The following is a 57,009-nucleotide window of genomic DNA, read 5'->3' on the forward strand; positions in this document are numbered from 1 at the left end:
CGTGGTCGTGCTCCATCACCTCCGACAGCGCCGCCAGGACGCCCGCCCGCAAGCCCCGCACCATCAAGCTCGGCAGCCCCCGGCCCCGGCTCCGGCTGATCTCCGTCGGGCTGACCCTCGTCATGCTGGCCTTCGTGGTCCGGCTGCTCCAGGTCCAGGCCGTCGACGCCGGCGCGTACGCGGCCAAGGCCGCCACGTACCGCTTCCAGGAGTACACGCTCTCCGCCGAGCGCGGCGAGATCACCGACCGCAGCGGCATCGCCCTGGCCACCAGCGTCGACGCCTACGACATCACCGCCGACCCGAAGCTCTTCACCCCCGAGGAGTCCAAGGTCCGCGACGCGCCCGAGCAGGCCGCCGCCCTCCTCGCCCCCCTCCTGGGCAAGGAACCGGCCGAGCTGGCCAAGAAGCTCCGCACCCCCAAGTCCCGCTACACCCTGCTCGCCCGCAAGCAGACCCCGCAGGTGTGGAACCAGATCAAGGACCTCAAGAAGGTCTACGGGCAGAAGGCCCAGGCCCCCGGCGGCACCGGCGTCAACCTGCTCGGCGGCGTCCTCAGCGAGCCCAGCACCAAGCGGGTCTACCCCAACGGCGACCTCGGCGCCGGGATACTGGGCTACGTCAACGCGGAGGGCCGCGGCGCCGGCGGCATCGAGTCCATGCTCGACCCCGAACTCGCCGGCCGGGACGGAAAGATCCGCTTCACCGCCTCCGGCGGCCGGCAGGTCCCCACCGCCGGCTCCCAGGGCACCCCCGCCGTCCCCGGCTCCGACATCGAGCTCACCATCGACCGGGACATCCAGTGGGCCGCCCAGCGGGCCATCAGCGAGCAGGTCCGCAAGTCCCGGGCCGACCGCGGCTACGTCATCGTCCAGGACACCCGCACCGGCGAGATCCTCGCCATGGCCAACGCCCCCGGCTTCGACCCCAACGACCTCTCCGCCGCCAACGCCGCCGCCATGGGCAACGCCGCCCTCCAGGACGCCTACGAGCCCGGCTCCACCAGCAAGGTCATCTCCATGGCCGCCGTCCTGGAGGAGGGCAAGGCCGCCCCCGACACCCACGTCGTCGTCCCCAACCGGCTCCACCGCGGCGACCGGCTCTTCAAGGACGACATCGACCACCCGACCTGGTACCTGACCCTCAACGGCGTCCTCGCCAGGTCCAGCAACATCGGCACCATCCTCGCCACCGGCCAGCTCGGCAAGGACCAGGCCGAGTCCAACCGCGTCCTCGACGGCTACCTCCGCCGCTTCGGCATCGGCAGCCCCACCGGCCTCGGCTTCCCCGGCGAGACCGCCGGCATCCTCGCCGAGCCCGAGGACTGGTCCACCTCGCAGCAGTACACGATCCCCTTCGGCCAGGGCCTCTCCGTCAACGCCCTCCAGGCCGCCTCGGTCTACTCGACCATCGCCAACGGAGGCGTACGGATCGCCCCCACCCTGGTCCGCGGCACCAAGGGCCCCGACGGGCGCTTCACCCCCGCCCCCGCGCCCGCGCAGACCCGGGTCGTCAGCGAGAAGACCGCCAAGACCCTCGCCCAGATGCTGGAATCCGTTGTCGAGGACCGCGAGGGCACCGGCACCAAGGCCGCCATCCCCGGCTACCGCGTCGCCGGCAAGACCGGCACCGCCAACCGCGTCGACCCCGAACTCGGCCGCTACAAGGGCTACACCGCCTCGTTCGCCGGCTTCGCCCCCGCCGACCAGCCCCGCGTCACCGTCTACTGCGCCATCCAGAACCCCACCAAGGGCAGCTACTTCGGCGGCCAGATCTGCGGACCCATCTACAAGAAGGTCATGGAGTTCGCCCTCAAGACCCTCCACGTGGCACCCACCGGCAGCGAACCCCCCCGCCTGCCGGTCACCTTCGAACCCACCCCGTGACCCCCGGGAGCACCACCAGTGACGACGATCACCCCCCACTCCGGGAACCGGAAAACGAACTCCGGCGACGCCCCCCGCTCGTTTGGTCCCCCGCAGGGTGCGCCCGGTACGCTCACCGCCGTGCCACACGCTGATCAGTCCCGAACCACCCCGCCCCGCCCGGAGCGGGCCCGCCCCACACCCCTGGGCGAGCTCGCGGCACGGCTGGGCACCGAGCTCCCCGACGCCGCACACGACGTCCCGGTCTCGGGCATCACCCACGACTCCCGCGCCGTCCGGCCCGGGGACGTGTACGCGGCCCTCCCCGGCGCCCGCCTGCACGGCGCCGACTTCGTCGCCCAGGCCGCCGGCCTCGGCGCCGCCGCGGTCCTCACCGACCCGACGGGCGCCGAGCGCGCCGCCGCCACCGGCCTGCCCGCCCTCGTCGTCGAGGACCCGCGCGGCCGGATGGGCGAACTCGCCGCCGAGATCTACGGCCGCCCCGGCGCGGACCTCCTCCAGATCGGCATCACCGGCACCTCCGGCAAGACCACCACCGCCTACCTCGTCGAGGGCGGACTGCGCGGCGCCGGGAAGCACACCGGGCTCGTCGGCACCGTCGAGATGCGCATCGGCGACGAGCGCATCAAGTCGGAGCGCACCACCCCCGAGGCCACCGACCTCCAGGCCCTCTTCGCCGTCATGCGCGAACGCGGCGTCGAGGCCGTCGCCATGGAGGTCTCCAGCCACGCCCTCGTGCTCGGCCGGGTCGACGGCTGCGTCTTCGACGTCGCCGTCTTCAACAACCTCAGCCCGGAGCACATGGAGTTCCACTCCGACATGGAGGACTACTTCCGGGCCAAGGCCATGCTCTTCACCCCCGAGCGCAGCCGGATCGGCGTCGTCAACGTCGACGACGAGTACGGCCGCCGGCTCGCCAAGGAGGCGACCGTCCCGGTCGTCACCTTCTCCGCGGCCGGCGGCGCCGACGCCGACTGGCGCGCCGAGGACGTCGTCCTGGGCGCCGCCGACTCCACCTTCACGGCCGTCGGCCCCGAGGGCGAGCGGATCCCCGCCACCGCCCCGCTGCCCGGCCCGTTCAACGTCGCCAACACCCTCGCCGCCATCGCGACCCTCGCCACCGCCGGACTCGACCCGAGGACGGCCGCCGACGGCGTCGCCGCCGTCCCCGGCGTCCCCGGCCGGCTGGAGCGCGTCGACGCCGGCCAGCCGTACCTCGCCGTCGTCGACTACGCGCACAAGACCGACGCCGTCGAGTCGGTGCTCCGCTCGCTGCGCGAGGTCACCGAGGGCCGGCTGCACGTGGTCATCGGCTGCGGCGGCGACCGGGACACCACCAAGCGCGGCCCGATGGGCGCCGCCGCGGCCCGGCTCGCCGACACCGCCGTACTGACCTCCGACAACCCCCGCTCCGAGGACCCGCTGGCGATCCTCACCGCGATGCTCGCGGGCGCCGCAGAGGTGCCCGCGGCGGAGCGCGGCGACGTCCTGGTCGAACCCGACCGGGCCGCCGCCATCGCCGCCGCCGTCGCCCGCGCCCGGCCGGGCGACACCGTCCTGGTCGCCGGCAAGGGCCACGAACAGGGCCAGGAGATCGCCGGACGGGTCCGTCCCTTCGACGACCGCCAGGTCCTCCGCGAAGCGATCGAGGCGGCGGTCGGGGCACCGGTCGCCGCAGCGGTCGAACACCGTCACCAGAACAGTCAGGGATGAAGCAGTGATCGCCCTCTCCCTCGCCGAGATCGCCGAAATCGTCGGCGGGCAGGCGCACGACATACCGGATCCGGGCGCCCGGATCACCGGGCCCGTCGTCATCGACTCCCGCGAGGTGAAGCCCGGCAGCCTCTTCGCCGCCTTCGCCGGGGAGCGCGTCGACGGCCACGACTACGCGGAGCGCGCCGTCGAGGCGGGCGCGACGGCGGTGCTCGCCGCCCGCCCCCTGGGCGTCCCCGCGATCGTCGTGGACGACGTGCAGGCCGCACTGGGCGCCCTCGCCCGCGCGGTCGTCGAGCGGCTCGGCACCGACGTCGTCGCCCTCACCGGCTCGGCCGGCAAGACCTCCACCAAGGACCTGATCGCCCAGGTCCTCGAACGCCACGCGCCCACCGTCTGGACGCCCGGCTCCCTCAACAACGAGATCGGCCTGCCGCTCACCGCGCTCAAGGCCACCGGGGAGACCCGGCACCTCGTCCTGGAGATGGGCGCCCGCGGCATCGGCCACATCCGCTACCTGACCGGGCTCACCCCGCCCCGGATCGGGCTCGTCCTCAACGTGGGCTCCGCCCACATCGGCGAGTTCGGCGGACGCGAGCAGATCGCCGAGGCCAAGGGCGAGATGGTCGAGTCGCTGCCGTCCGCGGAGGACGGGGGAGTGGCGGTCCTCAACGCCGACGACCCGCTCGTCCGCGCGATGGCGAGCCGCACGAAGGCCCGCGTGACCCTCTTCGGCGAAGCGGACGAAGCGGCCGTACGTGCCGAGAACGTCCACCTCACCGACGCCGGCCGCCCCTCTTTCACGCTTCACACACCCACCGGGTGCAGCGACGTGACCTTGCGCCTGTACGGTGAGCACCACGTGTCGAACGCGCTCGCAGCGGCCGCCGTCGCGCACGAGCTGGGCATGCCTGTCGAGGAGATCGCCACCGCGCTCTCCGAGGCCGGCTCCCTGTCGCGCTGGCGCATGGAGGTCACCGAGCGTCCGGACGGCGTGACGATCGTCAACGACGCCTACAACGCGAACCCCGAGTCCATGCGAGCCGCCCTGCGCGCGCTCGCGGCCATGGGCCGGGCCGGACAGGCCCGCGGGGCCCGTACGTGGGCGGTGCTCGGCAAGATGGCCGAGCTCGGTGACGCGTCGCTCGCCGAGCACGACGCGGTCGGACGGCTCGCCGTCCGGCTCAACGTCAGCAAGCTCGTCGCGGTCGGGGACAGGGAAGCGTCCTGGCTGCAACTGGGCGCCTATAACGAGGGTTCGTGGGGTGAGGAGTCGGTGCACGTGTCCGACGCGCAGGCGGCGGTCGACCTGTTGCGCAGGGAGCTGCGCCCGGGGGACGTGGTCCTGGTGAAGGCCTCCCGGTCGGTCGGTCTCGAGCAGGTCGCCCTGGCGCTGCTCGACACTGAGGGCGAGGTATCGGGCCGATGAGGCAGATCCTCTTCGCGGGGGCCATCGGCCTCTTCCTGACCCTGATCGGCACCCCGCTGCTCATCAAGCTGCTGGCCCGCAAGGGGTACGGGCAGTTCATCCGGGACGACGGCCCGCGCGGCCACCTCGGGAAGAAGGGCACGCCCACCATGGGCGGCATCTCCTTCATCCTGGCCACGCTCATCGCGTACGCCCTGGCGAAGGTCATCACCGGCGAGGACCCGACGTACTCGGGCGTCCTGGTGCTGTTCCTGATGGCCGGCATGGGCCTGGTCGGCTTCCTCGACGACTACATCAAGATCGTCAAGCAGCGTTCGCTGGGCCTGCGGGCCAAGGCGAAGATGGCCGGCCAGCTCATCGTCGGCATCGCCTTCGCGGTGCTCTCGCTCCAGTTCGCGGACGCGCGCGGGCTCACCCCGGCCTCCGAGAAGCTCTCCTTCATCACCGACTTCGGCTGGACGATCGGCCCGGTCCTCTTCGTGGTCTGGGCGCTCTTCATGATCCTGGCCATGTCCAACGGCGTGAACCTGACGGACGGTCTGGACGGCCTGGCCACCGGCGCCTCCGTGATGGTCTTCGGCGCCTACACCTTCATCGGGCTGTGGCAGTTCCAGGAGTCCTGCGCCAACGCGCTGACCCTCACCAACCCGAACGCCTGCTTCGAGGTCCGCGACCCGCTCGACCTCGCGGTCGTGGCCTCCGCCCTCATGGGCGCCTGCTTCGGCTTCCTGTGGTGGAACACCTCGCCCGCCAAGATCTTCATGGGTGACACCGGCTCCCTCGCGCTCGGCGGCGCGCTCGCCGGTCTCGCCATCTGCTCCCGTACGGAGCTGCTGCTCGCGCTGCTCGGCGGTCTCTTCGTCCTGATCACCCTCTCGGTGGTCATCCAGGTCGGATCGTTCCGCATGACCGGCAAGCGGGTCTTCCGGATGGCCCCCCTCCAGCACCACTTCGAACTCAAGGGGTGGTCCGAGGTCCTGGTCGTCGTCCGGTTCTGGATCATCCAGGGCATGTGCGTCATCGTGGGCCTGGGCCTCTTCTACGCGGGATGGGCAGCCGACAAGTGAGCGAAGAGCTGGACTGGCAGGGCAAGCGGGTCACGGTCGCGGGTCTCGGGGTCTCCGGCATCCCGGCCGCCCGGGTCCTGCACGGCCGCGGCGCCGTGGTGACCGTCGTCAACGACGGCGACGACGAGCGCTCCCGGGCGCAGGCCGCCGAGCTGGAGGCGGAGGGGATCACCGTCCGCCTCGGCGACGGCGCGACCCTGCCGGCCGGCACCGAGCTGGTCGTCACCACCCCCGGCTGGCAGCCGGACAAGCCGCTCTTCGCGGCCGCCGCCGAGGCGGGCGTGGAGATCTGGGGCGACGTCGAGCTGGCCTGGCGGCTCCGCGGCCCGGACGCGGCCCCGTGGCTGGCGATCACCGGCACCAACGGCAAGACCACCACGACCCGGATGCTCGCCTCCATCCTGGAGGCCGCCGGGCTGCGGACCGCCGCCGTCGGCAACATCGGCGTCTCCCTCCTCGACGCCGTCCTCGGCGAGGAGACGTACGACGTGCTCGCCGTCGAGCTGTCCAGCTACCAGCTGCACTGGGCGCCCTCCGTGCGCGCCCACTCGGCCGCCGTGCTCAACCTGGCGCCCGACCACCTCGACTGGCACGGCTCCATGGAGGCGTACGCCGCCGACAAGGGCCGGATCTACGAGGGCAACCAGGTCGCCTGCGTGTACAACGTCGCCGACCCGGTGACCGAGGACCTGGTCCGCGAGGCCGACGTCGAGGAGGGCTGCCGGGCCATCGGCTTCACCCTCGGCGTCCCCGGCCCCTCGCAGCTCGGCGTCGTCGAGGACGTCCTCGTCGACCGGGCCTTCGTCGCGAACCGGCAGAAGAACGCCCAGGAGCTCGCCGAGGTCGCCGACGTGCAGCCGCCGGCCCCGCACAACATCGCCAACGCGCTCGCCGCGGCCGCCCTCGCCCGCGCCTTCGGCGTCGAGCCCAAGGCCGTACGGGACGGGCTGCGGGCCTTCCGCCCGGACCCGCACCGGATCGAACTGGTCGAGGAGGTCGGGGGCGTGACGTACGTCGACGACTCCAAGGCCACCAACACCCACGCCGCCGAAGCCTCGTTGGCCGCCTACGACCCGATCGTCTGGATCGCCGGCGGCCTCGCCAAGGGCGCCACCTTCGACGAGCTGGTGGAGAAGTCCGCGAAGCGGCTGCGCGGCGCCGTCCTGATGGGCGCGGACCGCGCGCTGATCCGCGAAGCGCTGGCGCGACACGCCCCGGAGGTCCCGGTGGTGGACCTCGACCGGACCGACACTGGGGCGATGTCCGAGGCGGTCCGCGAGGCGGCCCGGCTCGCCCGCCCGGGGGACACCGTCCTCCTGGCCCCGGCCTGCGCCTCGATGGACATGTTCACCAACTACACCAAGCGGGGCGAGGCGTTCGCGGACGCGGTCCGCGCCCTCGCCGCCACCGGGGACGCCTGACCCGACCACTGCGAGGGTCCGGCCTACCGGGCCTGACCGGAGGGGGCAGCGAACCATGCCGAGCAAGATCGCCGGGGCGCGCCGGCCCTCCGCCCGACCGGGCGGAGGGCGGGTTCCGGCGCCCCCGAGAGGGGCGCGCGGCGGAGGCGTGCGCGGGTTCTACGCACGGGCGCGGCGGGCATGGGACCGGCCGCTCACGGCGTACTACGTGATCATCGGCGCGGGGCTCCTCATCACCGCGCTCGGCCTGGTGATGGTCTACTCGGCCTCGATGATCACGGCGCTCCGCTACGAGCTGGTGCCGTCCTACTTCTTCCGCAAGCAGTTCTTCGCCGCGCTCCTGGGCACCGGACTGCTCCTCGTCGCCTCGCGGATGCCGGTGAAGCTGCACCGGGCGCTCGCCTACCCGATCCTGGTCGGCGCGGTCTTCCTCATGGTGCTCGTGCAGATCCCGGGGATAGGGCATTCCGTCGGCGGCAACCAGAACTGGATCTCGCTGGGCGGCCCGTTCATGCTCCAGCCCAGCGAGTTCGGCAAGCTGGCGCTGATCCTGTGGGGCGCCGACCTGCTCGCCCGCAAGCAGGACACGAAGCTCCTGGCCCAGTGGAAGCACATGCTCGTGCCGCTGGTGCCGGGGGCCTTCATGCTGCTGGGGCTGATCATGCTCGGCGGCGACATGGGCACCGCGATCATCCTCACCGCGATCCTCTTCGGCCTGCTGTGGACGGCCGGCGCCCCCACCCGGCTCTTCGTCGGCGTGCTCGTGGTGGCCACGTCGATCGGCGTGCTGCTGATCAGGACCAACCCCAACCGGATGCGGCGCTTCGAGTGCATCGGCGCCACCGATCCGGGCGGCGAGGGGGCCCCGTGCCTCCAGGCCGCGCACGGTATCTATGCTCTGGCGTCGGGCGGATGGTTCGGTTCCGGGCTCGGCGCGAGTGTGGAAAAATGGGGCCAACTACCCGAAGCGCACACCGACTTCATCTTCGCGGTCACCGGTGAGGAACTGGGCCTCGCGGGGACGCTGTCGGTGCTCGCCCTGTTCGCGGCCCTAGGCTATGCGGGTATCCGCGTGGCCGGACGCACGGAGGACCCCTTCGTGAGATTCGCCGCGGGAGGCGTGACCACCTGGATCACGGCCCAGGCCGTGGTCAACATCGGTGCGGTGCTCGGCCTGCTGCCGATCGCCGGCGTCCCGCTCCCGCTGTTCTCTTACGGGGGGTCGGCCCTGCTGCCGACCATGTTCGCCGTCGGGCTCCTGATCGCCTTCGCGCGACAGGAACCCGCCGCGAAAGCGGCCCTGGCCATGCGCCGCCCCGGCTGGGGCAAGCGGGCCGGGGTGAGATGGAAGTCGATGCGACGGCGCGTCAAGAAGCGCCCGTCCGGAGAGCGGTGAATTTCGGTGCATGTCGTACTCGCCGGCGGGGGGACCGCCGGTCACATCGAGCCGGCGCTCGCCCTCGCGGACGCCCTGCGCAGGCAGGACCCGAGCGTGGGCATCACGGCGCTGGGCACGGAGAAGGGCCTGGAGACCCGGCTCGTGCCCGAGCGGGGCTACGAGTTGGCGCTCATCCCCGCCGTACCGCTGCCCCGCAAGCCCACCCCCGAGCTGATCACGGTCCCCGGGCGCCTGCGCGGCACCATCAAGGCCGCCGAGCAGATCCTGGAGCGCACCAGGGCGGACGTCGTGGTCGGCTTCGGCGGCTACGTGGCGCTCCCCGGCTACCTGGCCGCCAAGCGGCTCGGCGTGCCGATCGTGGTCCACGAGGCCAACGCCCGGCCCGGCCTGGCCAACAAGATCGGCTCCCGGTACGCGGCCGCGGTCGGCGTCGCCACCCCGGACTCCAAGCTGCGCAACGCCCGTTACATCGGCATCCCGCTGCGGCACACCATCGCCACCCTGGACCGGGCCCGGGTCCGGCCCGAGGCGCGCGCCGCCTTCGGCCTCGACCCCAACCTGCCCACGCTGCTGGTCTCCGGCGGCTCCCAGGGCGCCCGCCGGCTCAACGAGGTCATCCAGCAGATCGCCCCGGTGCTCCAGCGCTCCGGCATCCAGATCCTGCACGCGGTCGGCCCGAAGAACGAGGTGCCGCGCGTCGACAACATGCCCGGAATGCCGCCCTACGTGCCGGTACCGTACGTGGACCGGATGGATCTGGCGTACGCCGCGGCCGACATGATGCTCTGCCGCGCCGGCGCCATGACCGTCGCCGAGCTCTCCGCCGTCGGACTGCCCGCCGCCTACGTCCCGCTGCCCATCGGCAACGGCGAACAGCGGCTCAACGCGCAGCCGGTGGTCAAGGCCGGCGGCGGACTCCTCGTCGACGACGCGGAGCTGTCGCCGCAGTGGGTGCAGGCCAACGTCCTGCCCGTGCTGGCCGATCCGCACCGGCTGTACGAGATGTCCCGCGCCGCCTCCGAGTTCGGCCGCAGGGACGCCGACGACCTGCTCGTCGGCATGGTGTACGAGGCGATCGCCGCCCGCCGACAGGCGTAGCGGAGGACCGAGGGAAGAGGCGCGCGTGGCAGCCGGACCGACGACCGCGGAGAAGAGCGGCACCGGGAAGCGACAGGGACCGTCGGACCGGCCGCCGCGCCCGGCCGGGCGGCTGCGGCCCACCGGGCTGCGGCTCGCCCTGATCGCCGCCGGTGTGCTCCTGCTCGCCGGCGGCACGGTCTGGGCCCTCTACGGCTCCACCTGGTTCCGTGTGGAACGTGTGAAGACTTCGGGCACGGCGGTGCTCACCCCCGCCCAGGTCGAGGCCGTCGCCGCCGTCCCGGTCGGCGCCCCGCTCGTCACCGTCGACACCGACGCCATCGAGGCGCGGCTCCGGGAGGAACTGCCCCGCATCGCGTCGGTCGACGTATTCCGGTCCTGGCCGCACGGAATCGGTCTGAAAGTGACCGAACGGAAACCCGTGCTCCTTCTGGAAAAGCGCGGATCATTCACCGAAGTCGACTCCGCCGCCGTTCCGTTCGCGACCGTCACCACCCCGACCCGCGGCGTCCCCCGCCTCGTCCTCGACGTGGCCGCTTCGCCCAGCCTGCGCCGCTTCGACGCGGACCGGCTGCTGGCCGAGGCGGTGCGCGTACGGAGTGAACTCCCGGACGCGATCGCGAAGGACACTCGTGTCGTACGCCTCTCCTCGTACGATTCCGTCACTCTGGAACTCACCGGCGACCGCACCGTCTTCTGGGGCAGCGCCGAACACGGGTCCGTCAAGGCCCGGGTCCTCACCGCCCTCATGAAAGCGACTCCCGAAGCGGGACACTTCGACGTAAGTGCCCCCAGCGCGCCCGCCTCCTCCGGGAGTTGACGCGCGCCGGCGCCGGCCAGCACCCTGGTTGGCCAGCGCTACGGGTGATCACATAGGGTGAAAAGAAAAACGGGAGGTTCGGCGTGTTCGTTGAACGCGCGCCACTTGTCGACTTAGTGTCCTGTTCGGAAGAGTCCAGCGAACAGAGACACTGGTAACCCTAAACTTCAACGTTAGGGTTGGGGTCGGCGTCCGGACCACCCCATCGGCATCCGTCGTCGCGGCGCACCAACCACAGCGCAGCGACGACACGTAACTCGAGGCGAGAGGCCTTCGACGTGGCAGCACCGCAGAACTACCTCGCAGTCATCAAGGTCATCGGTGTCGGCGGCGGTGGTGTCAATGCCATCAACCGAATGATCGAGGTCGGTCTCAAGGGCGTCGAGTTCATCGCCATCAACACCGACGCACAGGCACTGTTGATGAGCGACGCCGACGTCAAGCTCGACGTCGGCCGTGAACTGACCCGCGGCCTCGGGGCCGGGGCCAACCCCGCCGTCGGCCGCAAGGCGGCCGAGGACCACCGCGAGGAGATCGAGGAGGTCCTCAAGGGGGCCGACATGGTCTTCGTCACCGCCGGCGAGGGCGGCGGCACCGGCACCGGCGGCGCCCCCGTCGTCGCCAACATCGCGCGGTCGCTCGGCGCCCTGACGATCGGCGTGGTCACCCGCCCGTTCACCTTCGAGGGCCGCCGTCGCGCCAACCAGGCGGAGGACGGCATCGCCGAGCTCCGCGAAGAGGTCGACACCCTCATCGTCATCCCGAACGACCGCCTGCTGTCCATCTCGGACCGCCAGGTCTCGGTCCTCGACGCCTTCAAGTCGGCCGACCAGGTCCTGCTCAGCGGTGTCCAGGGCATCACCGACCTCATCACCACCCCCGGTCTGATCAACCTGGACTTCGCCGACGTCAAGTCGGTCATGTCCGAGGCCGGTTCCGCCCTCATGGGCATCGGCTCCGCCCGCGGCGACGACCGCGCGGTGGCCGCCGCCGAGATGGCGATCTCCTCGCCGCTCCTGGAGGCGTCCATCGACGGCGCCCGAGGCGTGCTGCTCTCCATCTCCGGCGGCAGCGACCTCGGCCTCTTCGAGATCAACGAGGCAGCCCAGCTGGTCAGCGAGGCCGCCCACCCGGAGGCCAACATCATCTTCGGCGCCGTCATCGACGACGCCCTCGGCGACGAGGTCCGGGTCACCGTCATCGCGGCCGGCTTCGACGGCGGCCAGCCGCCGGCCCGCCGGGACAACATCATCGGCTCGGTCTCCGCCAAGCGCGAGGAGCCGGCCCCGACCCCCCGCGTCGCCCCCGAGCCGGCCCGCCCGCTCGGCGGCCTCGGCACGGTGGCCCCCCGCGAGGAGCCCGTCGCCGCCCCGGAGCCGGCCCCGGTCGTCAACGAGGCGCCGCTGCCGCCCGTCCCGCCGGTGGTCCCGCCGGCCCGCCCGTACGCGGACAGCCCGGCCGAGGAGCTGGACGTCCCGGACTTCCTGAAGTGATAGGGCACCGCTTCACGACGAACGGCGCGCACTTCGCCTTCACCGACCGGTGGGGCGGGGTGAGCGCCGTTCCGTACGAGGAGCTCAACCTCGGCGGCGCCGTCGGCGACGACCCGGAGGCCGTACGGTCCAACCGGGCCCGCGCCGCCGGGGAGCTCGGCCTCGACCCCGCCCTGGTCGTCTGGATGAACCAGGTCCACGGCGCCGGCGTCGCCGTGGTCGACGGCCCCTGGGAGAACGGCGGGGCCGTCCCCGCCGTCGACGCGGTCGTCACCACCCGCCGCGGCCTCGGCCTCGCGGTCCTCACCGCGGACTGCGTCCCCGTCCTCCTCGCCGACCCGGTCGCCGGGGTCGCCGCCGCCGCCCACGCCGGGCGGCCCGGCATGACCGCCGGGGTCGTCCCCGCGGCCGTCGGGGCGATGGTGGAGCTCGGCGCCGAGCCCGCGCGGATCACCGCCCGCACCGGCCCCGCCGTCTGCGGCCGCTGCTACGAGGTCCCCGAGGCGATGCGCGCCGAGGTCGCCGCCGTCGAACCCGACGCGTGGGCGGAGACCTCCTGGGGCACGCCCGCCGTGGACGTCGCCGCCGGGGTCCGCGCCCAGCTGGCCCGGCTCGGGGTCACCGACGTCGAGGACGCCGGGGTCTGCACCCTGGAGTCGCGCGACCACTACTCGTACCGACGCGACCGCACCACGGGGCGACTCGCGGGATATGTCTGGTTGGACAGGAAAGACGCATGACGGACCGTACGGCCGAACTCGCCGAGAACCTCGCGCGGGTGGAGGAGCGGATCGCGGCCGCCTGCGCCGCCGCGGGGCGCCCCCGCGAGGAGGTGACCCTGATCGTGGTCACCAAGACCTACCCCGCGAGCGACGTGCGGATCCTGCACGGGCTCGGGGTGCGGCACGTGGCGGAGAACCGCGACCAGGACGCCGCCCCCAAGGCCGCGGCCTGCGCGGATCTCGATCTCACCTGGCACTTCGTCGGTCAGTTGCAGACCAACAAGGTCAGATCCGTGGTGGGTTATGCCGATGTGGTGCAGTCCGTCGACCGGCCCAAGCTCGTCTCCGCCCTCTCCGCGGCCGCGGAGAAGGCGGACCGCGAACTCGGCTGCCTGATCCAGGTCGCCCTCGACGCCGAGGCCGGCGGCCGGGGCGACCGCGGCGGCGTGTCGCCGGACGGGGTGGCGGAGTTGGCCGAGGCGCTGGACGCGGCGCCGGGGCTGCGGCTCGACGGCCTGATGACCGTCGCCCCGCTGGTCGGCGCGTACGCGGGCCGGCAACGCGCGGCCTTCGACCGGCTGATGGATTTGTCGACTGCCCTGCGCGCGACCCGTCCGGCTGCGAACATGGTGTCAGCGGGGATGAGTGCGGACCTCGAGGACGCCATCGCTGCCGGGGCGACACACGTACGCGTCGGTACGGCGGTACTCGGCGTCCGCCCGAAGCTCGGGTAACGTCGCGAAGCAGGTCGGACCACAGCAGAAAATATGGTCATTCCGTGAACGGCGGGGTGGCCCGTGGATCGCGGGCACTTGGTGACGAGGCCGATCCACCACAGAGCGGAGGAATCGGAGAATGGCCGGCGCGATGCGCAAGATGGCGGTCTACCTCGGTCTCGTGGAGGACGATGGGTACGACGGCCGGGGCTTCGACCCCGACGACGACTTCGAGCCCGAGCTGGAGCCGGAGCCCGAGAGGGAGCGGCGTCACACCCCCCCGCGCCAGGTGGAGCGCGAGGAGCCCGTGCGCGTGGTGGCGCCCCCGGCCCCCCGGGAGCCGGTCGCCCACTCTGCCCCGGTACTCGCCGAAAGCGGACGTCCGGCCCGAATTGCCCCCGTGGCATCCATCACACCCGAACGCCCGAGCCTGGAGAAGAACGCACCGGTGATCATGCCCAAGGTCGTGTCCGAGCGGGAGCCGTACCGCATCACCACACTGCACCCCCGGACCTACAACGAGGCCCGTACCATCGGGGAACACTTCCGTGAGGGCACCCCGGTGATCATGAACCTCACGGAGATGGACGACACGGACGCGAAGCGACTTGTCGACTTTGCCGCCGGACTCGTCTTCGGGCTCCATGGCAGCATTGAGCGCGTGACGCAGAAGGTGTTCCTGTTGTCGCCTGCTAACGTCGATGTCACGGCGGAGGACAAGGCCCGGATCGCAGAGGGCGGATTCTTCAACCAGAGCTGAGAGAACGAGACCGGACGGACCGGCCGCGAAGGCGGCCGGAACAAGTGAGAGCACGAAGGCCAGGGGAGAGGGAAACGCGGGATGGGCGTCGCACTGCAGGTGGTCTACATCGTGCTGATGTGCTTCCTCGTCTTCCTGATCTTCCGGCTGGTCATGGACTACGTCTTCCAGTTCGCCCGGTCGTGGCAGCCCGGGAAGGCGATGGTGGTCGTTCTGGAGGCCACCTACACTGTCACCGATCCACCGCTCAAGCTTCTGCGGCGGCTCATCCCGCCGCTCCGTCTCGGGGGCGTGGCACTCGACCTGTCCTTCTTCGTTCTGATGATCATCGTCTACATCCTCATCTCCGTCGTGAACTCCCTCGCGAGGTGAGTGTGGACGATACGGTCCTGCCGACTGCCGACGACTACGTAGAGGTGAAGAAGAGATGCCGCTGACCCCCGAGGACGTGCGGAACAAGCAGTTCACGACCGTCCGCCTGCGAGAAGGCTATGACGAGGACGAGGTCGATGCCTTTCTCGACGAGGTCGAGGCCGAGCTGACCCGCCTGCTCCGCGAGAACGAGGACCTGCGCGCCAAGCTGGCCGCCGCCACGCGCGCGGCCGCGCAGAACCAGCAGCAGGCCATGCGCAAGCCGCCGGAGCCGCAGGACAACCGTCCCGGTCCCGGCGCCCCCGTGCCCGCCGCCATATCCGGTCCGCCGGTCCAGCAGCAGCCGCCGCAGATGGGCCCGCCGCAGCTGCCTTCCGGCGCTCCTCAGCTTCCCGCCGGCCCCATGCAGGGCGGACCCATGGGTCCGGGCCCGATGCAGGGCGGTCCGATGGGTCCCGGCCCGATGCAGGGCGGCCCCATGGGTCACCCGCAGCAGCAGATGCAGCCGCAGCCGCCGCAGCAGCCCGGTGGCGACAGCGCCGCCCGCGTGCTCTCGCTGGCGCAGCAGACCGCCGACCAGGCGATCGCCGAGGCCCGCTCCGAGGCCAACAAGATCGTCGGCGAGGCGCGCTCCCGCGCCGAGGGCCTGGAGCGGGACGCCCGCGCCAAGGCGGACGCGCTGGAGCGGGACGCGCAGGAGAAGCACCGCGTCGCGATGGGCTCCCTGGAGTCCGCCCGCGCCACGCTGGAGCGCAAGGTCGAGGACCTGCGCGGCTTCGAGCGCGAGTACCGGACCCGTCTGAAGTCCTACCTGGAGTCGCAGCTGCGTCAGCTGGAGACCCAGGCGGACGACTCGCTGGCCCCGCCGCGGACCCCGGCGACGGCCTCGCTGCCGCCGGCCCCGTCCATGGCGTCCGCCGGCGCGAGCGCCCCGTCGTACGGCGGCAACGGCCCGATGGGCGGCGGTCCGTCCATGGGCGGCGCCCCGTCCTACGGCGGTCAGCAGCAGATGTCCCCGGCGATGACGCAGCCGATGGCGCCGGTGCGGCCGCAGGCGCCGCAGCCGATGCAGCAGGCGCCGGCGCCGATGCGGGGCTTTCTGATCGACGAGGACGACAACTGAGGCGGCGACTGAACGTGCGGTGAGCACGTAGCCGTCGGCAGCCGAAGGGCCAGGCCTGGATCCCCAGGACCTGGCCCTTCGCCGTACCCACGAAACCCGCCCGGGCTGCGCCCGCCGTCCCCTGTGGCCTGCGCCCGGCGTCCCCGCGTGGGCTGCGCCTGGCGTCCCGTGTGGGCTGCGCCCGCCGTCCCTGTGGGCAATCGTCCCGCTGGGGGTCCCCCCTGGACGAAGTCCTTGGGGGAGGGACGGGTGGGCACAGGGACGGCGCCCTGTGCCGGGCCAAGGCTTTCCGGGCCTGAACCCGCACCCCTTGTACGACGCCGTACCGGTGCGGGTCCAGGCGCATGTGCGGAGGCACCCGCAAGGGTGCCGTTCCGTTGTGCCCACCCTCCCCCAAGGACTTCGTCCAGGGGGGACCCCCAGCCCCAGCGGAACGATTGCCCACAACGAAACGGCGGGCGCAGCCCACAGCGGGATGGGGCGCGGCGGCACCGTAACCGGCCCCGCCGGCGCGGCCCACAACGGAGTGGTGGGGTGGCGGCGCCGGCCGTTCTGGAGGGGGGCGGGCGCCGCCGGCGTGGGTCAGGCCTTGCGGAGGTGGAAGGTGAGGGCGAGGGGGGCGTCCTGGACGGCGGGACCGTACGCCGCGTCCGGCTCGCCCTGCGCGTAGTCCGTCGCCAGGACCTCGTCCGCGATCAGGTCCGCGTGGACCGTCAGCGCCTCCGCCGTCTCCTCCGACGTGGAGGTCCAGCGCAGCGCGATGCGGTCGGCGACGTCGAGGCCGCTGTTCTTGCGGGCCTCCTGGATCAGGCGGATCGCGTCCCGGGCCAGGCCGGCGCGGCGCAGCTCGGGGGTGATCTCCAGGTCCAGGGCGACCGTCGCGCCGGAGTCGGAGGCGACCGACCAGCCCTCGCGCGGGGTCTCCGTGATGATGATCTCCTCGGGGGTGACGGTGATCGTCTCGCCGTTCACCTCCAGGCTCGCCTCGCCGTCCCGCAGGGCCAGCGCCAGCGCCGCCGCGTCGGCCGCGGCGACGGCCTTGGCGACGTCCTGGACGCCCTTGCCGAAGCGCTTGCCGAGCGCGCGGAAGTTCGCCTTGGCGGTGGTGTCGACGAGGCTGCCGCCGACCTCGGAGAGGGAGGCCAGGGAGGAGACGTTGAGCTCCTCCGTGATCTGGGCCTGGAGCTCCGGGGAGAGCGCCGCGAAGCCGTTCGCCGCGACCAGCGCGCGGGAGAGCGGCTGGCGGGTCTTCACGCCGGACTCGGCGCGGGTCGCGCGGCCCAGCTCGACCAGCCGGCGGACCAGCGCCATCTGCTCGGAGAGGGTGCCGTCGATCAGCGCCGCGTCGGCCTCCGGCCAGGTGGCGAGGTGGACCGACTCGGGGGCGTCCGGGGCGACCGGGACGACCAGGTCCTGCCAGACCCGCTCGGTGATGAAGGGGGTCAGCGGGGCCATCAGGCGGGTGACCGTCTCGACGACCTCGTGCAGGGTCCGCAGGGCCGCCTTGTCGCCCTGCCAGAAGCGGCGGCGGGAGCGGCGCACGTACCAGTTGGAGAGGTCGTCGACGAAGGCGGACAGGAGCTTGCCGGTGCGCTGGGTGTCGTACGCCTCCATCGCCTCGGTGGCCTCGGCGACGAGCGTGTTCAGCTCGGACAGCAGCCACCGGTCGAGGACGGAGCGGTCGGCCGGGGCCGGGTCGGCGGCGGACGGCGCCCAGCCGGCCGTACGGGCGTACAGGGCCTGGAAGGCGACCGTGTTCCAGTACGTGAGGAGGGTCTTGCGGACGACCTCCTGGATGGTGCCGTGGCCGACGCGGCGGGCCGCCCAGGGGGAGCCGCCGGCCGCCATGAACCAGCGGACGGCGTCGGCGCCGTGCTGGTCCATGAGCGGGATCGGCTGGAGGATGTTGCCGAGGTGCTTGGACATCTTGCGGCCGTCCTCGGCGAGGATGTGGCCGAGGCAGACCACGTTCTCGTACGAGGACTTGTCGAAGACGAGCGTGCCGACGGCCATCAGCGTGTAGAACCAGCCGCGGGTCTGGTCGATGGCCTCGGAGATGAACTGGGCCGGGTAGCGGCTCTCGAACAGCTCCTTGTTCCGGTACGGGTAGCCGTACTGCGCGAACGGCATGGAGCCGGAGTCGTACCAGGCGTCGATGACCTCGGGGACGCGGACGGCTTCGAGGGAGCAGCCCTCGGCCGGGCACGCGAAGGTGACGTCGTCGATGTACGGCCGGTGCGGGTCGAGGTCCGACTGGTCGGTGCCGGTCAGCTCGGTCAGCTCGGCGCGGGAGCCGACGCAGGTGAGGTGGCCCTCCTCGCAGCGCCAGATCGGCAGCGGGGTGCCCCAGTAGCGGTTGCGGGAGAGCGCCCAGTCGATGTTGTTGTTGAGCCAGTCGCCGAAGCGGCCGTGCTTGACCGACTCGGGGAACCAGTTGGTCTTCTCGTTCTCCTGGAGGAGACGGTCCTTGACGGCGGTCGTACGGATGTACCAGGACGGCTGCGCGTAGTAGAGCAGGGCCGTGTGGCAGCGCCAGCAGTGCGGGTAGCTGTGCTCGTACGGGACGTGCCTGAAGAGCAGGCCGCGGGCGTCGAGGTCGGCGGTGAGCGCCTCGTCGGCCTTCTTGAAGAAGACGCCGCCGACGAGCGGCAGCTCCTCCTCGAAGGTGCCGTCCTGGCGGACCGGGTTGACCATCGGCAGGCCGTACGCCTTGCAGACCTTGAGGTCGTCCTCACCGAAGGCGGGGGACTGGTGGACGAGACCGGTGCCGTCCTCGGTGGTCACGTAGTCGGCGTTGACGACGAAGTGCGCCTCGGCCGGGAACTCGACGAGCTCGAAGGGGCGCCGGTAGGTCCAGCGCTCCATCTCGGCGCCGGTGAAGGACTCGCCGGTGGTGACCCAGCCCTCGCCGAGGGCCTTGTCGAGCAGCGGCTCGGCGACGACGAGCCGCTCGTCGCCGTCGGTGGCGACGACGTAGGTGACCTCGGGGTGGGCGGCGACGGCCGTGTTGGACACCAGGGTCCACGGGGTGGTCGTCCAGACGAGGAGCGCGGCCTTGCCGGCGAGCGGGCCGGAGGTCAGCGGGAAGCGGACGAAGACCGAGGGGTCGACGACCGTCTCGTAGCCCTGCGCCAGCTCGTGGTCGGAGAGGCCGGTGCCGCAGCGGGGGCACCAGGGGGCGACGCGGTGGTCCTGGACGAGGAGGCCCTTGTCGAAGATCTGCTTGAGCGACCACCAGACCGACTCGATGTACGAGGGGTCCATGGTGCGGTAGGCGTCGTCGAGGTCGACCCAGTAGCCCATGCGGGTGGTGAGCTCGGCGAAGGCGTCGGTGTGGCGGGTCACCGACTCGCGGCACTTCGCGTTGAACTCCGCGATGCCGTACTCCTCGATGTCCTTCTTGCCGGAGAAGCCGAGCTCCTTCTCGACGGCGAGCTCCACCGGGAGGCCGTGGCAGTCCCAGCCGGCCTTGCGGGCCACGTGGTAGCCGCGCATGGTGCGGAAGCGGGGGAAGACGTCCTTGAAGACGCGGGCCTCGATGTGGTGGGCGCCGGGCATGCCGTTGGCGGTCGGCGGACCCTCGTAGAAGACCCACTCGGGGCGGCCCTCGGACTGCTCCAGGGTCTTGGCGAAGACCTTGTTCTCCTGCCAGAAGTCGAGCACGGAGTGCTCGAGCGCGGGCAGGTCGACCTGGGCGGGCACCTGGCGGTACTGGGGCGGTGTCATGCGGCGGACTCTCCTCCGGACGGACATTTCCTGCTTCCGTCGGAGGGACGAGAGCAGCGCTCCCGCGGTACCACCCTCCTTGGCTCCGGGCGTGACCGTCCGAAGCCCCCTCATTGGGGTCGCGACACCGGGTCTAGTCACCGCGCTCGCGTACGTGCTCCGCGCGGCTTTCTTCCGGCAGCTCCGGGGTGATGCTTCGCATCGGGCTCGCCCCCGGGCTCTCACCGTCCCCGGATCGCTCATGGCTGCGTACGACGCTACTGGTCCCCATCGACGCCTCTCGCTGAGGCCAGTGTACGGGGCGCGGGGCGCCGGGCCGACCGGATTCCCGGTGACCCGAATGGGCACACGGCGCGGCCCGGAGTTCCGGGGGGCCATGTGGGGGAGGGGGCGGGCGGATAACCCGGCGGGGAGTTGGGCACCTCTTCCCACGGGTCCGCCCCGGGGGCGGCGGGGCGGGCGGAATGGGCGGCGTGCCCCGTTGCCGAGGGCCTTGGGCCGATTTATCGTCCCAGCACGATGCGCGAGCAAGATCACAAAATGTGAAGGGGCCGCGACATGGTGGCGAAGAAGACCGCCGCGAAGCCGTCCCCGGCCGCCGCCGGGGACCCCGGGTCCGCCGGTTCCCGGGGCGACCCCGGGGCCCTGGAGGGCGCGGCCGGGAAGCGGCGGGCGGCGGCCCCGGCGCGCGCGTCGGCGAAGCGGACGTCCGCGGGGAAGGCGACCGCGGGGAAGACGACGGCCGAGAAGGCGGCCGCGGACGAGGCGGCGGAGGCCCCGGCCGGCGCGTCCGCATCGGCCGCGGCGCCGCCCGCGAAGAAGGCCGTCGCGAAAAAGACCGCCGCGAAGAAGGCCGTCGCCGAGAAGGCCACGGCCAAGAAGACGGCTGCCAAGAAGACGGCGGCGAAGAAGACCGCCGGCCCCGGGGCCGGCGCCGGGAAGGCCCCGGCGGCGAAGGCCGCCGCGAAGAAGGCGGTGGCCGGTGAGGCCCCCGGGGTGGCCGGTGAGGCCCCCGGAGGGGGCGGTGCCGGGGCCGAGGCGGCTCCGGCGGGGAAGAAGTCCGTGAAGAAGGCCGTCGGCCGGAAGGCCGCCGCGAAGAAGCAGACAGGAGCCAGGACGGTGGCAGCGAAGAAGACCGCGGGTGGCGTCGTCACGACCGCCGAGGACGAGGCGGCCGTGCCCCCGGCGCGTACCGGGGAGCTCGCGGTACGGCCCGGCGAGGACCCCTGGACGCCCGAGGAGGTCACCGAGGCCCGCAGCGTGCTCCAGGCCGAGGTGCTGCGGCTGCGCAGCGAGCTGGTCCACTCCCAGGAGGAGCTGACCGGGCTGATGCGGGACTCCGGCGACGGCGCCGGCGACGACCAGGCCGACACCGGCACCAAGAACATCACCCGCGAGCACGAGCTGGCCCTGGCCGCCAACGCGCGCGAGATGCTGGAGCAGACCGAGCACGCCCTGGAACGGCTCGACGCGGGCACGTACGGCCTCTGCGAGGTCTGCGGCAAGCCCATCGGCAAGGCCCGCATGCAGGCCTTCCCCCGCGCCACCCTCTGCGTGGAGGACAAGCAGAAGCAGGAGCGGCGCGGCTAGCGCCCCCGGAAGACGGCCCAGGCCGTTCGCGACGTGCGGGAACCGGCGGTACGGGCTGCCGGTCTCGCACGTCTGTGCCGTACCCTCGGTGCACGGTCAGGCAACGAGGTACGAGGGACTCACTCACGTGGCAGAGGCGGAGAGCGTCATCGGTACGCCGGATTCAGCAGGGGCCGAGGACTCGGCCGCCCCCGGAGAGCACGCGGAGGAGCGTCCGAAGGGCAAGCGGCGGATCGTCGCGCTCTTCGTGGTGGCCGTCCTGGCCTACCTGATCGACCTCGGCAGCAAGATCGTCGTGGTGGAGAAGCTGGAGGGCCGCGAGCCGATCAAGGTCATCGGCGACCTGCTCCGCTTCGAGGCGATCCGCAACCCGGGCGCGGCCTTCGGCATGGGCGAGGCGTTCACCATCGTCTTCACCTGCATCGCGGCCGCCGTCATCGTGGTGATCATCCGGCTGGCCCGCAAGCTCTACAGCCTGCCCTGGGCGATCGCGCTCGGCCTGCTGCTCGGCGGCGCGCTGGGCAACCTCACCGACCGGCTGTTCCGCTCGCCGGGCGTCTTCGAGGGCGCGGTCGTGGACTTCATCGCCCCGGCCCACTTCGCCGTCTTCAACCTCGCCGACTCGGCGATCGTCTGCGGCGGCATCCTGATCGTCATCCTGTCCTTCCGGGGCCTGGACCCGGACGGCACCGTCCACAAGGACTGAGCACGCAGGACCGAGCACTCCGGGCACAAGGCATACTCGACGGGTGAGCACGAGTCCCGAGATCCGCACCCTGCCCGTTCCCGATGGCCTGGAGGGCGAGCGCGTCGACGCCGCCATCGCCCGCATGTTCGGGTTTTCCCGTACGAAGGCGGCGGAGCTCGCCGCCTCGGGGAAGGTCCAGGTCGACGGCGCCGTCGTCGGCAAGTCCGAGCGGGTGAGCGGCGGCGCGTGGCTGGAGGTCGAGATGCCGGGCGCGCCCGCGCCCGTGCAGATCGTCGCCGAGCCCGTCGAGGGCATGGAGATCGTCCACGACGACGACGACATCGTGGTGATCACGAAGCCGATCGGGGTCGCCGCCCACCCCAGCCCCGGCTGGACCGGCACCACCGTGATCGGCGGCCTCGCCGCCGCCGGCTACCGGATCTCCACCTCGGGCGCCGCCGAGCGCCAGGGCATCGTGCACCGGCTCGACGTCGGCACCTCCGGCCTGATGGTGGTCGCCAAGTCCGAGTACGCGTACACCTCGCTCAAGCGCCAGTTCAAGGAGCGCACGGTCGACAAGCGCTACCACGCGCTGGTGCAGGGCCACCCGGACCCGCTGAGCGGCACCATCGACGCGCCCATCGGCCGGCACCCGAACCACGACTACAAGTGGGCCGTGACCGCCGACGGCAAGCCGTCCGTCACCCACTACGACCTGATCGAGGCGTACCGGGCGGCCTCCCTGCTCGACATCAAGCTGGAGACCGGCCGCACCCACCAGATCCGGGTGCACATGTCGGCCCACCGCCACCCCTGCGTCGGCGACCTCACCTACGGCGCCGACCCGACCATGGCCAAGCGGCTCGGGCTGACCCGCCAGTGGCTGCACGCGGTCCGGCTCGGCTTCGAGCACCCGGGCGACGGCCAGTGGGTCGAGTTCTCCTCCTCCTACCCGGCCGACCTCCGGACGGCGCTGGACCGGATCGAGGCCGAGAGCCGGTGAGCGGGGCGTACACCGTCCGCGAGGCCGTGGGCGAGGAGGACCTCGAGTTCTGCTTCGCGGTCCGCCGCGAGGTCTTCGTCGAGGAGCAGGGCGTCCCGCGGGAGATCGAGTACGACGCGTACGACGCCACCGCCGTCCACGTCCTCGCGGTCCGCGCGGACGGGGTGCCGCTGGGCACCGGGCGGCTGCTGCACGGCGCCGACGCGACCGGCAAGACCGGCGCGGACGCCTCGGTCGGTTCGCTGGGCCGGCTCGCGGTCGGCAAGGCGGCGCGCGGCCTCGGCGTCGGCGCGGCCCTGGTCAGGGCCATCGAGGACGCGGCACGCGAGCGCGGCCTGGCCGCTGTCGACCTGCACGCCCAGACGCACGCCCTCGGCTTCTACGAGCGGCTGGGGTACGTGGCGTACGGCGGCGAGTTCCCGGACGCGGGCATCCCGCACCGGGCGATGCGGCGGACGCTGTAGCGGTCCCCGGACACGGCTGAGGGCCTGGTCCGGTGGGACAGGCCCTGCGGGAAGGTCCGGGTGGCGGGGTCTCCGGTCCGGGCGCGGTGTGCGGGGGAGGAACTACTTCCAGGTGTGGCAGCCGTGCGGCCGCTCGGACGCGGGGCCGGTGCACTGGCCGCTCTGGCCCCCGCCGTTTCCGCCGTTGGTGGGCGGGTGGGGTGCCGCCAGTGCTGCCGAGCCGGCGCCGAGCACGCCGGTGACCGCCAGCACCAGGGCCGCCGCGCGGCGCCCGATGTGCTGCTTCAGCATGACATCCTCCTGACGAGTGGTCGGAATGTCCCTTTTATGATAGGCGCTCGATCTTCGAGAGGCTGAAGGGGACGCCGTGGACCAGCTCGCTCTGCTGTTCTTGCTGCTGCTCGGGGCGGTGCTCACCGTCCCCCTGGGGGAACGGCTGGGGCTGCCCGCGCCCGTCCTGATGACCCTGCTCGGGATCGTGCTGGCCTTCCTGCCCTTCGTGCCGAACGTCGACATCCCGCCCGAGTTCATCCTCCCGCTGGTGCTGCCGCCGCTGCTCTACGCCTCCGTGCAGCGGACCTCCTGGCGGCAGTTCGCGGCGAACCGGCGGCCGATCTTCCTGTTGGCGGTCGCCCTGGTCTTCGTCACCACGGCCGCCGTGGGCGCGGTCGCGGACGTGCTGGTGCCCGGCATCCCGCTGGCCGCCGCGCTCGCGCTCGGAGCCCTGGTGGCCCCGCCCGACCCGGTCGCGGCGACCGCCGTGGCCGGCTCGCTCGGGCTGCCCCGGCGGCTCGTGTCGATCCTGGAGGGCGAGGGGCTCTTCAACGACGTCACCGCGATCGTGCTCTACCACGTGGCCATCGCGGCGGTGGTGAGCGGCGAGTTCTCCTGGCCGAAGGCGCTGGGCGAGCTGGTCCTCTCGGCGGTCGTGGCGGTCGCGGTCGGCCTCGCGCTCGGCTGGCTCGCCAACAAGCTGATGGGCTTCCTCGGCGACGCCACCCTCCAGACCGGCCTCACCCTCCTCGTCCCCTTCGTCTCCTACGTCCTCGCCGAGGAGCTGCACGGCTCCGGCGTGCTCGCGGTCCTCGTCACCGCCCTCTTCCTCGCCGAGTACGCGGTCGACGCCGACGACGTGATGGGGCGGCTCGCCGGGCAGACCTTCTGGGAGGTCGTCGACACCCTCGTCACCGGCATCGCCTTCGGCCTCATCGGCCTGGAGCTGATCCACGTCTTCGGCGTCGCGGAGGACCGGTTCGGCGAGATGCTGGGCTGGGGCGCGGTGGTCGTCGGCGTGGTCGTCGGGGTCCGGCTGCTGTGGCTGCTGCCGGCCACCTGGCTGGCGAAGCGGCTGCACGACCGGCGGGACGTCGCCGAGGAGATCCCGACGAGCTGGCGGGAGACCGTCGTCATGTGGTGGTCCGGGATGCGCGGGGTGGCCTCGGTCGCGCTGGCCCTCGCCATCCCGCGGACCACCGAGGACGGCTCGCCCTTCCCCGGCCGGGACGAGCTGGTCTTCATCGCCTTCTGCGTGATCCTCGCGACCCTCGTGGTGCAGGGGCTCAGCCTGCCCTGGCTGGTGCGGAAGCTGGGGGTGCGGGCGGACGCGGACGCCGACCGGGCCTTCGAGCGGGAGCTGGCGGTGCGGGCGGCCAAGGCGGCCAAGCGGCGCCTGAAGGAGATCGAGGAGGTCGAGGAGCTGCCCGAGGAGATCGCCGAGCGGCTCCAGCGCGGGGCCTTCGACATCGGGGCGCGGATCAGCCCGGACATGGTGGACGAGGAGCGGCGGGCCGCCTTCACCGAGCGCGTCGAGCGGGTGAAGAGGCTCCAGTCGATCCAGCGGGAGATGATGTCCGCCGCGCGGCACGCCGTCCTCGCGGCGCGCAGCGAGCCGGGGGCCGACCCCGAGGTGGTGGACCGGGTGCTGCGGCAGCTGGACGTCCGCTCGATGCGCTGACCCGCCGGGTCCGGGGGGCCGTCGGCGGCGGGTGGCAGGATGGCGCGCATGGACATCATGCTTTTCCACTCGGTGCACGGGGTGCGCCCGGCCGTCGAGGCCGCCGCCGACCGGCTGCGGGCCGCCGGCCATCAGGTGTGGGTGCCGGACCTCTTCGACGGCTGGACCACCGACTCGGTGGAGGAGGGCATGGCGAAGAAGGACGAGATCGGCTCGGACGAGCTGCTGAAGCGCGCGGTGCTGGCCGCCGCCCCGTACTCGGAGCGCGGCCTCGTCTACGCGGGCTTCTCCTTCGGGGCCTCGGTCGCGCAGACCCTGGCCCTCGGCGACGAGAAGGCGCGCGGGCTGCTGCTCCTCCACGGCACCTCGGACCTCGCGCCGAACGCGTCGGTGGACGCCCTGCCCGTCCAGCTGCACGTGGCCGAGCCGGACCCGTTCGAGACGGACGACTGGCTGTCCGCCTGGTACCTCCAGATGCGGAGGGCCGGGGCGGAGGTGGAGGTCTACCGGTACCGGGGCGCCGGGCACGTCTACACGGACCCGGAGCTGCCGGACTGGGACGCCGAGGCGACGGAGCGGACCTGGGCGATCGCCCTCGACTTCCTCGACGGGCTCGACGAGGACTGAGCGGCACGGGGACGGCCCCCCGGGGATTCCCCGGGGGGCCGTTTCGCGCGCGCGGACGGGCCGTCAGGCGCGGTACGCGGTCCAGTGGTCGTTCATCCGGGTCACCTGGCCCGTGGTGAACTGGTACATGCACGCGTCGTACGTGTAGTCCATGAAGTTGTGGATCGGGTCCACGCCGGCCTTGGAGGCGCAGGAGTCACGGCCGGTCGGGCACTCGTAGGCCGGGGACTTCTCGGCCGGGGTGTCGGCGACGTAGTCGCCGTTGCCCGTGCAGCCGCCCTGGAAGGTGTGGTACAGGCCCATCCAGTGGCCGACCTCGTGGGTGGCGGTGTCGCCCTGGTTGTAGTTGGCCGCCGAGCCGCCCGGCAGGGAGGCGTCGAGCAGCACGACGCCGTCCATGGACGGGTTGGAGTTGTACGAGGACGGGAAGGTCGCCCAGCCGAGCAGGCCGCCGCTGAGGTTGGCGGTGTAGATGTTCAGCGCGTTGGCGCCGCCCTGACGGAGGGTCTGCTTCATCTGCTTCTCGGCGGTGGAGCCGGAGGCCAGGTTGTACCAGGAGGCGTTGTCCGTGTAGGTGGTGCCGGCCAGGGTGAACTGGAAGCCGGTGTTCACGTTGCCGGTGCCCTGGCCGCCGAAGGCCGCGTTGAGCACGTTCATCTGGTTGTTGATGTCCGTGGCGGTCAGCTTGCCGGTCGTGCCGCTGTGGACGACGTGGAAGTAGACCGGGATGGTCGCGCCGGCGGCGGCGGCCGTGGCGGAGAGGCGGCCGTTCGCCTTGAGCTCGGAGAGCTTCTTGCTCAGGTCGGCGTCCATGGCCTTGGCCTGGGCGGCGGAGACCTCGTTGGGCTCGTGGGCGTGGGTGTCGGCGCCCTTCTCCTTGCGGGCGCCGGACAGGGCCTCCGCGTCGTCGTGGCACTCCTCGGCGGAGGCGCCGGCCAGGGTCGGGGAGGCCTGGGCGACGACGGGGGCGGAGAAGGGCGCCAGGGCCAGGGTTCCGGCCAGGACGGCGGTGCCGAGCACACGACGTGAGGTACGCGGCGATATACGGACAAGAGCACGCACAGGTGACTCCTCGCGGGGGGTGGTGGGAGGTACTTCCTCGCCACGGCGGGGAGATTACGCGTTCATGTCAGACACCGTTGAGCGGTGATCAGGCCCAATCATTCGGAGGACAATTCCGGACATCGGGAAGAAAGTTTTGTGCGGCTTCCGGAGTTTGAGACATCGACGTAACGAAACCTGCGCCGGTGGCGGGTGGTGTGTCCGGTTTCGAGCCCCGAGAACCACCACCCGCCGTAGCCGTGTGATCTTCCGTTAACACGAAGGATCATGGCTGAAAATATTCGGTCAGATGACCGGCTGGTACACCCGCTCGACGCGCTGCGTTCCACTGAGCGTTCGGTAGGAGCGGGCCCAGGACGCCGTCGCGGCCGGGTCGCGCTTGTCGGAGACCGTGTAGTAGTCCATCTGCGAGCGCTCGGCGGTCACGTCGAGGACCCCGTAGCCGTGGTGGTCCATGTCCACCCACTTCACGTGCCGGTTGGCCGCCTTCACCGCGCCGGCGGCCACCACCGAGAGCGTGCCCGGCGCCACGTTCAGCAGGTCGTCCAGGTTGTCCGAGGTCACCGAGGTGACCACGAACTCGGTGGCCACCGAGGCGGAGAGCGGGTACGTGGCCGCCCGCGCCGGCACGTCGTTGGCCCACGCCATGTGGATGTCGCCGGTCAGGAAGACGGTGTTCCTGATCGCCCGGGAACTCAGGTGCGCCAGCAGCTCCTTGCGGTCGTCGGTGTAGCCGTCCCACTGGTCGACGTTGACCGCGATCCCCTCGGCCGGCAGCCCGAGGAGCTCGGCGAGCGGTTCGAGCAGATGGGCGGGGAGCGCGCCGAAGGCGACCGGCGAGATCATCACGGAGGTGCCGACCAGCTGCCAGGCGGCGTCCGAACCGGCCAGACCGGCCTTCAGCCAGTCGAGCTGCGCGCGGCCCGTGAGCGTGCGGTCGGGGTCGTCGACCGTGCCGGAGCCCGTCTTCGCCTGGGCCGAGCGGAAGGACCGCAGGTCCAGCAGGTGCAGGTCGGCCAGCTTGCCGAAACGGATCCGGCGGAAGACCGTGCCCTCGGTGGAGGTGCGGACCGGCATCCACTCGAAGTAGGCCCGCTTGGCCGCGGCGACCCGGGCGGCCCAGTCGCCCTCGGCGCCCGGGGTGTGGTTCTCGGCCCCGCCGGTCCAGGCGTCGTTGGCGAACTCGTGGTCGTCCCAGATCGCCACCACCGGGTGGGCCGCGTGCAGCGCCTGGAGGTCCGGGTCCGTCTTGTACCAGCCGTGCCGGGTGCGGTAGTCGGCGAGCGACACGATCTCGTGGCGCGGCTCGTGCGGGCGGACGGTGTCCTTCGCCTCCGGGTAGACCCCGCTCGCGTACTCGTAGAGGTAGTCGCCCAGGTGCAGGACCGCGTCCAGGTCGGCGCGGGCGGCGAGGTGGCGGTACGCGGAGAAGTGGCCGGCCTCGTAGTTGGCGCAGGACACCACGCCGAAGCGGACCCCCGGCACGGCGGCGCCGGCGGGCGGGGCGGTGCGGGTGCGGCCGGCCGCCGAGACGACCCCGTCCGCGGTGAAGCGGAAGAAGTAGGCGGTGGCCGGGCGCAGTCCGCGGACGTCGGCCTTGACCGTGTGGTCGGCGGCGGCGGTCGCGGTGGCCGAGCCGGAGGCGACGACCCGCGCGAAGGAGCGGTCCTCGGCCACCTCCCAGTCGACCCGGACGTCCGCGCCGAGCCCGGAACCGGGCACGGCCTCGGGGGAGGGGGTGACGCGCGTCCACAGCAGGACGCCGTCGGGCAGCGGGTCGCCGGAGGCGACGCCGTGCAGGAAGGCGGGCGCCGGGGCGTCCGCGAGGGCCGGCGCGGCCGCGCCGAGCAGCGCGGGGGTGGCGACGGCGGTGACGGCGGCGGCCTTGACGACCGTGCGCCGCGTGGGGGCAGGAGATATGGAGTGACTGGTCACGGCCAGTCAGATTACTGACGGGTACAAAAGGTTGACAGGCGGAATCCGGAAAGTTCTCCGGGGTTTCGCCCGCGGATCACCACGATCTCCGGACGACCCCCCGCGCAGCCCCTCGTGACGCCGGCGCGGCCCGGCGTCACGAGGGGACGGGCGTCACGAGGGGACGGGCGTCACGAGGGGACGGGCGTCAGCCGCCCAGCGCCGGGGTGAGGGCCGCGTTGAACTCCTCGACCGTCAGCGGCGGGTTGTCCGAACCCGAGGCCGTCAGCGTCTTGCCGTCCATCCTCAGCGTCGGCGTGCCCGTCACGCCGCTCTTGTCGAAGGCCTCGGACATCTTCATCGCCCAGGCGTCGAAGGTGCCGTCCTCGACGTGCTTCTTGAAGGCGGCGTTGCCCTTCAGGGCCGGGACCGTGTCCGCGACCTCCAGCAGGTAGGAGTCCTTGGCGAACTTGTCGTCCTTCTCCTCCGGGTGCCACTTCGCGGAGTAGAGGGCCGCCTTGTAGTCCAGGAAGGCCTCCGGGCTCACGTCGAGCGCCGCGCCCAGTGCCGACAGGGCGTTCTTCGAGCCCTCGCCCTGGTCGAAGGTGTCGATGAAGGTCGCGCCCACGTACTTGATCTTGTACTTGCCGGCCTCGACGTCCTTCTCGACGGTGGAGCCGACCGCCTGCTCGAAGGTCGCGCAGACCGGGCAGCGCGAGTCCTCGTAGAGCTCCAGGGTCTTCTTCGCCGAGTCCTTGCCGATGACGACGGTCGTGCCGTTCGTGCCCTCGGTGTTCTTCGGGGCCGTGACCGACGTGGCCTCGGCCGCGGCCTCCCAGGCGCTGGGCTGGTTGGCCTGGACGACGGCGTAGCCGACACCGCCGGCGACGGCGAGCACCGCCACCGCCGAGACGCCGACGATCAGCTGCCGGCGGGCCCGCTCCTTCTTCGCCTGCGCCTCGCGCTCGGCGCGCAGACGCTCGCGGGCGGCAGCCTTGTTGGCCTGGTTGTTGCGTGCACTCATGATCGTGAATCTCCGGAAGGAAGAAAGGGGGAGGAGAGGACGGGAACCGTGCGCTCAGACGAGAGCGAGCGGTCCCCGCGGCGGTCCCCGCCGCCCCACGGAGTGCACGAGGAGGCGCGTACGGGACGGGCGCGGCCGGGGCTCCGGACGACCCGGGCCGGGCACCGCCGGCCGGTCCGCGCCCGTGAGGGCCCCGAGCAGCTCCAGCGGCCGGAAGGCCGAGGCCGCCGCCGCGCCGAGCAGCCGCGCCAGCGCCCGCTCGCCGCCGCGCAGCCAGGCCGCCGCCGAGAGCCCGACCAGGACGTGGGCGGCGAGCAGCAGCCAGGGCAGCGCCGGGTCGGGGGAGGCGAGCAGCGCGGCGGCCCCGCTCCGGGGCGCGACGACCCCGGGCAGCGGGGTGCCCACGGCCCCGCCGCACAGCACCTCCACCCCGAACGACCGCAGCGCGCCGGAGACCGGCCCGCCGGCGGGGCCGTAACAGACCGCCTGGCCGGAGGTGAAGAGCGTGTCGGCGGCCAGCTCCAGCGGGACGAGCAGCCCCGCGATCGGGCCGAAGCCGCGCTCCCGGCCGGCCAGCGCGAACGCGGCGGCGAAGACGGCGACCGCGACCGGCACGACCGTGCCCAGCGGCAGCGGCGCCCCCGAGAGCAGCACGTGGGACGCCACGGACAGCGTCACGACCAGTGCCGTGAAGACCGCCGCCCGCAGCGCCCTCAGCCGCGTCCCTGCCATGTCCATCGTCGGACGAGTGTGCCACGCCGGGCCGTAAGGGGTCCCTAAGGGGAGGCTGTGCGACCGGGGATCCCGGTCACAGGCCCGGGATCCGGCCGTTGCGGAACAGGTCCACGAAGATCTGGTGGTCGCCGCGCGCGCGGGCCCCGTACGCGTGGGCGAAGTCCACCAGGAGCTCGGTGAAGCCCTCCTCGTCCCGCGCGACGGCCGCGTCGATCGCCCGCTCCGTGGAGAACGGCACCAGCGAGTGCCCGCTGGACTCGTCCGCCGCCGCGTGCATGGTCGCGGTCGCCCGCCCCAGGTCGGCCACGGTCGCCGCGATCTCCTCCCAGTCGTCGATGTCCGACCAGTCCAGATCCACCGCGTACGGCGACACCTCGGCGACCAGCTGCCCGGCCCCGCCCAGCTCCGTCCACCCCAGCCAGGGGTCGGCGTGCGCCTGGAGCGCCCGCTGCGAGATCACCGTCCGGTGCCCCTCGTGGCGGAAGTAGTCCCGCACCGCCGGATCCGTGACGTGCCGCGAGACCGCCGGGGTCTGCGCCTGCTTCATGTAGATCACGACGTCGTTCTCCAGGGCGTCGCTGTGCCCCTCCAGGAGGATGTTGTACGAGGGCAGGCCGGCCGAGCCGATGCCGATCCCGCGCCGCCCGACCACGTCCTTCACCCGGTACGAGTCCGGCCGGACCAGGCTCGACCCGGGCAGGGTCCCCAGATAGCCGTCGAAGGCCGCGAGCACCTGGTGGCGGGTCGCCGCGTCCAGCTCGATCGCCCCGCCGCCGGGCGCGAAGCGGCGCTCGTACGCGCGGATCTCGGTCATCGAGTCGAGCAGCCCGAACCGGGTCATCGCGCGGGCCTGCCGCAGCGCCCCCAGCAGCGCGCCGTCGGCGGTCTCCAGGGTGAAGCCGGGGACCTGGTCCCCCCGGGTGCCGGCGGCCAGCAGGCGGATCCGCTCCCGGTAGGCGGTCGCGTAGGCCCGGACCAGGTGGGTGATCTGGTCATCGCCGAGCGCCTTGGCGTAGCCGAGCAGGGCGAGGGAGGCGGCGAGCCGCTTGAGGTCCCAGGTGAAGGGGCCCACGTACGCCTCGTCGAAGTCGTTCACGTTGAAGACCAGGCGCCCGTGGGCGTCCATGTAGGTGCCGAAGTTCTCCGCGTGCAGATCGCCGTGGATCCAGACCCGGCCGGTCCGCTCGTCCAGGAACGGGCCGCCGGCGGCCTCCTCCTCCAGGTCCTTGTAGAAGAGGCAGGCGGTGCCCCGGTAGAAGGCGAAGGCGGATCCGGCCATCTTCCGGAACTTGACCCGGAAGGCCGCCGGGTCGGCGGCGAGCAGCTCGCCGAAGGCGGTGTCGAAGACGGCGAGGATCTGCTCGCCGCGCTCGGCGGCGGCGGGCTGGGGGACCGGCATCGAGGGTGCCTCCTGAGGGGCGGGAAGGTGCGAGAATGTTCTCGACAATACGGACAGGTGTTCCACGTCTTCCAACGCGCGACCCTAGCCCCCGGTGCCCCGCTCCTGTCACTCGCGCGACGTAGACTTCGACGCTGTCCCCCCGGGAACCGGGGGCCTGGGGGCCGCTCCCCAGAAGATCACAGCATCGCCGGAGGCACCCCTCGTGACCAAGCCGCCCTTCACGCACCTCCACGTCCACACCCAGTACTCCCTGCTGGACGGTGCCGCGCGGCTGAAGGACATGTTCAACGCGTGCAACGAGATGGGCATGACCCACATCGCCATGTCCGACCACGGCAACCTGCACGGGGCGTACGACTTCTTCCACAGCGCCAAGAAGGCCGGCGTGACGCCGATCATCGGCATCGAGGCGTACGTCGCCCCCGAGTCCCGGCGGAACAAGCGCAAGATCCTCTGGGGCCAGCCGCACCAGAAGCGGGACGACGTCTCCGGCTCCGGCGGTTACACCCACAAGACCATCTGGGCGGCGAACGCCACCGGCCTGCACAACCTCTTCAAGCTCTCCTCCGACGCCTACGCCGAGGGCTGGCTCCAGAAGTGGCCCCGGATGGACAAGGAGACCATCTCCCAGTGGTCCGAGGGCCTGATCGCCTCCACCGGCTGCCCCTCCGGCGAGCTCCAGACCCGGCTGCGCCTCGGCCAGTTCGACGAGGCCCTGAAGTCGGCCTCCGAGTACCAGGACATCTTCGGCAAGGACCGCTACTTCCTGGAGCTGATGGACCACGGCATCGAGATCGAGCGCCGGGTCCGCGACGGCCTCCTGGAGATCGGCAAGAAGCTCGGCATCCCGCCCCTGGTCACCAACGACTCGCACTACACCTACGCGCACGAGGCCACCGCCCACGACGCCCTGCTCTGCATCCAGACCGGCAAGAACCTCTCCGACCCGGACCGCTTCAAGTTCGACGGCACCGGCTACTACCTGAAGTCCACGGACGAGATGTACGCCATCGACTCCTCGGACGCCTGGCAGGAGGGGTGCGCCAACACGCTCCTGGTCGCCGAGCAGATCGACACCACCGGCATGTTCGAGGCCAAGAACCTCATGCCGAAGTTCGACATCCCGGAGGGCTACACCGAGGTCAGCTGGTTCCGCGAGGAGACCATGCGCGGCATGCACCGCCGGTTCCCGAACGGCATCCCGGAGGACCGCCTCAAGCAGGTCGAGTACGAGATGGACACCATCATCTCGATGGGCTTCCCCGGCTACTTCCTCGTCGTCGCCGACTTCATCATGTGGGCGAAGAAGCAGGGCATCGCCGTGGGCCCCGGCCGAGGCTCCGCGGCCGGCTCGATCGTCGCGTACGCCATGGGCATCACCGACCTCGACCCGATCCCGCACGGCCTGATCTTCGAGCGCTTCCTCAACCCCGAGCGCATCTCGATGCCCGACGTCGACATCGACTTCGACGAGCGCCGGCGCGTCGAGGTGATCCGGTACGTGACCGAGAAGTACGGCGCCGACAAGGTCGCCATGATCGGCACCTACGGCAAGATCAAGGCCAAGAACGCCATCAAGGACTCCGCGCGCGTCCTCGGCTACCCGTACGCCATGGGCGACCGGCTCACCAAGGCCATGCCCGCCGACGTCCTCGGCAAGGGCATCGACCTCGACGGCATCACCAACCCCTCGCACCCCCGCTACAGCGAGGCCGGCGAGATCCGGGCGATGTACGAGAACGAGCCGGACGTGAAGAAGGTCATCGACACCGCCAAGGGCGTCGAGGGCCTGGTCCGCCAGATGGGCGTGCACGCCGCCGGCGTCATCATGTCCAGCGAGCCGATCGTCGACCACGCCCCGATCTGGGTGCGCCACACCGACGGCGTCACCATCACGCAGTGGGACTACCCGCAGTGCGAGTCGCTCGGCCTGCTGAAGATGGACTTCCTCGGCCTGCGCAACCTCACGATCATGGACGACGCCGTCAAGATGGTGAAGGCCAACAAGGGGATCGACCTCGACCTCCTGGCCCTGCCGCTCGACGACCCCAAGACCTTCGAACTGCTCCAGCGCGGCGACACCCTCGGCGTCTTCCAGTTCGACGGCGGCCCCATGCGGTCCCTGCTCCGGCTGATGAAGCCCGACAACTTCGAAGACATCTCCGCCGTGTCCGCGCTCTACCGCCCGGGCCCGATGGGCATGAACTCGCACACCAACTACGCCCTGCGCAAGAACGGCCAGCAGGAGATCACCCCGATCCACCCGGAGCTGGAGGAGCCGCTCAAGGAGGTCCTGGACGTCACCTACGGCCTGATCGTCTACCAGGAGCAGGTGCAGAAGGCCGCCCAGATCATCGCCGGCTACTCGCTCGGCGAGGCCGACATCCTCCGCCGCGTCATGGGCAAGAAGAAGCCCGACGAGCTGGCGAAGAACTTCACCATCTTCCAGGCCGGCGCCAAGAAGAACGGCTACAGCGACGAGGCCATCCAGGCCCTCTGGGACGTGCTGGTCCCCTTCGCCGGCTACGCCTTCAACAAGGCCCACTCCGCCGCGTACGGCCTGGTCTCCTACTGGACCGCCTACCTCAAGGCGAACTACCCCGCCGAGTACATGGCGGGCCTGCTGACCTCGGTCAAGGACGACAAGGACAAGTCCGCGGTCTACCTCAACGAGTGCCGCCGCATGGGCATCAAGGTCCTCCCGCCGAACGTGAACGAGTCGGAGGCGAACTTCGCCGCCCAGGGCGACGACGTCATCCTCTTCGGCCTCACCGCCGTCCGGAACGTCGGCGCCAACGTCGTCGAGTCGATCATCAAGAGCCGCAAGGCCAAGGGGAAGTACTCCTCCTTCCCCGACTTCCTCGACAAGGTCGAGGCCGTGGTCTGCAACAAGCGCACCATCGAGTCGCTGATCAAGGCCGGCGCCTTCGACAGCATGGGCCACACCCGCAAGGGCCTCGTCGCCCAGCACGAGCCCATGATCGACAACGTGGTGGCGGTCAAGCGCAAGGAGGCCGAGGGACAGTTCGACCTCTTCGGCGGCATGGGCGAGGAGGAGAGCGACGAGCCCGGCTTCGGCCTCGACGTCACCTTCACCGAGGACGAGTGGGACAAGACCTACCTCCTCGCGCAGGAGCGCGAGATGCTCGGCCTGTACGTCTCCGACCACCCGCTCTTCGGCCTGGAGCACGTCCTCTCCGACAAGACCGACGCCGGCATCTCCCAGCTCACCGGCGGCGAGCACGCGGACGGCGCGGTCGTCACCATCGGCGGCATCATCTCCGGCCTCCAGCGGAAGATGACCAAGCAGGGCAACGCCTGGGCCATCGCCACCGTCGAGGACCTGGCCGGCTCCATCGAGTGCATGTTCTTCCCCGCCACCTACCAGCTGGTCTCCACCCAGCTCGTCGAGGACGCCGTCGTCTTCGTCAAGGGCCGGCTCGACAAGCGCGAGGACGTCCCCCGTCTGGTCGCCATGGAGCTGATGGTCCCCGACCTCTCCAACGCCGGGGCCAACGCCCCCGTCGTCCTCACCATCCCGGCGCTCAAGGTCACCCCGCCGATGGTGAGCCGTCTCGGTGAGATCCTCCGCCACCACAAGGGCAACACCGAGGTACGGATCAAGCTCCAGGGCCCCCGCACCACCACCGTGCTCCGCCTCGACCGGCACCGGGTCCAGCCCGACCCCGCCCTCTTCGGCGATCTGAAGGTGCTGCTCGGCCCCTCCTGCCTGGCCGGATAGCCCGCCCGCGCGCACGCGCAAGGGGCGCGCCCGTCGTCACGGGCGCGCCCCTTTGCCGTCGGCTCGGGCGTCAGTTGTGGCCGAAGCGCTTCTGACGGCCCTTCCGTGCCATGTCGCCCGGGGTGACCTGGGAGGCACGCTGCTCGGCCTGGGACTCCATCGACGACTGCTGCGCCTGCTGGGCACCGCGCTCGGCCGGCGACTGCTGCTGCTTCTGACGGTTCTGGTTGCGGTTCTTGGCCATGGGGATGATGCCTCCTCGAAGGGATCTAGGGGCCAGGGCCGCTGTCAGACTCACACACGGGACAAACCGCCGCATGTTGGATCATTACGGTGTGTGAGAAGACCCCGGGCCGGGACGGCGGGAGCGTCCGCCACGCCGAAGATCCAGTTCCGGCCGTCAAGCCCCCGGCGGTCGGGCAGACTCGAAGGAACCCGGAACACCTGAGATCCCGAGTCCGGCCGAGATCCGAAAGAGGGTGGAGCACGTGGACCGATGCGTCGTCCTGGTGGACGCCGGCTATCTGCTGGGAGCCGCCGCCAGCCTGCTCGCCGGGGACTCGGCGCGTTCCCGCATCAGCGTGGACCACGCCGGACTCGTCCAGCAGCTGCGCGAACGGGCCGAGATCGAGACCGGCCTCCCGCTGCTGCGGATCTACTGGTTCGACGGCGCCCCCGACCGGGTGCCCCAGCCCGAGCACCGCCGGCTGCGCGTGATGCCCCGGGTCACCGTCCGGCTCGGCGCCCTGACCCGCAGCGACGGCCGCTGGGCCCAGAAGGGCGTCGACGCGGCCATGCACACCGAGCTCACCGAGCTCGCCCGCAACCGCGCCTGCACCGACATCGTCCTCGTCACCGGCGACGGCGACCTGCTCCCCGGCCTGATGTCCGCCAAGGAGCACGGCGTCGCCGTCCACCTCTGGGCCGTCCAGGCCGCCGACGGCGACTACAACCAGTCCGAGGACCTGGTCGCCGAGGCCGACGAGCGCCGCGTCCTCGACCGGACCTGGATCACCCGGGCCGTCCGGGCCAAGGACCTCACCGGCGTCTGCGCCCCGCCGCCGGTGCCCCGCCCCGAGATCGCCGCCATCCTCTCCGCGCCGCTCCCCGAGTCCGCCCTCGCCTCCGCCGGGCGGGCCGCCGGGACCGCCGCGCGCGACGACCGGCCGGCCGCCGACGGGGCCCCCGCGCCCGCCGCCGACGGCCACGGGCCCGCCGCCGTCCCGGCCCCCGCCGCCGGCAAGGCCGTGCCCACCCCCAAGGACCTGGCCGGCCTGCGCCCCGCCGCCGCCCCGCACCCCACCGCGCCCCAGCCGGCCAGCGCCCTGCGCTGGTCCTCCGACCGGGGCTGGGTCGAGCGGCCCGCCACCGCCCTCGGCGAACCGCCCGAGACCGCCTCGCTGCCCACCCTCGCCCAGCTCACCAGCGCCGAGCAGCGCTGGGCCGACCGCGAGGAGGACATCACCACCGTCGGCGGCGACCCCTTCGAGGTCGGACAGGTGTTCGCCCGGCGGTGGCTGGAGCGGCTCCCCGAGCAGAGCCACGTCCAGAAGCTCTCCGTCCTCTACCCCCGCATCCCCCACCGCATCGACGGCGAACTCCTCCGCTACGCCGCCCGGTTCGGCCTCCTCGCGCACAAGGACGACCAGATCGACGAGCACGACCGCTACGCCATCCGCGCCGGCTTCTGGCGCGAGATCGACGTCCGCGCCGCCGCCGAACACGCCCCCGCGCCCGGAGCGGGACCGGCGACCCCGTAGGCTCTTCCCCCGTGAGTACGGTGTGCGTGGTGCGGGACCTGGTCAAGACGTACCCCGCCACGCGCGGCGGGCGCGGCGCGCCCGCGACCCCGGAGGTGCGCGCCACCGACGGGATCAGCCTCGACGTGCGCGGCGGCGAGATCTTCGGCCTGCTCGGCCCCAACGGCGCGGGCAAGTCCACCCTGGTCCGGCAGCTCACCGGACTGATGCGCCCCGACTCCGGCACCGTCGAACTCCTCGGCCACGACCTCGTCCGCCACCCCGAGCGCGCCGCCCGCCTCCTCGCCTACCTCGGCCAGGAGTCCACCGCCCTCGACGAGCTGACCGTCGCCCTCGCCGCCGAGACCACCGGCCGGCTGCGCGGCCTCACCGCCGCCGGCGCCCGCGCCGAGCGCGACGCCGTCCTCGACGAACTGGGCCTCGGCGAGCTGGCCGGCCGCCCCCTCAAGAAACTCTCCGGCGGGCAGCGCCGGCTCGCCTGCTTCGCCGCCGCCCTCGTCGGCCACCGGCCCGTCCTCGTCCTCGACGAGCCCACCACCGGCATGGACCCGGTCGCCCGCCGCGCCGTCTGGGCCGCCGTCGACCGCCGCCGCGCCGAGCACGGCACCACCGTCCTCCTCGTCACCCACAACGTCATCGAGGCCGAGACCGTCCTCGACCGGGTCGCCGTCCTCGACCGCGGCCGGGTGATCGCCTGCGACACCCCCGCCGGACTGAAGGAACGTGTCGCCGGCGAGGTCCGCGTCGAGCTGCTGTGGCGCGACGCCGCCCCGCTCGCCCTCCCCGAGGTCGCCGCCCTGCGCGAACTCGCCCAGGAGTCCGGCCGCCGCTGGGTCCTCCGGCTCGCCCCCGACGCCGCCCGCGCGGCCGTCGCCGCCGTCACCGGCGGCGCCGCCTTCGCCGCCCTCGACGACTTCACCCTCGCCACGCCCAGCCTGGAGGACGTCTACCTCGCCCTCGGCGGCGCCGCCCGCGAAGGACTGGTGAAGGCGTGAACCCCCTGAGCCCTCCGAGCCCCGCGAGCCCCGGCGCCGGCCCGGCCGCCCCCGGCCCCCGCGCCTCCCGCACCACCGGCGTGACCCCCCACGTACCGCACGTCACCCCCAGGAGCTGTCCGCGTTGAGCACCCTGCCCGCCGAGGCCCTGCCGGCCGACGTGCCGGCCGCCCGGGACCGGGACGCCGAGGAGGCCGCGCCCCTCGCCCCGCCCGCCCGGCTGCTGCCCTCCCTCGCCGCCGTCTACCGGGCCCAGCTCAGCCGGGCCCGGGTGGCCCGCATCCCGCTGCTCTTCGTCGCGACCTTCCAGTCCATCGGGATCATGGTCCTGATGCGCGGGGTCGTCGACGGCGGCTCCGAGGCCCGCGCCGTCGTCGCCGGGTCCACCGTCCTCGTCGTCGCCTTCGTCGCCCTCAACCTGCTCGCCCAGTACTTCGGGCAGCTGAGGGCCACCGGCGGCCTCGACCACTACGCCACCCTGCCCGTGCCGCCCGCCGCCGTGGTGCTCGGCGCCGCCGGCGCGTACGCCTCCTTCACCGTCCCCGGCACGGTCGTCACCGCCGTCACCGGCGCCGTCCTCTTCGGCCTGCCCCTCGGCCACCTGTGGCTGCTCGCCGCCGTCGTCCCGCTCTCCGGCGCCGCCCTCTCCGGCCTCGGCGCCGCCCTCGGCCTGCTCGCCCCCCGCCAGGAGTTCGCCACCCTCCTCGGCCAGCTCGGCATGTCCGCCGCGCTGCTCCTCGGCGTGCTGCCGGCCGAGCGGATGCCGGAGCCGATCGGCTGGGCGCGCGACCTGCTGCCCTCCACGTACGGCGTCGAGGCCCTGGCCCGCGCCTTCGACCCGCGCCCCGACTGGACGGCCGTCGCCCTCGACCTGGCCGTCTGCGGGGTCGTCGGAGTCCTCTCGCTGGCCGTCGCCACCTGGGCCTACCGCAGGGCCGCGGTCCGCTGAGGCGGGTCACGGGCACACCTGGCACGATGGCGGGGTGACCGCACCCCTGACGCCTCCCCAGCAGCCCCCGAACGACCCCGCCTGGCCCCCGCCACCCCCGCCGTACGAGGGGCACGGCGGTGACCCGATCACCGCGGCCGAGGTCCTCCAGGGGCTCGTGGTGACGGCCGCCTCGGTGATCGCCGGAGCCGTGCTCGGCGCGCTCTGGGCGTGGCTCGCGCCGGCGGTCCAGCTGATCTCGGACGGCAAGGGCGTTTATCTGCGGGACTCCGAGGGGGAGGCCGCGATCGGCGCCGACGGCACCTTCGTCCTCCTCGCCCTCGCCTTCGGCGCGGTCGCCGGACTCGTCGTCTTCCTCGCCCGCCGCAGGGGCGGCGTCCCGCTCGTCCTCGGCCTCGCCGTCGGCGGCGTCCTCGGCTCGCTGCTCGCCTGGTGGCTGGGGACGAAGCTGGGGCCGACCGCCGACGTGGTCGCCCACGCCAAGGCCGTCGGCCCCGAGGTCGTCTTCGACGCCCCGCTGAAGCTCCAGATGGGCGCCGCGGCGATGCTGGCCTGGCCGCTCGCCGCGATGATCGTCCACCTGCTCCTCACCGGGGCCTTCGGCCCCCGCGACCCGGAGCCCGGCCCCTGGGAGGGGTACGGCAAGCGCTGAGCGCCCCCGGTCAGCCGCGGCCGATCGGGGCCAGGACCGCCGAGGTGAGCGCGGCCAGGTCGGCGGGGGAGAGCTCGACCTCCAGGCCCCGCCGGCCGGCCGAGACGCAGATCGTCCCGTGCGCCGACGCCGAGGAGTCCAGCACGGTGCGCAGCCGCTTGCGCTGGCCCAGCGGGGAGATCCCGCCCCGGACGTACCCGGTCGTCCGCTCGGCCGCCGCGGGGTCCGCCATCGTCGCCCGCTTCCCGCCGACCGCCGACGCCAGCGCCTTCAGGTCCAGCTGGCCGGCGACCGGCACCACCGCCACCGTCAGCTCCCCGTCGACGTCGGCCACCAGGGTCTTGAAGACCCGGTCGGGCGTGACGCCGAGCGCCTCCGCCGCCTCCTCGCCGTACGACGGGGTCGCCGGGTCGTGCTCGTACGCGTGCAGGGTGTACGGCGTGCCCGCCGCGGCCAGGGCCACCGTCGCCGGGGTGCCTCCGCCGTTCTTCTGCTTCTTCTTCGCCACGCGGACTTCCTCGTTCGTCCGTTCCGTCAGTTCGTCCGGTCCGTCAGTTCGGATGGGTGGGCGCCTGGGTCAGCTCCACCGCGGGCAGCGACGGCAGGTGCCGCAGGACCGCCGTCTCCGCGCGCAGCAGCGCCAGCTCCTCGCGCAGCCGGACCGTCGTGTCCGGCGCCTCCAGGAGCCGCTGCTTCGTCGGGATGTCCACCATCGCCGCCGCCGCGACCAGGTACGACACCACCGACGGGTCGTCGGGCAGCTCGGTCGTCGTCAGCGACCGCTCCCGCGCCCCCGCCAGCCGCTTCTGATAGGCGCGGAAGGCCCGCAGCACGCCCTCGGCCAGCGCCTCCGCCTCCTTGCCCGGCTCCTCGGGGAGCTCCTCGGTCTCGGCCGTCAGGAACGGGCCGCTCGCGTCCACCGAGAGCAGCCGCACCCGCGTGGTGCCGGTGACCATCACCTCGTACGAGCCGTCCGCCCGCTGCCGGATGCTCGCCGCGTCCGCGACGCACCCCACCGGGTGGAAGCTGCGGATCGGATCGGGGCCGAAGCCCGCCGCCGGGCCCTTCTCCGGCAGCGCCGTCGGGTCCGGCATGCCGGGCGCGGTCGGGGCGACCTCGTACCCGTCCCGGATCGCGACCACGACGAAGCGCCGCGGCTCCGAGGCGTCGATGGAGAGCAGTTCGCGCATCATGGCGCGATACCGCTCCTCGAAGACGTTGAGCGGCAGCACGAGGCCCGGGAACAGCACCGCGTTGAGCGGGAAGAGGGGCAGGCGAGCGGTGGTCACAGCGGCCAAGCCTAACGGCCGCGCGGCCCGCCCCGTCCGGAGATTCCGCGAGCCCGCCCGGACAGCGGGGTCCGCCGCGCCAGTTCCGCCCGCGTCCGGTCCCGGGTGGCCAGGAACCGACGGAGCGGATCGTGCCCGCCGACCGCCCACGGGAAGGAGGTGGCGTACGGTCCCGTCCGGCCGAACTCGGCCAGCGCGTCCTCCCACCGCCCCCGCTCCACCAGCACGTACGCCAGCAGGTTCCGCACCTCCGCCGGCCACGGGTCGCCCGCCGCGAACCGCGCCGACAGCGCCCGGCCCCGGTCCGCCGCCCGGTCGATCCGCGCCCCGGCCGGCACCGCCCCGTCCGCGCCCGCGTCGGCGGGCCCGGCCGATCCGGCCGCCGCGGGCCGCCCGGCGCCCGGCAGCGGACGCAGCGCCTCGTAGGCGGCGCGCACCGGCAGGGCCCGCACCAGCGAGTCCGGCGCCGCGTCGTCCGCCGCCTGCTCCGCGAAGTCGAAGGCCGCCCGGTCCGAGCCGTACCACTGCGCCGACAGGTACTTCAGCGCGGCGACGTGGCAGCCGTAGTGGTGCGGGGAGCGGAGCAGGGCCTGCTCCCACAGCCCCTCGAAGACCGCGTGCCCCGCGTGCGCCCCGCGCGCGTGGTCCAGCGCGAGCCGCCACGGCACCGGATCGCGCCCGGCCCCCTCCGTGAGCGGCCGCAGCAGCGGGTCCAGCTCCCGCAGCCGCTCCGCCCGCGCCGGCGACTCCCACGCCCGGCGCACCGCGAGCTGCGCCGACACCAGCAGGGCGTCGAGGTCCCCGGGGGCGGCCTCCCGCCACCGGGCCAGCCACTCGCCCCGGCTGTACGCGAAGGTGGCGAGCCGTCCGACGTAGCGGTCCCGGTCCTCCCACTCGCCGGCGTCCCGGGTGGTGGCGAGCAGCTTCGCCGCGGGCTCCGGGTCGCCGAGCGCGGCCGCCACCAGGGCCGGGGCGAGCCGCCCGTCCGGGGCGTCCAGCAACACGTCGTCGTCCGGCGTCAGCCCCTCGGCGAGACGCGGGGCGTGCCGAGCCGAACGGGCGGCGCCGAGCAGGGCGCGGAGGAAGGACATGGCAGGACGTATCTTCCCACCGCGGGGCGCTCCGGGCCTGCCGCCCTTCCCATCCCTTCACCCGGATCTCACCCGGTCTCCTCCGGTCGTTCCCTTCCCGGCCCGCCGCCGGCCGGCCCGGCGCCCGCCGTCCGTCAGCCCCGCCGCAGCAACCGGGTCGCGCCCGCCGCCACCGTCGTCGCCAGGATCCAGCCGAGCAGGATCAGCACCGCCGCCACCCACTGCCAGGCCCCCTCCAGGCGCCAGTAGCCGTCCTGGCCGAGCGTGATCACCGGCAGCAGCAGGTCCAGCGCGTACAGCGCGCCGTTCCAGGCCGGCCCCTCGCCCGCCTTGATCGGCACCGGCTCGTACCGGGAGAAGACCACCGTGCCCGCCGCCCACAGCACCGCCATCCACAGCGCCGCCCGGCCCGGCCGGTAGCCGTACGCCACCGTCCAGTCCTGGACGTACCCCCACAGCTTCCCGGCGACCGGCAGCGTCTCCCGTCTGCGCCGCTGCTTGGCGAGCAGCACCTCCCGGGCGTCCGCGTCCTCCCCGCTGTTGCGGAGCACGGTCGCCAGGCGCTCGTACGGCTCCGGCGCGTACTCCGGCGTCGCCGCCGCCACCCACTCCAGGCGCCGCGCCAGCGGGAAGTGCCCGTACGGCACCAGGTTCTCGTAGACGAAACCGCTCATCGCCAGGCCGCCCGGGCCCGGCCAGCTCGTGGAGAGGTCGATCAGCGTCACCACCTTCGCGCCGTTCAGCACCACCCGGCCCTCCTCCGGGCGCTCCCCGTTGAACCGCAGCTCGGGGGTGACGATCCGGCGCAGCGACAGCTCCTCCCGGCGCGCCCCGTTCAGCAGGAAGCGGGCGTGGTTCAGGTCCACCGCGTCGCCGAACCGCCCGTCGTCCAGCCGCACCCCGCCGTGGAACTCGGCCGGCTTGCGCCGGGCGTCCCGGACCGGCGTCACCCCGTACGGCGGGGTGGCCGTGGACGGGCCGCCGCCCTCGTACACCCAGGCCGCGTTGAGGTACAGGGTGCGCTCCACCGTCAGCTGCGGCGCGTTCAGCGCGCGGCGGCCCCGGTCCGCGCGGAGCACGCTGCCCCGCAGGCTGAGCGAGACCCCGACCTTCGCCCCGCGCAGGCTGACCTCGCCGTACGCCTCGATCAGCTCGGCCTGGAGGTCCTGCGCCACCACCATGCCGTCCGCCGTGATCGCCCGGCCGCGCCCGTCCGGCCCCACCTGGATCTGGTTGATCAGCAGGTCCGTGCCGATCTGCGCGTCCGTCAGCCGGATGCCCCGGCGCACCCGGCAGCGCGGCAGGTGCAGATCGCCCTCCGTGTGCAGCCGGGCCGCCTCCAGGCGGGGGAGCGCGCAGCCGACCATCCGCAGCGTCCCGAACCGGGCCTCCGGCAGCACCACCTCCTCGTCGAAACGGCAGCCGTGCAGCTCCACGTACGGCGACACGGAACCGCCCGCCAGGCCCAGCAGGCCGGTGATCCGCACCCCCCGCAGCTTCAGCGCGGCCACCCGGCCCGGCCGGGCCTGCGGTCCGTCGAGCAGCAGCGCCGCCACCACGTCGGCCCGCACGCTCCGCTCCGGGCCCCACGGCACCTCGCCGAACGGGTCGTCCCGCTCCGTCACCCCCTCCGTCAGATCGCAGGTCCTGCCGATGCGGAACGCCTGCCACATGGCCCGCTCCGGGCCCGTGAGACCGTCCGGCATTCCGTCCTCGTGCGGCTCGGTCACTGCCGCCCCCTCGCTTTCCCCGATGCGCTCCCACCACTCCGCTCACCGGGAGTCGTGGATTCGTACAGTCGTTCTTCCCGCACTGTGACGGGCTGAACGCTAACGGTCAGGAGTGGCGAGGAGACGCCACAGTGGCGCGTATCGGCGCACGGCAAGCCGTGTATCAGCCAGTGATACGGACGTCCGGTGCCGAGGGCCGTCTGCGAGAATTGACCCGTGATCTCTCGAATCGATCTGCGCGGCGAGGCCCTCCCCGAGGGTTCCGCCCTGCGCGACCTGCTGCCCCGTGCCGAGTTCGACGTGGAAGCCGCCCTGGAGACGGTGCGGCCGATCTGCGAGGACGTACGGCATCATGGCGCGGCCGCGGTGATCGAGTACGGGGAGAAATTCGACGGCGTGCGCCTCACGGGCCTCCGCGTCCCCGCCGAGGAGATCGCCCGCGCCCTCGCCGAGCTCGACCCGGCCGTCCGCGCCGCCCTGGAGGAGTCCATCCGGCGCGCCCGCCTGGTCCACCGCGAGCAGCGCCGCACCACCCACACCACCCAGGTCGTGCCCGGCGGCACGGTCACCGAGAAGTGGATTCCGGTCGAGCGCGTCGGCCTGTACGTGCCGGGCGGCCGCGCCGTCTACCCGTCCTCCGTCGTGATGAACGTGGTCCCGGCCCAGGAGGCCGGCGTCGAGGGCATCGCCGTCGCCTCCCCGCCGCAGAAGGAGTTCGGCGGCCTGCCGCACCCCACGATCCTCGCCGCCTGCGCCCTGCTCGGCGTCGACGAGGTGTACGCGGCCGGCGGCGCCCAGGCGATCGCCATGTTCGCCTACGGCACCGAGGCCATCGGCGACGAGCCGGGCTGCGCCCCGGTCAACCTGGTCACCGGCCCCGGCAACATCTACGTCGCCGCCGCCAAGCGCCTCCTCAAGGGCCGCATCGGCATCGACGCCGAGGCCGGCCCGACCGAGATCGCGGTCCTCGCGGACGCCGGCGCCGATCCCGTGCACGTCGCCGCCGACCTCATCAGCCAGGCCGAGCACGACCCGATGGCCGCCTCCGTCCTCGTCACCGACTCCGAGGAGCTGGCCGACGCGGTCGAGGCCGAGCTGAAGACCCAGGTCGCCGCCTCCAAGCACGTCGACGAGCGGATCGTCCCCGCCCTGACCGGCAAGCAGTCCGCGATCGTCCTCGTCACCGGCCTGGACGACGGCCTGAAGGTCGTCGACGCCTACGGCGCCGAGCACCTGGAGATCCAGACCGCCGACGCCGCCGCCGTCGCCGACCGGGTCCGCAACGCGGGCGCGATCTTCATCGGCCCCTGGGCGCCGGTCTCCCTCGGCGACTACTGCGCCGGCTCCAACCACGTCCTGCCCACCGGCGGCTGCGCCTGCCACTCCTCGGGCCTCTCCGTGCAGTCCTTCCTGCGCGGCGTGCACATCGTGGACTACACGCGCGACGCGCTCGCCGACGTGGCCCACCACGTGGTCACCCTCGCCGAGGCCGAGGACCTCCCGGCCCACGGCGCCGCGATCAAGGCAAGGTTCGGCTGGAAGGTGCCCGAGAGCAAGTGAACGCGTACGACAAGATCGGGATCGACGACCTGCCGATCCGCGAGGAGCTGAAGGGCCAGTCGCCCTACGGCGCCCCCCAGCTCGACGTGCCCGTCCAGCTGAACACCAACGAGAACCCCTACCCGCTGCCCGAGCCCCTGGTGGCCCGGATCGCGGAGCGGGTCGCCGAGGCCGCCCGCGGCCTCAACCGCTACCCCGACCGGGACGCGGTGGAGCTCCGCACCGAGCTGGCCCGCTACCTCACCCGCACCGGCAAGCACCCGGTGGCCCGGGAGAACGTGTGGGCCGCCAACGGCTCCAACGAGGTCCTCCAGCAGCTCCTCCAGACCTTCGGCGGCCCCGGGCGCACCGCGATCGGCTTCGAGCCCTCGTACTCGATGCACGCCCTGATCGCCCGCGGCACCGGCACCGGCTGGATCTCCGGCCCGCGCAACGAGGACTTCACCATCGACGTCGAGGCCGCCGAGGCGGCCGTCGCCGCGCACGCGCCCGACGTCGTCTTCGTCACCTCGCCCAACAACCCCACCGGCACCGCCGTCGGGGCCGAGGTCGTGGAGCGGCTGTACGACGCCGCCCAGGCCGCCAAGCCCTCGCTGGTCGTGGTCGACGAGGCGTACGTGGAGTTCAGCCACCGCGACTCGCTGCTGCCCCTCCTGGAGGGCCGGCCGCACCTGGTGGTCTCCCGGACCATGTCCAAGGCGTTCGGCGCCGCCGGGCTCCGCCTCGGCTACCTCGCCGCCCACCCGGCCGTGGTCGACGCCGTCCAGCTGGTCCGCCTGCCGTACCACCTCTCCGCCGTCACCCAGGCCACCGCGCTCGCCGCCCTGGAGCACACCGACACCCTCCTCGGGTACGTCGAGCAGCTCAAGGCCGAGCGCGACCGGCTCGTCGCCGAGCTGCGGGCCATCGGCTACGAGGTCACCGAGTCCGACGCCAACTTCGTCCAGTTCGGCCGTTTCCCCGACGCGCACGAGGCCTGGCGGAAGATCCTCGACCGGGGTGTCCTGGTCCGGGACAACGGCGTACCGGGGTGGCTGCGGGTCACCGCCGGAACCCCCGAAGAGAACGACGCGTTCCTCGACGCGGTTCGTGAGCTGAAGAAGGAGCAGAACGCATGAGCCGCGTAGGCCGCGTGGAGCGCACCACCAAGGAGACCTCGGTCGTCGTCGAGATCGACCTCGACGGCACCGGCAAGGTCGACGTGTCGACCGGGGTCGGCTTCTACGACCACATGCTCGACCAGCTCGGCCGGCACGGCCTGTTCGACCTGACCGTGAAGACCGACGGCGACCTCCACATCGACTCGCACCACACCATCGAGGACACCGCCCTCGCGCTGGGCGCCGCCTTCAAGCAGGCCCTCGGCGACAAGGTCGGCATCTACCGCTTCGGCAACTGCACGGTCCCGCTGGACGAGTCCCTCGCCCAGGTCACCGTCGACCTCTCCGGCCGCCCCTACCTCGTGCACACCGAGCCCGAGAACATGGCGCCGATGATCGGCTCGTACGACACCACGATGACGCGCCACATCCTGGAGTCCTTCGTGGCCCAGGCGCAGATCGCGCTCCACGTCCACGTGCCGTACGGACGCAACGCCCACCACATCGTGGAATGCCAGTTCAAGGCGCTCGCCCGCGCCCTGCGCTACGCCTCCGAGCGCGACCCGCGCGCCGCCGGGATCCTCCCCTCCACGAAGGGCGCGCTGTAACCGTGACCGGTCTCTCCACCATCCTGATCGTCGTCGGGCTCTTCCTGCTCGGCGGCATCTACTCCTTCGTCAAGCAGCAGATGCCCAAGGGCCTCATCGTGCTGCTCTCCATCGGCGCCGCGATGTGCCTCACCGCCGGCGTGCTGCGACTGGACGTGTGGTCATGAGCACTGCGACTCCGAAGAAGGTCGTCGTCTTCGACTACGGCTTCGGCAACATCCGCTCCGCCGAGCGCGCGCTCGCCCGGGTCGGCGCCGACGTCGAGATCACCCGCGACTACGAGAAGGCGATGAACGCCGACGGGCTCCTCGTCCCCGGCGTCGGCGCCTTCTCCGCCTGCATGCGGGGGCTCAAGGAGGCCCGCGGCGACTGGATCGTCGGCCGCCGGCTCTCCGGCGGCCGCCCCGTCATGGGCATCTGCGTCGGCATGCAGATCCTCTTCGAGCGCGGCATCGAGCACGGCGTCGAGACCGAGGGCCTCGACGAGTGGCCCGGCACGGTCGAGCCGCTGGACGCCCCCGTCGTGCCCCACATGGGGTGGAACACCGTCCAGGCGCCCGCCGACAGCGAGCTCTTCGCCGGCCTCGACGCCGATGCCCGTTTCTACTTCGTGCACTCCTACGCGGTGCGCGAGTGGAGCCTGGAGATCGGCAACAAGAACATCCGTGCCCCCAAGGTCACCTGGGCCACCCACGGCGAGCCCTTCGTCGCCGCCGTGGAGAACGGCGCCCTGTGGGCCACCCAGTTCCACCCCGAGAAGTCCGGCGACGCCGGAGCCCAGCTCCTCACCAACTGGATCGGAACCCTGTGAGCACTCTCGAACTCCTCCCCGCCGTCGACGTCCGCGACGGCCAGGCCGTCCGGCTCGTCCACGGCGAGTCCGGCAGCGAGACCTCCTACGGCTCCCCGCTGGAGGCCGCCCTCGCCTGGCAGCGCTCCGGCGCCGAGTGGCTCCACCTCGTCGACCTGGACGCCGCCTTCGGCACCGGCGACAACCGCGACCTCGTCCGGCAGATCACCGAGGCCATGGACATCAAGGTCGAGCTCTCCGGCGGCATCCGCGACGACGCCTCGCTCGCCGCCGCCCTCGCCACCGGCTGCACCCGCGTCAACCTCGGCACCGCCGCCCTGGAGACCCCCGAGTGGGTCGCCAAGGTCATCGCCGAGCACGGCGACAGGATCGCCGTCGGCCTCGACGTCCGCGGCACCACCCTCAAGGGCCGCGGCTGGACCAGCGAGGGCGGCGACCTCTACGAGACCCTCGCCCGCCTCGACTCCGAGGGGTGCGCCCGGTACGTCGTCACCGACATCGGTCGCGACGGCACCCTCACCGGCCCCAACGTCGACCTCCTGAAGAACGTCTGCGCGGCCACCGACAAGCCCGTCGTCGCCTCCGGCGGCGTCTCCTCCCTGGACGACCTGCGGGCCCTGGCCGGCCTCACGCACCTGGGCGTCGAGGGCGCGATCGTCGGCAAGGCCCTCTACGCCAAGGCGTTCACGCTGGAGGAGGCCCTCCAGGCGGTGGCGGCCGCATGACCGGGTCCCTGCGCAAGGTCGTCACCGGCGCCCCCTGGGAGGAGCAGTTCGGCTACTCCCGCGCGGTCGAGCTGCCCAACGGCACGGTCCTCGTCTCCGGCTGCACGTCGGTGATCGACGGCGCCATCGCCGACGGCGGCCCGTACGAGCAGACCGTCAACTCCTTCAACGTCGCCCTCGACGCGCTGAAGCAGCTCGGCCTCGGCGCCGAGCACGTCGTCCGCACCCGCATGTACATCACGCACGCGCGGGACGTGGACGAGGTGGGCCGCGCCCACAAGGAACTGTTCGACGAGGTCCGTCCGGCCGCGTCGATGATCATCGTCTCCGGCTTCGTCGACCCCCGCCTGGTGGTCGAGGTCGAGGTCGAGGCCTACAGGAGTGATGCGGCATGAGCCTCGCCGTACGCGTGATCCCCTGCCTGGACGTGGACAACGGCCGGGTCGTCAAGGGCGTCAACTTCCAGAACCTGCGGGACGCCGGCGACCCCGTCGAGATGGCCAAGCTGTACGACGCCGAGGGCGCAGACGAGCTGACCTTCCTCGACATCACCGCCTCCTCCGGCAACCGGGAGACCACCTACGACGTGGTGCGCCGCACCGCCGAGCAGGTCTTCATCCCGCTCACCGTCGGCGGCGGCGTCCGCTCGGCGGAGGACGTCGACAAGCTGCTGCGGGCCGGCGCGGACAAGGTGGGCGTCAACACGGCCGCCATCGCCCGCCCCGAGCTGATCCAGGAGATCGCGGAGCGCTTCGGCCGCCAGGTCCTCGTCCTGTCGGTCGACGCCCGCCGCACCGCCACCGGCTCCTTCGAGGTCACCACCCACGGCGGCCGCAAGGGCACCGGCATCGACGCCGTCGAGTGGGCCCACCGCGCCGCCGAGCTGGGCGCGGGGGAGATCCTGCTCAACTCGATGGACGCGGACGGCACCAAGGACGGCTACGACACCGAGATGATCGCGGCCGTGCGCAAGCACGTGACCGTCCCGGTCATCGCCTCGGGCGGCGCCGGCAAGCTCGCCGACTTCGCCCCGGCCGTCGCGTCCGGAGCGGACGCGGTGCTCGCCGCCTCGGTCTTCCACTTCGGCGACCTGCGGATCGGCGAGGTCAAGGGAGCGCTGCGGGAGGCGGGGCACGAGGTCCGCTGAAACCCGCACACCGATGTGTGCGGCTCGATATCCTGATACCAGGCCGTATATCAAGCCGCACGCATCGGAGGCCCGCATGGCCAGGACCGTGATCGACGTGGACGACCGCATGCTGGCGTTCGCGCAGCAGCAGCTCGGTACGACCACGAAGCGCGACACCGTCAACCGCGCGCTGACGATAGCCGCCGCACTCAGCGCGGACGACCGGGCGCGCGCCCTGCGCTGGCTCCAGGACAACGCCGACGACTTCCTCGACTTCGACGTCCTGGAGGACCGGGAGCGCTCGGGCCAGTGACGTACCTCGCCGACACCTCCGCGGTGTGGCGACTGCTGCGCCGCCAGATCGGCGACCCGTGGCCGCGCCACGTCGCCCAGGGGCTCGTGGCGATCTGCCCGCCCGTCGAAGCCGAGCTGATGCCCGGCCTGCGCGCCGACCGCGACCATGAGCCGTTCTTCGGCATGCTCGGCCAGACCTTCGGCTGGGTGCCCGCCGTCGAAGACCCCTGGCCGCAGGTCATCGCCGTGCAGCGGGACCTCGTCGCCATCGGCCACCACCGGGGCCCCTCTCCGATGGACATCCTCATCGCGCTCACCGCCCAGCAGCACCGGCTGACCCTGCTGCACGTGGACGACGACTTCGCCTCGATCGCCAAAGTGCGCCCCGGCATCGCCATGATCCGGCTCCAGCCGGCCGGCCGATGACCAGTACCCTCGACCACACCACCGCGCCTGCCCCCGCCCACCGCAGCCCCCAGGTCCTGCGCTGGCTCGGCGCCTACACCGCCTCCACCCTCGGCGACAGCGTCTTCTACCTGGCCCTCTCCTGGGCCGCCGTCAGCGGCGGCAGCCCCGCTCAGGCCGGGCTCGTCATGGCCGTCGCGGCCGTGCCCCGCGCGCTGCTCATGCTCTTCGGCGGAGTGATCGCCGACCGGCTCGGCCCGCGCCGGGTCGTCATCGTCTCCGACGCCGTCCGCTGCCTGGTCACCCTCGGCCTCGCGGCGACCCTCTTCCTCGCCTCGCCCGGCCTGGGGGCGCTCGCCGCCGTCGCCCTCGTCTTCGGCACCGTCGACGCCCTCTTCCTGCCGGCCGTCGGCGCCCTGCCGCCCCGGATCGCCGACCGCGACCAGCTCGCCCGCGTCCAGGGCATGCGCGGCCTCGCGTACCGCGCGGGCGCCGTCGTCGGCGCCCCGCTCGGCGGCCTCGCCGTCGCCGTCGGCGGCACCGCGCCGTCGCCGTCGGCGGCACCGCGAGCGCCTTCGCCGTCGCCGGCGCCCTCTTCGCCTTCTCCCTGCCCCTGCTCGCCGCGCTCCGGCTCCGCCCGCTGCCCCGGGAGGAGGCCCGCGAGGGCACCGCCCCGCGCGGCCTCGCCGACGGCCTGCGCTACCTCCGCGGCCACCCGGTGCTCGGCCCGCTGATGATCGTCGTCCTCCTCAGCGACCTCGGCTTCACCGGCCCGCTCAACGTCGGCCTCGCCGTCCTCGCCGAGCAGCGCGGCTGGGGCGCCCCCGGCATCGGCTGGGTCCTCGCCGGCTTCGGCGCCGGCGCGGGCGCCGCCTCCCTGCTGCTCACCGTCAAGGGCCATGTCCCCCGCACCGCCGCCGTCCTCGCGGCCCTCGCCATCGGCCTCTTCGCCGGCCTCTCCGGGGCCCTCTGCAACGCCCTCATCCAGACCGAGTGCGACCCCGCGTACCTCGGCCGGGTCAGCGCCGTCGCGAGCCTCGGCAGCCTCGGCATCGCCCCGCTGAGCTACCCGGTTACCGGCGCGGCGATCGGCGCGTGGGGGACCGGCCCGGTCTTCGCCGTCAGCGCCGCGGTCTGTGCCCTCTCCGGGGTGTACGCCCTCGCGGTCCGCGCCGTCCGCCGCGCCGGACTCCCGAGCCCCGCCTAGAGCCCCAGCTGCTTCGTCGTGCTCAGCAGCTCGATGGCGTCCGGCTCGCCCTCCAGGCCCACCTTCGCCACCTCCGTACGCCCGTACAGGTACATCGTCAGCTCGCCCGGTTCCCCGGAGACCGTCACCACCGGGGTGCCGCGGTGGGCGACCACCGTCTGGCCGTTCGGGCGGCGCAGGACCAGGCCCACCGGGGCCTTGCGGCCCAGGAGGCGGGCGGCCCTCTCCAGCCGGGACCAGAGGGCGTCCGCGAAGACCGGGTCCAGCTCGCGCGCCGACCAGCCGGGCTGGGCGCGGCGGACGTCCTCCGCGTGGACGTAGAACTCGACGACGTTCGCGCCCTCGTCCACCTGCTTGATCGTGAACGGGGAGAAGCGCGGCGGGCCCGTGCGGATGAGCTGGATCAGCTCCTCGTACGGCTTTCCGGCGAACTCCTCCTGCACCCGTCCGAGCCGCTCCTTCAGCGCCGGGACGAGCGTCCCGGCCGCCGCGTCCGGGCGCCGCTCCCGCACCACCACGTGCGCCGCGAGGTCCCGGGTCCGCCAGCCCTCGCACAGCGTCGGCGCGTCCGGACCGGCCGCCTCCAACAGATCAGCGAGCAGAAGCCGTTCACGTTTGGCATGGGTCGACATGCCCGCCAGCGTACGGCCGCGGCGCGCCGTCCGCCCAGTGGACGCCCCGCCGGACACGCCTCCGCGCCACGGCACAATGGCGCCATGAGCTCCACGCCCCGGACCCCCAGCGACCTCGACCCGGCCGTCGCCGCCCGCCTCAAGCGCAGCGCCGACGGGCTGGTCCCCGCCATCGCCCAGCAGTACGACACCGGCGAGGTGCTGATGCTCGGCTGGATGGACGACGAGGCCCTGCACCGCACCCTCACCACCGGCCGCTGCACCTACTGGTCGCGCAGCCGGAACGAGTACTGGGTCAAGGGCGACACCTCCGGGCACGTCCAACACGTGAAGTCGGTCGCCCTCGACTGCGACGCCGACACGATCCTCGTCAAGGTCGACCAGGTCGGCGCCGCCTGCCACACCGGCACCCGCACCTGCTTCGACACCGACGTGCTCCTCGCATCCGAGTAGGGTCTGGCGCCATGGATCTCGACACCTTCCGCAAGCTGGCGGCCGACCGCCGCGTCATCCCCGTCAGCCGCAGGCTCCTCGCGGACGGCGACACCCCGGTCGGGCTCTACCGCAAGCTCGCCGCCGAACGCCCCGGCACCTTCCTCCTCGAATCCGCGGAGAACGGGCGCAGCTGGTCCCGCTACTCCTTCATCGGCGTCCGCAGCGACGCCACCCTGACCGTGAAGGACGGCGAGGCCCACTGGCTCGGCACCCCGCCCGTCGGCGTCCCCACGGACGGCGACCCGCTCGCCGCCCTGCGCGCCACCGTCGAGACCCTCCACACCCCGCGCGACCTCGCCGGCGACCTGCCGCCGTTCACCGGCGGCATGGTCGGCTACCTCGGCTACGACATCGTCCGCCGCCTGGAGCGCATCGGCGAGCACGGCCGCGACGACCTGCGGCTCCCCGAGCTCACCATGCTGCTCACCAGCGACCTCGCCGTCCTCGACCACTGGGACGGCTCGGTCCTCCTGATCGCCAACGCGATCAACCACAACGACCTGGAGACCGGCGTCGACGAGGCGTACGCCCACGCCGTCGCCCGCCTCGACGCGATGGAGGCCGACCTGGCCCGCCCCGTCGCCACCACCCCCGCCGCCCTCCCGGCCTCCGAGCTCCCCGAGTACTCCGCGCTCTGGGGCGGCCCGGCCTACCAGGAGGCCGTCGAGGACATCAAGGAGCGGATCCGGGCCGGCGAGGCCTTCCAGGTCGTCCCCTCGCAGCGCTTCGAGACCCCCTGCACCGCCTCCGCGCTCGACGTCTACCGGGTCCTGCGGGCCACCAACCCGTCCCCGTACATGTACCTCTTCCGCTTCGAGAACGGCTTCGACGTCGTCGGCTCCTCGCCCGAGGCGCTGGTCAAGGTCGAGGACGGACAGGCGATGCTCCACCCCATCGCCGGCACCCGGCACCGCGGCGCCACCCCGCAGGAGGACCACGACCTCGCCGAGGAACTGCTCGCCGACCCCAAGGAGCGCGCCGAGCACCTCATGCTCGTCGACCTCGGCCGCAACGACCTCGGCCGGGTCTGCGCCCCCGGCTCCGTCGAGGTCGTCGACTTCATGTCGATCGAGCGGTACTCCCACGTCATGCACATCGTCTCCACCGTCACCGGCCGGGTGGCCGAGGGGAAGACCGCCTTCGACGTCCTCACCGCCTGCTTCCCCGCCGGCACCCTCTCCGGCGCGCCCAAGCCCCGCGCCATGCAGATCATCGAGGAGCTGGAGCCCTCCCGGCGCGGCCTGTACGGCGGCTGCGTCGGCTACCTCGACTTCGCCGGCGACTCCGACACCGCCATCGCCATCCGCACCGCGCTGCTCCGCGACGGCACGGCGTACGTACAGGCCGGCGCCGGCGTCGTCGCCGACTCCGACCCGGCCGCCGAGGACGCCGAGTGCCGCAACAAGGCCGCCGCCGTGCTCCGCGCCGTCCACACCGCCAACCGGATGAACGCTTCCTGAAGCGGTAGGGGATAGTGGGGTACGTGAGTGCCGCATCCGTACCCCAGCCCCGAGCCGCCCGCGCGGCCGTCACCCCCGGCGGCCGGCGGAGCCTCGCCCTCGCCCTGCTCCTCGGTGCCCTCGGCGCCACCGTCGTCCTGCTCTCCGCCGGCCAGATCTGGGCCGAGGGCACCGCGTCGGTCGCCGGGGGCACCGTCCCCGTCGAGGCCGACGGCGGCACCGTCACCGGCGTCCCGACCGCCCTCGCGATCGTCGGCCTCGCCGCCCTCGTCGCCGTCTTCGCGGTCCGCCGCACCGGCCGCACCCTCGTCGCCGCGCTCCTCGCGCTCAGCGGCGCCGGCGCCGCCCTCGCCGCCCTCCTCGGCGCCTCCGACAGCGCCGCCCTCGACGCCGAGGCCGCCCGGATCACCGGCGACACCGCCGCCGCCGTCGCCGGCCTCACCCACACGGCCTGGCCGTACGTCGCCGCCGCCGGCGCCCTCCTGATCCTCCTGGCCGGCCTCTTCGCCCTCCGCTTCGGCAAGAGCTGGCCCGCGATGGGCGGCCGCTACGAGCGCTCCGGCGCCCCCCGGGCCCCGCGCCGCGCCGCCGCCGGGGACCCCGACCGCCCCGAGGACCTGTGGAAGGCGCTCGACCGCGGCGAGGACCCGACGCACGACGCGTGATCGTCCGGGACCCCCCGAGTCACCTCCGCGGGTCCATGTGCGGAAGAATGACGCCGTCATCACATGACGACCGTCGTCTTCGACGCCACCACCGAGCAACATCTACGAGGAGCAACTCATGGCGGGCAGCGCCCACGGACACACCCCGGCCGCCTGGACCGGTGTCATCATCTCCTTCATCGGCTTCTGCATCGCCGGAGTCTTCATGGTGGCGGCGAACGTGCCCGGTTTCTGGGCCGGTGTCGGCGTCATCGTCCTCGGCGGTGTCGTCGGCGGCGCGATGAAGATCGCCGGCCTCGGCATGCCCAAGGAGTCCCAGGCCGTCACCGAGGCCCGCGAGAGCGCGACCGCCGCGGCCAAGGCCCGCGCCTGACCCCGGGGCCCGGAGGCCCTCGCGGGACGCGAGCACCACACGAACGGCGCAGTCCGGCACGGCCGGGCTGCGCCGTCGCGCGTCCCGGGCTGCGCCGCCGGGCCGTCCGGGCGAGAATCGCCGCGTGACCGCCGAGCCGACCCCGCAGCCCGCCCCGCCCGCCCCGCCGCCCCGGCTCGCCGAGGCCGAGGAGTTCCGGCGGCGCCCGCTCGCCCGGCGGCTGCTCGCCCCGCTCCTCACCCTCGCCGGAGCCGGCGCCGCCTTCGCGTACGTCGGAGCCGTCGACCCCAACGAACCCGGCCACTACCCCGTCTGCCCGCTGCTCCGCTTCACCGGCCTGTACTGCCCCGGCTGCGGCGGCCTGCGCAGCGCCCACGCCGTCGCCCACGGCGACCTCGTGACCGCGCTCGGTGCCAACGCCCTCGCCGTCGCCGGATACGCCGTCTGCGCGGTCCTCATGGCGGTGTGGCTGGTCCGCGCCGTCCGCGGCACGCCGACCCGGCTCGCGGTGCCGCCCGCCTGGGGAGGGGCGCTCGGCGCGCTGACCGCCCTGTTCGCAGTGGTCCGGAACCTTCCGTTCGGCTCCGCGCTGGCTCCCTGAAGTCCCAGCAGGTGGGACGCCGCGCCGGTCGATGCGGGCCGGAGGCCCGGCTGCGGATACCATCGACGTGGCCGAACCGTGTTCATCAGGTTCCGTAGAACCGTCACCGTCCCGGAAGGGGGCCTCTCGCGTGAGTGTGCTCGACGAGATCATCGAAGGCGTGCGCGCCGACCTCGCAGAGCGGCAGGCGCGGGTCTCCCTCGACGAGCTCAAGGACCGGGCCGCCAAGGCCCCGCAGGCCAAGGACGGGGTCGCCGCGCTGCGCGGCGACGGCGTCAAGGTGATCTGCGAGGTCAAGCGGTCCAGCCCGTCCAAGGGAGCGCTCGCGGCCATCGCCGACCCGGCGGGACTCGCCGCCGACTACGAGGCGGGCGGCGCCGCCGTCATCTCCGTCCTCACCGAACAGCGCCGCTTCGGCGGCTCGCTCGCCGACCTGGAGGCCGTCCGGACCCGGGTCGACATCCCCGTCCTGCGCAAGGACTTCATCGTCACCGCCTATCAGCTCTGGGAGGCCCGGGCGTACGGAGC

At 72.8% G+C, this 57,009-nt stretch carries 54 protein-coding genes and 1 pseudogene (1 of these 55 only partly in view); 42 read left to right on the plus strand and 13 right to left on the minus strand.

The annotated features are described in order from the left end of the window. The 14 genes from AB0E83_RS19805 to AB0E83_RS19870 form a co-directional block, all read left to right on the plus strand. The coding region (locus AB0E83_RS19805) for a penicillin-binding protein 2 (protein WP_362113075.1) at positions 1-1,886 on the plus strand (1,886 nt) is incomplete at its 5' end. 120 nt (positions 1,887-2,006) lie between these two features. Continuing rightward, the gene (locus tag AB0E83_RS19810) at positions 2,007-3,599 is read left to right on the plus strand and encodes a UDP-N-acetylmuramoyl-L-alanyl-D-glutamate--2,6-diaminopimelate ligase (protein WP_362113078.1); all 1,593 of its coding nucleotides are present in this window, start codon (positions 2,007-2,009) and stop codon (positions 3,597-3,599) included. A gap of 4 nt (positions 3,600-3,603) precedes the next feature. Next, positions 3,604-5,028, plus strand: coding sequence for a UDP-N-acetylmuramoyl-tripeptide--D-alanyl-D-alanine ligase (gene murF / locus AB0E83_RS19815; RefSeq protein ID WP_362113081.1), 1,425 nt, complete (start codon positions 3,604-3,606; stop codon positions 5,026-5,028). Beyond that, entirely contained in the window at positions 5,025-6,095 is a 1,071-nt protein-coding gene (gene mraY, locus AB0E83_RS19820) for a phospho-N-acetylmuramoyl-pentapeptide-transferase (protein WP_362113084.1), read from the plus strand. Before murF ends, mraY begins: the two co-directional genes overlap by 4 nt. Beyond that, complete coding sequence (gene murD, locus AB0E83_RS19825; RefSeq protein ID WP_362113087.1) at positions 6,077-7,516, plus strand: UDP-N-acetylmuramoyl-L-alanine--D-glutamate ligase; 1,440 nt, start codon at positions 6,077-6,079, stop codon at positions 7,514-7,516. The genes mraY and murD overlap by 19 nt, the downstream gene beginning before the upstream one ends. Positions 7,517-7,571: 55 nt before the next feature. Beyond that, entirely contained in the window at positions 7,572-8,912 is a 1,341-nt protein-coding gene (gene ftsW / locus AB0E83_RS19830; RefSeq protein WP_362113090.1) for a putative lipid II flippase FtsW, read from the plus strand. Positions 8,913-8,918: 6 nt separating this feature from the next. Then, positions 8,919-10,013, plus strand: coding sequence for an undecaprenyldiphospho-muramoylpentapeptide beta-N-acetylglucosaminyltransferase (gene murG, locus AB0E83_RS19835; RefSeq protein WP_362113093.1), 1,095 nt, complete (start codon positions 8,919-8,921; stop codon positions 10,011-10,013). Between the two features lie 25 nt (positions 10,014-10,038). Then, positions 10,039-10,833, plus strand: a complete 795-nt coding sequence (locus AB0E83_RS19840; RefSeq protein ID WP_362113096.1) for an FtsQ-type POTRA domain-containing protein — start codon at positions 10,039-10,041, stop codon at positions 10,831-10,833. Positions 10,834-11,111: 278 nt separating this feature from the next. Continuing rightward, complete coding sequence (gene ftsZ, locus AB0E83_RS19845; protein WP_362113099.1) at positions 11,112-12,326, plus strand: cell division protein FtsZ; 1,215 nt, start codon at positions 11,112-11,114, stop codon at positions 12,324-12,326. Beyond that, complete coding sequence (pgeF, locus tag AB0E83_RS19850) at positions 12,323-13,066, plus strand: peptidoglycan editing factor PgeF (RefSeq protein WP_362113102.1); 744 nt, start codon at positions 12,323-12,325, stop codon at positions 13,064-13,066. The genes ftsZ and pgeF overlap by 4 nt, the downstream gene beginning before the upstream one ends. Next, entirely contained in the window at positions 13,063-13,782 is a 720-nt protein-coding gene (locus AB0E83_RS19855; RefSeq protein WP_362113105.1) for a YggS family pyridoxal phosphate-dependent enzyme, read from the plus strand. Before pgeF ends, AB0E83_RS19855 begins: the two co-directional genes overlap by 4 nt. A gap of 121 nt (positions 13,783-13,903) precedes the next feature. Beyond that, entirely contained in the window at positions 13,904-14,524 is a 621-nt protein-coding gene (gene sepF / locus AB0E83_RS19860) for a cell division protein SepF (RefSeq protein WP_282691785.1), read from the plus strand. 81 nt (positions 14,525-14,605) lie between these two features. Next, entirely contained in the window at positions 14,606-14,896 is a 291-nt protein-coding gene (locus AB0E83_RS19865; protein ID WP_030492982.1) for a YggT family protein, read from the plus strand. A 55-nt stretch (positions 14,897-14,951) separates the two neighbouring features. After that, complete coding sequence (locus AB0E83_RS19870; protein WP_362113109.1) at positions 14,952-16,019, plus strand: DivIVA domain-containing protein; 1,068 nt, start codon at positions 14,952-14,954, stop codon at positions 16,017-16,019. Positions 16,020-16,601: 582 nt separating this feature from the next. On the opposite strand, the gene ileS is transcribed toward AB0E83_RS19870, so the two are convergent. Next, a complete protein-coding gene (gene ileS / locus AB0E83_RS19875; RefSeq protein WP_362113112.1) occupies positions 16,602-19,745 on the minus strand; it encodes an isoleucine--tRNA ligase in 3,144 nt (1,047 codons plus the stop codon). Between the two features lie 558 nt (positions 19,746-20,303). Here ileS and AB0E83_RS19880 point away from each other — a divergent pair. The 4 genes from AB0E83_RS19880 (at position 20,304) to AB0E83_RS19895 (ending at position 23,490) form a co-directional block, all read left to right on the plus strand. Beyond that, positions 20,304-21,335 carry a TraR/DksA C4-type zinc finger protein gene (locus AB0E83_RS19880; RefSeq protein WP_362113115.1) on the plus strand — a complete coding sequence of 344 codons (1,032 nt, stop codon included), beginning with the start codon at positions 20,304-20,306 and terminating at the stop codon, positions 21,333-21,335. Between the two features lie 127 nt (positions 21,336-21,462). After that, entirely contained in the window at positions 21,463-22,041 is a 579-nt protein-coding gene (gene lspA / locus AB0E83_RS19885) for a signal peptidase II (RefSeq protein ID WP_362113118.1), read from the plus strand. A gap of 43 nt (positions 22,042-22,084) precedes the next feature. Then, positions 22,085-23,026, plus strand: a complete 942-nt coding sequence (locus tag AB0E83_RS19890) for an RluA family pseudouridine synthase (RefSeq protein WP_362113121.1) — start codon at positions 22,085-22,087, stop codon at positions 23,024-23,026. Beyond that, positions 23,023-23,490, plus strand: coding sequence for a GNAT family N-acetyltransferase (locus AB0E83_RS19895; RefSeq protein WP_362113124.1), 468 nt, complete (start codon positions 23,023-23,025; stop codon positions 23,488-23,490). The genes AB0E83_RS19890 and AB0E83_RS19895 overlap by 4 nt, the downstream gene beginning before the upstream one ends. Before the next feature lie 102 nt (positions 23,491-23,592). Here the strand turns inward: AB0E83_RS19895 and AB0E83_RS19900 are convergent, their stop codons facing one another. Next, on the minus strand, positions 23,593-23,781 hold the full coding sequence (locus AB0E83_RS19900) for a hypothetical protein (RefSeq protein WP_362113127.1): 189 nt from the start codon (positions 23,779-23,781) through the stop codon (positions 23,593-23,595). A gap of 76 nt (positions 23,782-23,857) precedes the next feature. Here AB0E83_RS19900 and AB0E83_RS19905 point away from each other — a divergent pair, with 76 nt between their 5' ends. Continuing rightward, entirely contained in the window at positions 23,858-25,444 is a 1,587-nt protein-coding gene (locus AB0E83_RS19905; protein ID WP_362113130.1) for a Na+/H+ antiporter, read from the plus strand. A 48-nt stretch (positions 25,445-25,492) separates the two neighbouring features. Further along, positions 25,493-26,071, plus strand: coding sequence for a dienelactone hydrolase family protein (locus AB0E83_RS19910; protein WP_362113133.1), 579 nt, complete (start codon positions 25,493-25,495; stop codon positions 26,069-26,071). Between the two features lie 63 nt (positions 26,072-26,134). Here the strand turns inward: AB0E83_RS19910 and AB0E83_RS19915 are convergent, their stop codons facing one another. The 5 genes from AB0E83_RS19915 to AB0E83_RS19935 form a co-directional block, all read right to left on the minus strand. Then, entirely contained in the window at positions 26,135-27,091 is a 957-nt protein-coding gene (locus tag AB0E83_RS19915) for a zinc metalloprotease (protein ID WP_362113136.1), read from the minus strand. 327 nt (positions 27,092-27,418) lie between these two features. After that, a complete protein-coding gene (locus AB0E83_RS19920; protein ID WP_362113139.1) occupies positions 27,419-29,068 on the minus strand; it encodes an alkaline phosphatase D family protein in 1,650 nt (549 codons plus the stop codon). 187 nt (positions 29,069-29,255) lie between these two features. After that, complete coding sequence (locus AB0E83_RS19925) at positions 29,256-30,071, minus strand: DsbA family protein (RefSeq protein WP_362113142.1); 816 nt, start codon at positions 30,069-30,071, stop codon at positions 29,256-29,258. A gap of 54 nt (positions 30,072-30,125) precedes the next feature. Then, entirely contained in the window at positions 30,126-30,809 is a 684-nt protein-coding gene (locus tag AB0E83_RS19930; RefSeq protein WP_362113145.1) for a hypothetical protein, read from the minus strand. Positions 30,810-30,879: 70 nt separating this feature from the next. Further along, positions 30,880-32,205, minus strand: coding sequence for a DUF2252 domain-containing protein (locus AB0E83_RS19935; RefSeq protein ID WP_362113148.1), 1,326 nt, complete (start codon positions 32,203-32,205; stop codon positions 30,880-30,882). A gap of 205 nt (positions 32,206-32,410) precedes the next feature. On the opposite strand from AB0E83_RS19935, the gene dnaE reads away from it, so the two are divergent. After that, complete coding sequence (gene dnaE, locus AB0E83_RS19940; RefSeq protein WP_362113151.1) at positions 32,411-35,950, plus strand: DNA polymerase III subunit alpha; 3,540 nt, start codon at positions 32,411-32,413, stop codon at positions 35,948-35,950. A 70-nt stretch (positions 35,951-36,020) separates the two neighbouring features. On the opposite strand, the gene AB0E83_RS19945 is transcribed toward dnaE, so the two are convergent. Beyond that, positions 36,021-36,194: a hypothetical protein gene (locus AB0E83_RS19945; protein WP_362113154.1), complete on the minus strand. Its 174-nt coding sequence runs from the start codon at positions 36,192-36,194 to the stop codon at positions 36,021-36,023. 235 nt (positions 36,195-36,429) lie between these two features. Between AB0E83_RS19945 and AB0E83_RS19950 the strand changes: the two genes are divergently transcribed. From AB0E83_RS19950 to AB0E83_RS19965, 4 genes are all read left to right on the plus strand, one after another. Next, positions 36,430-37,710: an NYN domain-containing protein gene (locus AB0E83_RS19950; protein WP_362113157.1), complete on the plus strand. Its 1,281-nt coding sequence runs from the start codon at positions 36,430-36,432 to the stop codon at positions 37,708-37,710. An 11-nt stretch (positions 37,711-37,721) separates the two neighbouring features. After that, positions 37,722-38,705: an ABC transporter ATP-binding protein gene (locus AB0E83_RS19955; protein WP_362113160.1), complete on the plus strand. Its 984-nt coding sequence runs from the start codon at positions 37,722-37,724 to the stop codon at positions 38,703-38,705. A gap of 160 nt (positions 38,706-38,865) precedes the next feature. Further along, positions 38,866-39,654 carry an ABC transporter permease gene (locus tag AB0E83_RS19960; protein WP_362113221.1) on the plus strand — a complete coding sequence of 263 codons (789 nt, stop codon included), beginning with the start codon at positions 38,866-38,868 and terminating at the stop codon, positions 39,652-39,654. A 34-nt stretch (positions 39,655-39,688) separates the two neighbouring features. Continuing rightward, positions 39,689-40,306 (plus strand): DUF2567 domain-containing protein, encoded by a 618-nt coding sequence (locus AB0E83_RS19965; RefSeq protein ID WP_362113163.1) that lies wholly within the window; start codon positions 39,689-39,691, stop codon positions 40,304-40,306. A gap of 10 nt (positions 40,307-40,316) precedes the next feature. Here AB0E83_RS19965 and ybaK read toward each other — a convergent pair whose 3' ends face one another. The 4 genes from ybaK to AB0E83_RS19985 form a co-directional block, all read right to left on the minus strand. Then, positions 40,317-40,814, minus strand: a complete 498-nt coding sequence (gene ybaK, locus AB0E83_RS19970; RefSeq protein ID WP_362113166.1) for a Cys-tRNA(Pro) deacylase — start codon at positions 40,812-40,814, stop codon at positions 40,317-40,319. Positions 40,815-40,857: 43 nt separating this feature from the next. Further along, the gene (locus AB0E83_RS19975) at positions 40,858-41,595 is read right to left on the minus strand and encodes an LON peptidase substrate-binding domain-containing protein (protein ID WP_362113169.1); all 738 of its coding nucleotides are present in this window, start codon (positions 41,593-41,595) and stop codon (positions 40,858-40,860) included. A gap of 11 nt (positions 41,596-41,606) precedes the next feature. Next, positions 41,607-42,686 (minus strand): hypothetical protein, encoded by a 1,080-nt coding sequence (locus AB0E83_RS19980; protein WP_362113172.1) that lies wholly within the window; start codon positions 42,684-42,686, stop codon positions 41,607-41,609. Between the two features lie 134 nt (positions 42,687-42,820). After that, positions 42,821-44,416 (minus strand): oxidoreductase, encoded by a 1,596-nt coding sequence (locus AB0E83_RS19985; protein WP_362113174.1) that lies wholly within the window; start codon positions 44,414-44,416, stop codon positions 42,821-42,823. Between the two features lie 216 nt (positions 44,417-44,632). Here AB0E83_RS19985 and hisD point away from each other — a divergent pair, with 216 nt between their 5' ends. From hisD to AB0E83_RS20040, 11 genes and pseudogenes are all read left to right on the plus strand, one after another. Then, the gene (gene hisD, locus AB0E83_RS19990) at positions 44,633-45,976 is read left to right on the plus strand and encodes a histidinol dehydrogenase (RefSeq protein WP_362113177.1); all 1,344 of its coding nucleotides are present in this window, start codon (positions 44,633-44,635) and stop codon (positions 45,974-45,976) included. Then, entirely contained in the window at positions 45,973-47,094 is a 1,122-nt protein-coding gene (locus tag AB0E83_RS19995) for a histidinol-phosphate transaminase (RefSeq protein ID WP_362113180.1), read from the plus strand. The genes hisD and AB0E83_RS19995 overlap by 4 nt, the downstream gene beginning before the upstream one ends. Further along, the gene (gene hisB, locus AB0E83_RS20000) at positions 47,091-47,684 is read left to right on the plus strand and encodes an imidazoleglycerol-phosphate dehydratase HisB (protein WP_030492957.1); all 594 of its coding nucleotides are present in this window, start codon (positions 47,091-47,093) and stop codon (positions 47,682-47,684) included. Before AB0E83_RS19995 ends, hisB begins: the two co-directional genes overlap by 4 nt. A gap of 2 nt (positions 47,685-47,686) precedes the next feature. Continuing rightward, entirely contained in the window at positions 47,687-47,851 is a 165-nt protein-coding gene (locus tag AB0E83_RS20005) for a hypothetical protein (RefSeq protein ID WP_030748301.1), read from the plus strand. Further along, positions 47,848-48,495: an imidazole glycerol phosphate synthase subunit HisH gene (gene hisH, locus AB0E83_RS20010; protein ID WP_362113183.1), complete on the plus strand. Its 648-nt coding sequence runs from the start codon at positions 47,848-47,850 to the stop codon at positions 48,493-48,495. Before AB0E83_RS20005 ends, hisH begins: the two co-directional genes overlap by 4 nt. Beyond that, a complete protein-coding gene (gene priA, locus AB0E83_RS20015) occupies positions 48,492-49,220 on the plus strand; it encodes a bifunctional 1-(5-phosphoribosyl)-5-((5-phosphoribosylamino)methylideneamino)imidazole-4-carboxamide isomerase/phosphoribosylanthranilate isomerase PriA (RefSeq protein ID WP_362113186.1) in 729 nt (242 codons plus the stop codon). Before hisH ends, priA begins: the two co-directional genes overlap by 4 nt. Further along, the gene (locus AB0E83_RS20020; protein ID WP_362113189.1) at positions 49,217-49,615 is read left to right on the plus strand and encodes a RidA family protein; all 399 of its coding nucleotides are present in this window, start codon (positions 49,217-49,219) and stop codon (positions 49,613-49,615) included. Before priA ends, AB0E83_RS20020 begins: the two co-directional genes overlap by 4 nt. After that, entirely contained in the window at positions 49,612-50,367 is a 756-nt protein-coding gene (gene hisF, locus AB0E83_RS20025) for an imidazole glycerol phosphate synthase subunit HisF (protein ID WP_362113192.1), read from the plus strand. The genes AB0E83_RS20020 and hisF overlap by 4 nt, the downstream gene beginning before the upstream one ends. Positions 50,368-50,443: 76 nt before the next feature. Continuing rightward, positions 50,444-50,662, plus strand: coding sequence for a type II toxin-antitoxin system VapB family antitoxin (locus tag AB0E83_RS20030; RefSeq protein ID WP_362113195.1), 219 nt, complete (start codon positions 50,444-50,446; stop codon positions 50,660-50,662). Next, the gene (locus tag AB0E83_RS20035) at positions 50,659-51,069 is read left to right on the plus strand and encodes a PIN domain-containing protein (RefSeq protein ID WP_362113198.1); all 411 of its coding nucleotides are present in this window, start codon (positions 50,659-50,661) and stop codon (positions 51,067-51,069) included. Before AB0E83_RS20030 ends, AB0E83_RS20035 begins: the two co-directional genes overlap by 4 nt. Beyond that, a pseudogene (locus AB0E83_RS20040) lies at positions 51,066-52,255 on the plus strand (MFS transporter). Before AB0E83_RS20035 ends, AB0E83_RS20040 begins: the two are co-directional and overlap by 4 nt. Here the strand turns inward: AB0E83_RS20040 and AB0E83_RS20045 are convergent. Next, positions 52,252-52,887 carry a TIGR03085 family metal-binding protein gene (locus AB0E83_RS20045; RefSeq protein ID WP_362113201.1) on the minus strand — a complete coding sequence of 212 codons (636 nt, stop codon included), beginning with the start codon at positions 52,885-52,887 and terminating at the stop codon, positions 52,252-52,254. The pseudogene AB0E83_RS20040 and the gene AB0E83_RS20045 overlap by 4 nt on opposite strands. An 84-nt stretch (positions 52,888-52,971) precedes the next feature. Here AB0E83_RS20045 and hisI point away from each other — a divergent pair, with 84 nt between their 5' ends. From hisI to trpC, 6 genes are all read left to right on the plus strand, one after another. Further along, on the plus strand, positions 52,972-53,340 hold the full coding sequence (hisI, locus tag AB0E83_RS20050) for a phosphoribosyl-AMP cyclohydrolase (RefSeq protein ID WP_362113204.1): 369 nt from the start codon (positions 52,972-52,974) through the stop codon (positions 53,338-53,340). Positions 53,341-53,351: 11 nt separating this feature from the next. After that, on the plus strand, positions 53,352-54,842 hold the full coding sequence (locus AB0E83_RS20055) for an anthranilate synthase component I (RefSeq protein ID WP_362113207.1): 1,491 nt from the start codon (positions 53,352-53,354) through the stop codon (positions 54,840-54,842). 14 nt (positions 54,843-54,856) lie between these two features. Then, the gene (locus AB0E83_RS20060; RefSeq protein WP_362113210.1) at positions 54,857-55,507 is read left to right on the plus strand and encodes a TIGR02234 family membrane protein; all 651 of its coding nucleotides are present in this window, start codon (positions 54,857-54,859) and stop codon (positions 55,505-55,507) included. 118 nt (positions 55,508-55,625) lie between these two features. Then, positions 55,626-55,880 (plus strand): HGxxPAAW family protein, encoded by a 255-nt coding sequence (locus tag AB0E83_RS20065; RefSeq protein ID WP_362113213.1) that lies wholly within the window; start codon positions 55,626-55,628, stop codon positions 55,878-55,880. Between the two features lie 124 nt (positions 55,881-56,004). Next, complete coding sequence (locus tag AB0E83_RS20070; protein ID WP_362113215.1) at positions 56,005-56,481, plus strand: DUF2752 domain-containing protein; 477 nt, start codon at positions 56,005-56,007, stop codon at positions 56,479-56,481. Positions 56,482-56,611: 130 nt separating this feature from the next. Continuing rightward, positions 56,612-57,009: the beginning of an indole-3-glycerol phosphate synthase TrpC gene (gene trpC, locus AB0E83_RS20075; protein ID WP_362113218.1), read on the plus strand. 412 nt of this gene lie beyond the right edge of the window; only the first 398 of its 810 coding nucleotides appear in the window; its start codon is at positions 56,612-56,614; its stop codon lies off the right edge, out of view.

The organism is Streptomyces sp. NPDC035033, assembly GCF_040636735.1.
GTDB lineage: Bacteria > Actinomycetota > Actinomycetes > Streptomycetales > Streptomycetaceae > Streptomyces.

Coding starts and splice junctions, on each gene's coding strand:
- AB0E83_RS20030 (WP_362113195.1), top strand. CDS start 50,444: ATGGCCAGGACCGTGATCGACGTGGACGACCGCATGCTGGCGTTCGCG.
- AB0E83_RS19910 (WP_362113133.1), top strand. CDS start 25,493: ATGGACATCATGCTTTTCCACTCGGTGCACGGGGTGCGCCCGGCCGTC.
- AB0E83_RS19930 (WP_362113145.1), bottom strand. CDS start 30,809: ATGGACATGGCAGGGACGCGGCTGAGGGCGCTGCGGGCGGCGGTCTTC.
- AB0E83_RS19880 (WP_362113115.1), top strand. CDS start 20,304: ATGGTGGCGAAGAAGACCGCCGCGAAGCCGTCCCCGGCCGCCGCCGGG.
- hisB (WP_030492957.1), top strand. CDS start 47,091: ATGAGCCGCGTAGGCCGCGTGGAGCGCACCACCAAGGAGACCTCGGTC.
- AB0E83_RS19865 (WP_030492982.1), top strand. CDS start 14,606: ATGGGCGTCGCACTGCAGGTGGTCTACATCGTGCTGATGTGCTTCCTC.
- AB0E83_RS19870 (WP_362113109.1), top strand. CDS start 14,952: ATGCCGCTGACCCCCGAGGACGTGCGGAACAAGCAGTTCACGACCGTC.
- hisH (WP_362113183.1), top strand. CDS start 47,848: ATGAGCACTGCGACTCCGAAGAAGGTCGTCGTCTTCGACTACGGCTTC.
- AB0E83_RS19925 (WP_362113142.1), bottom strand. CDS start 30,071: ATGAGTGCACGCAACAACCAGGCCAACAAGGCTGCCGCCCGCGAGCGT.
- murD (WP_362113087.1), top strand. CDS start 6,077: ATGGGCAGCCGACAAGTGAGCGAAGAGCTGGACTGGCAGGGCAAGCGG.
- AB0E83_RS19900 (WP_362113127.1), bottom strand. CDS start 23,781: ATGCTGAAGCAGCACATCGGGCGCCGCGCGGCGGCCCTGGTGCTGGCG.
- AB0E83_RS20045 (WP_362113201.1), bottom strand. CDS start 52,887: ATGTCGACCCATGCCAAACGTGAACGGCTTCTGCTCGCTGATCTGTTG.
- AB0E83_RS20065 (WP_362113213.1), top strand. CDS start 55,626: ATGGCGGGCAGCGCCCACGGACACACCCCGGCCGCCTGGACCGGTGTC.
- AB0E83_RS19945 (WP_362113154.1), bottom strand. CDS start 36,194: ATGGCCAAGAACCGCAACCAGAACCGTCAGAAGCAGCAGCAGTCGCCG.
- ftsW (WP_362113090.1), top strand. CDS start 7,572: ATGCCGAGCAAGATCGCCGGGGCGCGCCGGCCCTCCGCCCGACCGGGC.
- hisI (WP_362113204.1), top strand. CDS start 52,972: ATGAGCTCCACGCCCCGGACCCCCAGCGACCTCGACCCGGCCGTCGCC.
- AB0E83_RS20020 (WP_362113189.1), top strand. CDS start 49,217: ATGACCGGGTCCCTGCGCAAGGTCGTCACCGGCGCCCCCTGGGAGGAG.
- AB0E83_RS19855 (WP_362113105.1), top strand. CDS start 13,063: ATGACGGACCGTACGGCCGAACTCGCCGAGAACCTCGCGCGGGTGGAG.
- AB0E83_RS19980 (WP_362113172.1), bottom strand. CDS start 42,686: ATGTCCTTCCTCCGCGCCCTGCTCGGCGCCGCCCGTTCGGCTCGGCAC.
- AB0E83_RS19935 (WP_362113148.1), bottom strand. CDS start 32,205: ATGCCGGTCCCCCAGCCCGCCGCCGCCGAGCGCGGCGAGCAGATCCTC.
- ileS (WP_362113112.1), bottom strand. CDS start 19,745: ATGACACCGCCCCAGTACCGCCAGGTGCCCGCCCAGGTCGACCTGCCC.
- hisF (WP_362113192.1), top strand. CDS start 49,612: ATGAGCCTCGCCGTACGCGTGATCCCCTGCCTGGACGTGGACAACGGC.
- AB0E83_RS20055 (WP_362113207.1), top strand. CDS start 53,352: ATGGATCTCGACACCTTCCGCAAGCTGGCGGCCGACCGCCGCGTCATC.
- mraY (WP_362113084.1), top strand. CDS start 5,025: ATGAGGCAGATCCTCTTCGCGGGGGCCATCGGCCTCTTCCTGACCCTG.
- sepF (WP_282691785.1), top strand. CDS start 13,904: ATGGCCGGCGCGATGCGCAAGATGGCGGTCTACCTCGGTCTCGTGGAG.